General features: G+C 66.2%; 54 protein-coding genes, 1 tRNA gene and 1 pseudogene (1 of these 56 running past the window's edge). 28 read left to right on the forward strand and 28 right to left on the reverse strand.

Annotated elements, in window-relative coordinates:
- The 5 genes from WA965_RS17570 to WA965_RS17590 form a co-directional block, all read left to right on the forward strand.
- The coding region (locus WA965_RS17570; RefSeq protein ID WP_526447874.1) for an MBL fold metallo-hydrolase at window positions 1-859 on the forward strand (859 nt) is incomplete at its 5' end.
- Between the two features lie 28 nt (window positions 860-887).
- Complete coding sequence (locus WA965_RS17575) at window positions 888-2492, forward strand: serine hydrolase domain-containing protein (protein WP_526298736.1); 1605 nt, start codon at window positions 888-890, stop codon at window positions 2490-2492.
- Window positions 2493-2499: 7 nt separating this feature from the next.
- Window positions 2500-4887, forward strand: a complete 2388-nt coding sequence (locus WA965_RS17580; RefSeq protein WP_526298738.1) for a cation-translocating P-type ATPase — start codon at window positions 2500-2502, stop codon at window positions 4885-4887.
- A gap of 10 nt (window positions 4888-4897) precedes the next feature.
- Window positions 4898-5179, forward strand: a complete 282-nt coding sequence (locus WA965_RS17585) for an Rv0909 family putative TA system antitoxin (RefSeq protein WP_526298740.1) — start codon at window positions 4898-4900, stop codon at window positions 5177-5179.
- A gap of 14 nt (window positions 5180-5193) precedes the next feature.
- On the forward strand, window positions 5194-5631 hold the full coding sequence (locus WA965_RS17590; protein ID WP_526298742.1) for a type II toxin-antitoxin system Rv0910 family toxin: 438 nt from the start codon (window positions 5194-5196) through the stop codon (window positions 5629-5631).
- 29 nt (window positions 5632-5660) lie between these two features.
- On the opposite strand, the gene WA965_RS17595 is transcribed toward WA965_RS17590, so the two are convergent.
- The 12 genes from WA965_RS17595 to WA965_RS17650 form a co-directional block, all read right to left on the reverse strand.
- Window positions 5661-6230, reverse strand: a complete 570-nt coding sequence (locus WA965_RS17595; RefSeq protein ID WP_526298744.1) for an isomerase — start codon at window positions 6228-6230, stop codon at window positions 5661-5663.
- Entirely contained in the window at window positions 6230-7354 is a 1125-nt protein-coding gene (locus tag WA965_RS17600; RefSeq protein ID WP_526298824.1) for a cytochrome P450, read from the reverse strand. Before WA965_RS17600 ends, WA965_RS17595 begins: the two co-directional genes overlap by 1 nt.
- Window positions 7355-7401: 47 nt before the next feature.
- Window positions 7402-8457, reverse strand: a complete 1056-nt coding sequence (locus tag WA965_RS17605; protein ID WP_526298746.1) for an NAD(P)H-dependent amine dehydrogenase family protein — start codon at window positions 8455-8457, stop codon at window positions 7402-7404.
- A 49-nt stretch (window positions 8458-8506) separates the two neighbouring features.
- Window positions 8507-9727, reverse strand: a complete 1221-nt coding sequence (locus tag WA965_RS17610) for a cytochrome P450 (protein WP_526298748.1) — start codon at window positions 9725-9727, stop codon at window positions 8507-8509.
- Window positions 9724-10152: a hypothetical protein gene (locus WA965_RS17615; RefSeq protein ID WP_526298750.1), complete on the reverse strand. Its 429-nt coding sequence runs from the start codon at window positions 10150-10152 to the stop codon at window positions 9724-9726. Before WA965_RS17615 ends, WA965_RS17610 begins: the two co-directional genes overlap by 4 nt.
- A gap of 33 nt (window positions 10153-10185) precedes the next feature.
- Window positions 10186-10920 carry a hypothetical protein gene (locus WA965_RS17620; protein ID WP_526298752.1) on the reverse strand — a complete coding sequence of 245 codons (735 nt, stop codon included), beginning with the start codon at window positions 10918-10920 and terminating at the stop codon, window positions 10186-10188.
- On the reverse strand, window positions 10917-11048 hold the full coding sequence (locus tag WA965_RS17625) for a hypothetical protein (RefSeq protein ID WP_256735999.1): 132 nt from the start codon (window positions 11046-11048) through the stop codon (window positions 10917-10919). Before WA965_RS17625 ends, WA965_RS17620 begins: the two co-directional genes overlap by 4 nt.
- Before the next feature lie 14 nt (window positions 11049-11062).
- Window positions 11063-11869: an AAA family ATPase gene (locus WA965_RS17630; RefSeq protein ID WP_526298754.1), complete on the reverse strand. Its 807-nt coding sequence runs from the start codon at window positions 11867-11869 to the stop codon at window positions 11063-11065.
- Window positions 11866-13398, reverse strand: a complete 1533-nt coding sequence (locus WA965_RS17635; protein WP_526298756.1) for a nitric oxide reductase activation protein NorD — start codon at window positions 13396-13398, stop codon at window positions 11866-11868. The genes WA965_RS17630 and WA965_RS17635 overlap by 4 nt, the downstream gene beginning before the upstream one ends.
- Before the next feature lie 149 nt (window positions 13399-13547).
- Window positions 13548-14150, reverse strand: coding sequence for a TetR/AcrR family transcriptional regulator (locus WA965_RS17640; protein WP_526298826.1), 603 nt, complete (start codon window positions 14148-14150; stop codon window positions 13548-13550).
- A gap of 55 nt (window positions 14151-14205) precedes the next feature.
- A complete protein-coding gene (locus WA965_RS17645) occupies window positions 14206-14937 on the reverse strand; it encodes a hypothetical protein (protein WP_526298758.1) in 732 nt (243 codons plus the stop codon).
- A 40-nt stretch (window positions 14938-14977) separates the two neighbouring features.
- Window positions 14978-15580, reverse strand: a complete 603-nt coding sequence (locus WA965_RS17650) for a TetR/AcrR family transcriptional regulator (protein WP_526298760.1) — start codon at window positions 15578-15580, stop codon at window positions 14978-14980.
- Window positions 15581-15683: 103 nt separating this feature from the next.
- Between WA965_RS17650 and WA965_RS17655 the strand changes: the two are divergent.
- Window positions 15684-16270 (forward strand): annotated as a pseudogene (locus tag WA965_RS17655) (SDR family NAD(P)-dependent oxidoreductase).
- An 18-nt stretch (window positions 16271-16288) separates the two neighbouring features.
- Window positions 16289-17362, forward strand: a complete 1074-nt coding sequence (locus WA965_RS17660; RefSeq protein ID WP_526298762.1) for an NAD(P)H-dependent amine dehydrogenase family protein — start codon at window positions 16289-16291, stop codon at window positions 17360-17362.
- Window positions 17363-17374: 12 nt separating this feature from the next.
- On the opposite strand, the gene WA965_RS17665 is transcribed toward WA965_RS17660, so the two are convergent.
- Both WA965_RS17665 and WA965_RS17670 read right to left on the reverse strand, forming a co-directional pair.
- Window positions 17375-18040: an SDR family oxidoreductase gene (locus tag WA965_RS17665; protein ID WP_526298764.1), complete on the reverse strand. Its 666-nt coding sequence runs from the start codon at window positions 18038-18040 to the stop codon at window positions 17375-17377.
- Between the two features lie 11 nt (window positions 18041-18051).
- Window positions 18052-18483: a VOC family protein gene (locus WA965_RS17670; protein ID WP_526298766.1), complete on the reverse strand. Its 432-nt coding sequence runs from the start codon at window positions 18481-18483 to the stop codon at window positions 18052-18054.
- 88 nt (window positions 18484-18571) lie between these two features.
- On the opposite strand from WA965_RS17670, the gene WA965_RS17675 reads away from it, so the two are divergent.
- Genes WA965_RS17675 through WA965_RS17685 form a run of 3 tightly spaced genes read left to right on the forward strand, consistent with a single transcriptional unit; the run spans window position 18572 to window position 22952 of the window.
- The gene (locus WA965_RS17675; RefSeq protein ID WP_526298768.1) at window positions 18572-19411 is read left to right on the forward strand and encodes an MBL fold metallo-hydrolase; all 840 of its coding nucleotides are present in this window, start codon (window positions 18572-18574) and stop codon (window positions 19409-19411) included.
- A 14-nt stretch (window positions 19412-19425) separates the two neighbouring features.
- Window positions 19426-20808: a cytochrome P450 gene (locus WA965_RS17680; protein WP_526298828.1), complete on the forward strand. Its 1383-nt coding sequence runs from the start codon at window positions 19426-19428 to the stop codon at window positions 20806-20808.
- A complete protein-coding gene (locus tag WA965_RS17685; RefSeq protein WP_526298770.1) occupies window positions 20805-22952 on the forward strand; it encodes an Rv1355c family protein in 2148 nt (715 codons plus the stop codon). Before WA965_RS17680 ends, WA965_RS17685 begins: the two co-directional genes overlap by 4 nt.
- A gap of 1 nt (window position 22953) precedes the next feature.
- Here the strand turns inward: WA965_RS17685 and WA965_RS17690 are convergent, their stop codons facing one another.
- From WA965_RS17690 to WA965_RS17710, 5 genes are all read right to left on the reverse strand, one after another.
- Window positions 22954-24435, reverse strand: a complete 1482-nt coding sequence (locus WA965_RS17690; RefSeq protein ID WP_526298772.1) for an AMP-binding protein — start codon at window positions 24433-24435, stop codon at window positions 22954-22956.
- A gap of 89 nt (window positions 24436-24524) precedes the next feature.
- Window positions 24525-25301, reverse strand: a complete 777-nt coding sequence (locus WA965_RS17695; protein WP_526298774.1) for an SDR family NAD(P)-dependent oxidoreductase — start codon at window positions 25299-25301, stop codon at window positions 24525-24527.
- A gap of 1 nt (window position 25302) precedes the next feature.
- Window positions 25303-26817, reverse strand: a complete 1515-nt coding sequence (locus tag WA965_RS17700; protein ID WP_526298776.1) for an AMP-binding protein — start codon at window positions 26815-26817, stop codon at window positions 25303-25305.
- A gap of 20 nt (window positions 26818-26837) precedes the next feature.
- A complete protein-coding gene (locus WA965_RS17705; RefSeq protein WP_526298778.1) occupies window positions 26838-27605 on the reverse strand; it encodes a GntR family transcriptional regulator in 768 nt (255 codons plus the stop codon).
- On the reverse strand, window positions 27602-29185 hold the full coding sequence (locus WA965_RS17710; RefSeq protein WP_526298780.1) for a Vgb family protein: 1584 nt from the start codon (window positions 29183-29185) through the stop codon (window positions 27602-27604). Before WA965_RS17710 ends, WA965_RS17705 begins: the two co-directional genes overlap by 4 nt.
- Before the next feature lie 139 nt (window positions 29186-29324).
- On the opposite strand from WA965_RS17710, the gene WA965_RS17715 reads away from it, so the two are divergent.
- The 11 genes from WA965_RS17715 to WA965_RS17765 all read left to right on the forward strand — a co-directional run bounded on the left by WA965_RS17715 (window position 29325) and on the right by WA965_RS17765 (window position 43058).
- A complete protein-coding gene (locus tag WA965_RS17715; protein ID WP_526298782.1) occupies window positions 29325-30176 on the forward strand; it encodes an SDR family NAD(P)-dependent oxidoreductase in 852 nt (283 codons plus the stop codon).
- Complete coding sequence (locus WA965_RS17720; RefSeq protein WP_526298784.1) at window positions 30176-31588, forward strand: aromatic ring-hydroxylating oxygenase subunit alpha; 1413 nt, start codon at window positions 30176-30178, stop codon at window positions 31586-31588. Before WA965_RS17715 ends, WA965_RS17720 begins: the two co-directional genes overlap by 1 nt.
- Before the next feature lie 70 nt (window positions 31589-31658).
- Entirely contained in the window at window positions 31659-33497 is a 1839-nt protein-coding gene (locus tag WA965_RS17725; protein WP_526298786.1) for a flavin-containing monooxygenase, read from the forward strand.
- 25 nt (window positions 33498-33522) lie between these two features.
- Complete coding sequence (locus tag WA965_RS17730) at window positions 33523-34449, forward strand: SDR family NAD(P)-dependent oxidoreductase (protein WP_526298788.1); 927 nt, start codon at window positions 33523-33525, stop codon at window positions 34447-34449.
- The gene (locus WA965_RS17735) at window positions 34442-35611 is read left to right on the forward strand and encodes a CaiB/BaiF CoA transferase family protein (protein WP_526298790.1); all 1170 of its coding nucleotides are present in this window, start codon (window positions 34442-34444) and stop codon (window positions 35609-35611) included. Before WA965_RS17730 ends, WA965_RS17735 begins: the two co-directional genes overlap by 8 nt.
- 8 nt (window positions 35612-35619) lie before the next feature.
- A complete protein-coding gene (locus WA965_RS17740) occupies window positions 35620-36789 on the forward strand; it encodes an acyl-CoA dehydrogenase family protein (RefSeq protein ID WP_526298792.1) in 1170 nt (389 codons plus the stop codon).
- Entirely contained in the window at window positions 36786-37703 is a 918-nt protein-coding gene (locus WA965_RS17745; RefSeq protein ID WP_526298794.1) for an acyl-CoA dehydrogenase family protein, read from the forward strand. Before WA965_RS17740 ends, WA965_RS17745 begins: the two co-directional genes overlap by 4 nt.
- Window positions 37700-38866, forward strand: a complete 1167-nt coding sequence (locus WA965_RS17750; RefSeq protein WP_526298796.1) for an acyl-CoA dehydrogenase family protein — start codon at window positions 37700-37702, stop codon at window positions 38864-38866. The genes WA965_RS17745 and WA965_RS17750 overlap by 4 nt, the downstream gene beginning before the upstream one ends.
- The gene (locus WA965_RS17755) at window positions 38866-39867 is read left to right on the forward strand and encodes an acyl-CoA dehydrogenase family protein (protein WP_526298798.1); all 1002 of its coding nucleotides are present in this window, start codon (window positions 38866-38868) and stop codon (window positions 39865-39867) included. The genes WA965_RS17750 and WA965_RS17755 overlap by 1 nt, the downstream gene beginning before the upstream one ends.
- 25 nt (window positions 39868-39892) lie before the next feature.
- Window positions 39893-41605 (forward strand): thiamine pyrophosphate-binding protein, encoded by a 1713-nt coding sequence (locus WA965_RS17760; RefSeq protein WP_526298800.1) that lies wholly within the window; start codon window positions 39893-39895, stop codon window positions 41603-41605.
- 28 nt (window positions 41606-41633) lie between these two features.
- Complete coding sequence (locus WA965_RS17765) at window positions 41634-43058, forward strand: aldehyde dehydrogenase family protein (protein WP_526298802.1); 1425 nt, start codon at window positions 41634-41636, stop codon at window positions 43056-43058.
- 83 nt (window positions 43059-43141) lie between these two features.
- On the opposite strand, the gene WA965_RS17770 is transcribed toward WA965_RS17765, so the two are convergent.
- A complete protein-coding gene (locus WA965_RS17770) occupies window positions 43142-43360 on the reverse strand; it encodes an HVA1 family protein (protein WP_526298804.1) in 219 nt (72 codons plus the stop codon).
- A gap of 102 nt (window positions 43361-43462) precedes the next feature.
- On the opposite strand from WA965_RS17770, the gene WA965_RS17775 reads away from it, so the two are divergent.
- The gene (locus tag WA965_RS17775) at window positions 43463-44707 is read left to right on the forward strand and encodes a KasA/KasB family beta-ketoacyl-ACP synthase (protein WP_526447876.1); all 1245 of its coding nucleotides are present in this window, start codon (window positions 43463-43465) and stop codon (window positions 44705-44707) included.
- 14 nt (window positions 44708-44721) lie between these two features.
- Here WA965_RS17775 and WA965_RS17780 read toward each other — a convergent pair whose 3' ends face one another.
- Window positions 44722-45618: a cyclopropane mycolic acid synthase family methyltransferase gene (locus tag WA965_RS17780; protein ID WP_526298830.1), complete on the reverse strand. Its 897-nt coding sequence runs from the start codon at window positions 45616-45618 to the stop codon at window positions 44722-44724.
- A 98-nt stretch (window positions 45619-45716) separates the two neighbouring features.
- Window positions 45717-46649, reverse strand: coding sequence for a cyclopropane mycolic acid synthase family methyltransferase (locus WA965_RS17785; protein ID WP_526298808.1), 933 nt, complete (start codon window positions 46647-46649; stop codon window positions 45717-45719).
- A gap of 204 nt (window positions 46650-46853) precedes the next feature.
- Between WA965_RS17785 and WA965_RS17790 the strand changes: the two genes are divergently transcribed.
- Complete coding sequence (locus WA965_RS17790; protein WP_526298810.1) at window positions 46854-47582, forward strand: 3-keto-5-aminohexanoate cleavage protein; 729 nt, start codon at window positions 46854-46856, stop codon at window positions 47580-47582.
- Here WA965_RS17790 and WA965_RS17795 read toward each other — a convergent pair.
- On the reverse strand, window positions 47572-48018 hold the full coding sequence (locus WA965_RS17795; protein WP_526298812.1) for a cupin domain-containing protein: 447 nt from the start codon (window positions 48016-48018) through the stop codon (window positions 47572-47574). The two genes, WA965_RS17790 and WA965_RS17795, sit on opposite strands and share 11 nt — an antisense overlap.
- Before the next feature lie 25 nt (window positions 48019-48043).
- Between WA965_RS17795 and WA965_RS17800 the strand changes: the two genes are divergently transcribed.
- Complete coding sequence (locus WA965_RS17800; RefSeq protein WP_526298814.1) at window positions 48044-48469, forward strand: hypothetical protein; 426 nt, start codon at window positions 48044-48046, stop codon at window positions 48467-48469.
- Window positions 48466-49062: a GNAT family N-acetyltransferase gene (locus WA965_RS17805; RefSeq protein ID WP_526298832.1), complete on the forward strand. Its 597-nt coding sequence runs from the start codon at window positions 48466-48468 to the stop codon at window positions 49060-49062. The genes WA965_RS17800 and WA965_RS17805 overlap by 4 nt, the downstream gene beginning before the upstream one ends.
- A 69-nt stretch (window positions 49063-49131) precedes the next feature.
- Here WA965_RS17805 and WA965_RS17810 read toward each other — a convergent pair whose 3' ends face one another.
- The 4 genes from WA965_RS17810 to WA965_RS17825 all read right to left on the reverse strand — a co-directional run bounded on the left by WA965_RS17810 (window position 49132) and on the right by WA965_RS17825 (window position 53408).
- On the reverse strand, window positions 49132-49581 hold the full coding sequence (locus WA965_RS17810; RefSeq protein ID WP_178358306.1) for an Hsp20 family protein: 450 nt from the start codon (window positions 49579-49581) through the stop codon (window positions 49132-49134).
- A 198-nt stretch (window positions 49582-49779) separates the two neighbouring features.
- Entirely contained in the window at window positions 49780-50634 is an 855-nt protein-coding gene (locus WA965_RS17815) for a winged helix-turn-helix transcriptional regulator (protein WP_526298816.1), read from the reverse strand.
- A gap of 30 nt (window positions 50635-50664) precedes the next feature.
- Complete coding sequence (locus WA965_RS17820) at window positions 50665-52194, reverse strand: carotenoid oxygenase family protein (protein WP_526298818.1); 1530 nt, start codon at window positions 52192-52194, stop codon at window positions 50665-50667.
- A complete protein-coding gene (locus tag WA965_RS17825; protein WP_526298820.1) occupies window positions 52191-53408 on the reverse strand; it encodes an acetyl-CoA acetyltransferase in 1218 nt (405 codons plus the stop codon). The genes WA965_RS17820 and WA965_RS17825 overlap by 4 nt, the downstream gene beginning before the upstream one ends.
- Window positions 53409-53603: 195 nt before the next feature.
- Between WA965_RS17825 and WA965_RS17830 the strand changes: the two genes are divergently transcribed.
- Entirely contained in the window at window positions 53604-54290 is a 687-nt protein-coding gene (locus WA965_RS17830; RefSeq protein WP_526298822.1) for an ANTAR domain-containing protein, read from the forward strand.
- Between the two features lie 335 nt (window positions 54291-54625).
- On the forward strand, window positions 54626-56902 hold the full coding sequence (locus WA965_RS17835; protein ID WP_526447878.1) for a putative bifunctional diguanylate cyclase/phosphodiesterase: 2277 nt from the start codon (window positions 54626-54628) through the stop codon (window positions 56900-56902).
- Here the strand turns inward: WA965_RS17835 and WA965_RS17840 are convergent.
- Window positions 56886-56961 (reverse strand) — tRNA-Arg (locus WA965_RS17840). The genes WA965_RS17835 and WA965_RS17840 overlap by 17 nt on opposite strands.
- 152 nt (window positions 56962-57113) lie before the next feature.
- Here WA965_RS17840 and WA965_RS17845 point away from each other — a divergent pair.
- Window positions 57114-57341: the 5' portion of a hypothetical protein gene (locus tag WA965_RS17845; RefSeq protein WP_526296329.1), read on the forward strand. 444 nt of this gene lie beyond the right edge of the window; the window shows 228 of its 672 coding nt (coding positions 1-228); its start codon is at window positions 57114-57116; the stop codon falls past the right edge of the window.

The raw sequence follows: 57341 nt of genomic DNA on the forward strand, positions 1-57341 counted from the left end.
GCCGCCCGGTCCCATCCCGTTGGCCGACGAACCGCCGGCCGACCTCGCCGCGTCGCAGGCCGCGGCCAGTTGGTACGGGCATTCCAGCGCGTTGATCGAGATCGACGGCTACCGGGTGCTGGTCGACCCGGTGTGGAGCCAGCGCTGTTCGCCGTCGCGGGCGGTGGGCCCCCAGCGGATGCACGAGGCGCCGATCCTGTTGGAGGCGCTACCCGCGGTGGACGCCGTGGTGATCAGCCATGACCACTACGACCACCTCGACATCGACACCATTGTCGCTCTGGCCCGCACCCAGCGCGCACCGTTCGTCGTGCCGCTGGGCATCGGCGCGCATCTGCGCAAGTGGGGGATTCCGGAGAGCCGGATCGTCGAGTTGGACTGGAACGAGAGCCACCGGATCGGCGAGCTGACGCTGGTCTGCACCCCCGCACGGCACTTCTCCGGCCGGCTGTTCAGCCGCGACACCACGCTGTGGGCGTCCTGGGTGATCTCCGGGCCGACGCACCGTGCATTCTTCGGCGGGGACACCGGCTATACGAAGAGCTTCGCCGAGATCGGCGCCGAGTACGGCCCGTTCGACCTGACGCTGCTGCCCATCGGTGCGTACCACCCGGCCTTCGCCGACATCCACATGAACCCCGAGGAAGCGGTGCGCGCCCACCTCGATCTGGCCGACGGCGGCAGCAGCCTGATGGTGCCGATCCACTGGGCCACGTTCCGGCTCGCCCCGCACCCGTGGGCGGAACCGGTGGAGCGCCTGGTCACGGCCGCGGAGGCCGAACGCATCCGGATCGCGGTGCCCATTCCGGGCGAGCGTGTTGATCCGGAGTCGACTTTGCAGCCGTGGTGGCGTATGTAGCACCGTCGAACGCGTTACGGTGCTGATCATGAACCCAGCCGCCCGAGGTGCCGCGCTCGCTGTGTTGATCGCGCTGCTGGCCGGGTGCGGCGCCGACAGTGCCGAGCGCGCCGACCCTGCACCGTCTACGGCACCTCAGGCGAGTCAGTCGGCCGAGGTGCCGCCGCCGCTGGTCCCCGCGATGCCGTTGCCCGAGAACGCGGTGAACAATGCCGTGTCCAAGCTCGATGGCATGGTCGAGGACCTGATGGCGAAGTCGGGTCTGCCCGGTATGGCGGTGGCCGTCGTCCACGGCGGAGAAACGGTCTACGCCAAGGGCTTCGGCGTCAAGGATGTGCGCAACGGTGACGATCCGGAAAACCGGGTGAACCCCGACACTGTGTTCCAGTTGGCGTCGCTGTCGAAGTCGCTGAGCGCCACCGTCGTCGCCCATCAGGTCGGCGAGGGCACCATCGACTGGGATACCCCGATCGTCGACAAGCTGCCCTGGTTCGCGCTGTCGGACCCCGCGGTCACCGAGATGGTGAGCGTCGGCGACATGTTCTCGCACCGTTCCGGGCTGCCCGACCACGCCGGTGACCTGCTCGAGGATCTCGGCTACGACCGTCGCCAGGTGCTGGACAAGCTGCGTGACTATCCGCTCGATCCGTTCCGGATCTCCTACGCCTACACCAACTTCGGCTTCACCGCCGGTGCGGAAGCGGTGGCGTTCGCAGCGGGCAGGTCCTGGGAGGACCTCAGCCAGGACGTCCTCTACGGACCGCTCGGGATGACGTCGACCAGTTCACGTTTCGACGAGTACGAGGCTCGTGCCGATCGCGCCGTCGGCCACATCCACATCGACGGCGAGTACTCGCCCGACTACGTGCGCGACCCGCAGAACGAAGGACCTGCCGGCGGCGTCAGCAGCTCGATCAACGACATGTCGAAGTGGCTGACGATGGTGCTCGCCAACGGCGCCTACGACGGCAGGCAGATCGTCGACTCCAAGGCCCTGCTGCCTGCTCTCACTCCGCAGAGTGTGTCGGACCGGGCCTCGGAGCCGGCCATGAGGTCGGGTTTCTACGGCTACGGGTTCAACGTGGGGACGACGTCGGCGGGCCGCCAGCAGATCAGTCACTCGGGCGCCTTCGAGCTGGGTGCCGGAACGAACTTCCTCATGCTTCCGTCGGCCGATGTGGCGATCGTCGCCCTGACCAATGCCACTCCGTCGGGAGTCCCGGAGACGCTGACCGCACAGTTCGCCGATCTCGTCCAGTTCGGCGAGGCGCGCGAAGACTGGTGGACGCCGTACAGTCGGGCGTTCGAGCAGATGGAGCAGCCCGTCGGCTCACTGGTGGGTCAGCAGCCGCCGGCAGATCCCGCCCCGCCCGCCCCGCTGGCGAGCTACGTCGGGGTGTACACCAACGAGTTCTGGGGTCCCGCGCGGGTGAACATGCGCGACGGTGGGCTGCAACTGGCGCTGGGCTCCACGCTCACCGTGCCGCTCACACACTGGGACGGCGATGTGTTCACCTTCTCCTTCGTGACCGAGAATGCTCCTCCGGGAACGATTTCCAAGGCCACCTTCGACGGCGATCGGCTCACGCTGGAGTACTACGACGGGGAAGGCAACGGAGTGTTTGTGCGATGAGCGGACGATGACGACGGCGATCACGACGGGCCTGTCCGACGCCGAGGTCGCGCAACGGGTTTCCGAAGGAAAGACCAACGACGTCCCGACCCGTGCGGCGCGCAGCGTCTCGGAGATCGTCCGCGGCAACGTCTTCACGCGGATCAACGCGATCCTCGGTGTACTTCTGATCATCGTGCTGTCGACGGGGTCGGTGATCAATGGGGCATTCGGTCTGCTGATCATCGCCAACAGCGCGATCGGCATCATCCAGGAGCTGCGGGCCAAGCAGACGCTGGACAAGCTGGCGATCGTCGGTCAGGCGAAACCCATGGTGCGCAGGGAATCCGGTACCGCTGCGCTGGCCCCCAGTCAGGTTGTCCTCGACGACGTGATCGAGTTGGGGCCCGGCGATCAGATCGTCGTCGACGGCGTGATCCTCGAGGAGGCCAACCTCGAGATCGACGAATCGCTGCTGACCGGAGAGGCCGATCCGATCGCCAAGGACGCCGACGATCACGTCATGTCGGGCAGTTTTGTGGTGGCGGGCAGCGGGGCCTACCGGGCCACCAAGGTCGGGCGGGAGGCCTACGCCGCCAAGCTCGCCGAGGAGGCCTCCAAGTTCACCCTTGTGAAATCCGAACTGCGAAGCGGCATCAACAAGATCCTGCAGTTCATCACCTACCTGCTGGTGCCGGCCGGCGCGCTGATCATCTACACCCAGCTGTTCACCACCGGGGCGGGATGGCAGGAGTCCGTGCTGCGCATGGTGGGCGCGCTGGTCCCGATGGTGCCCGAGGGCCTGGTGCTGATGACATCGATCGCCTTCGCGGTGGGCGTGATCCGGTTGGGCCGCAGGCAGTGTCTGGTCAACGAACTCCCGGCGATCGAGGGACTCGCCCGCGTCGACGTGGTGTGTGCCGACAAGACCGGGACGCTGACCGAGAACGGCATGCGTGTCAGCGATCTCAAAGAGCTCGACGAGGGTTCGGTGACCGAGGTGCTGGCGCAACTGGCTGCCGACGACGCCCGTCCCAACGCCAGCATGGCCGCCATCGGGGAGGCCTACCCGACGCCGCCGGGCTGGACTGCGACCGCGACGGCGCCGTTCAAGTCGGCAACCAAGTGGAGCGGCTCCTCCTACGCCGGGCACGGCAACTGGGTGATCGGTGCACCGGATGTGCTGCTGGATCCCGCATCGCCGGCGGCCGAGGCAGCCGAACAGATCGGCGCGCGAGGTCTGCGGGTGCTGCTGCTGGGTTCCAGCGACCTGCCTGTCGACCACGGCGACGCACCCGGAACAGTCAGCCCCGCGGCCCTGGTGGTTCTGGAGCAGCGGATCCGCCCCGATGCCCGCGACACGCTGGAATACTTTGCCACACAGAAGGTCACGGTCAAGGTCATCTCCGGAGACAACGCCGTCTCGGTGGGTGCGGTGGCGGGTTCACTCGGGCTCGAAGGCGAGACCATGGATGCGCGTCAGCTGCCGGCGGCACCGGAGGAACTCGCCGACAGCTTGGAGCAGTACACGACGTTCGGCCGGGTACGGCCCGACCAGAAACGGGCGATGGTGCACGCGCTGCAGTCGCGCGGACACACGGTGGCGATGACCGGCGACGGTGTCAACGACGTCCTCGCGCTGAAGGACGCCGACATCGGCGTCGCGATGGGGTCGGGCAGCTCGGCATCGCGTGCGGTGGCGCAGATCGTGCTGCTGGACAACAAGTTCGCCACCCTGCCCTACGTCGTGGGCGAGGGCCGCCGGGTCATCGGCAACATCGAACGCGTCTCCAATCTGTTCCTCACCAAGACGGTCTACTCGGTGTTGCTGGCGATCCTCGTCGGATTGGCGGGGCTGTCGGCGGAGATATTCGGAACCGACCCCCTGCCCTTTCCGTTCCAGCCGATCCACGTCACGATCGCGGCCTGGTTCACCATCGGCATCCCGGCGTTCGTCTTGTCGCTTGCCCCCAATACGGAGCGCGCCCAGCCCGGCTTCGTGCGGCGGGTGATGACCTCGGCGCTGCCGTCGGGGCTGGTCGTCGGCATCGCGACGTTCGTCTCGTACCTGCTCGCCTATGAGGGCCGGGCGGCGACGGAGACCGAGCAGACCCAGGCGTCCACTGCCGCCCTGATCACGCTGTTGGTCTCCGCATTGTGGGTGTTGTCGGTGGTGGCCCGGCCCTACGAATGGTGGCGGGTGGCGTTGGTCGCGGTGTCGGCGTTCGCCTACGTCGTGATCTTCAGCATCCCGCCGGCCCGTGACCTGTTCATCCTGGATATCTCCGATGTGGGCGGCACGTCGATCGCGCTGGGCATCGGCCTGTTGGGGGCGCTCGCCGTCGAGGTGATCTGGTGGGTGCAGGGCGCCGTACTGGGGGAACGCCGCAGGCTGTGGCGTCCGCGGGAGCGGTAGGGTTGCTCTCATGGGATTTCTGGACAAAGCCAAGGACCTCCTGGGTAAGAACGCCGACAAGGTCGATACCGCCATCAACAAGGCGGGCGACTTGGTCGACAAGAAGACCCAGGGCAAGTATGCCTCGACGATCGACAAGGTTCAGGACGCCGCCAAGAAGGCCGTCCAGGACAACACCAATCCGGGCGGGCAGGTGCCACCGGGTCAGCAGTCGGGCCAGGTCCCGCCCCCGCAGCCGCCGCCGGGCAGCCCGCCTCAGCAGCAACCCCCGACGGCTCCGCCGACGTCCTAGGCTGAGCTCACGGCATGGCCAAATTGTCGGTCTCCATCGACGTGCCACTGGCGCCGGACAAGGCGTGGGAGAGCGCCTCGGACCTGTCCCGCTACAAGGAGTGGCTCTCTATACACCGGGTGTGGCGCTCTGCGCTGCCGGACTCCATCGAGAAGGGTACGGTCCTGGACTCGATCGTCGAGGTCAAGGGCATGCCCAACCGGATGCGCTGGACCGTCGTGCACTACCGCCCGCCGGAGGCGATGACGCTCAACGGCGACGGCAAGGGCGGGGTGAAGGTCAAGCTCATCGGCAAGGTCAAACCCTCGGATCTGGGATCGACCGTGATGTTCGACGTCCATCTGGGCGGACCGGCATTGTTCGGTCCGATCGGAATGGTGGTCGCCGGCGCCTTGAAGGGCGACATCCGAGAGTCGCTGGAGCGTTTCAAGGCGGTCTTCGCACCCTCGTGATGAGAGGTGTGCGCCTTGGCCACCTTCGGTCAGCGGCCGAACCGCCGACCGAGCAGCTTCGCGAACTCGACTGTCGAGCGGCGCACGGATTCGAATTCCAGTGACACCAGCAATGTGTCGACCATCGCGAAGGGCAGTGTGGTGGCAACGGCCCCACGGCCGTACTCGATGTGCCACGAGCCTGGATGAATCGTCATCCCGCGGGCGTGACCTCTCTCCAGACAGGTGTGCTCACCGGGAAACAACGGCGGTAGCGCCGAGGTTCCATCTGATTCGAGGTCATAGGAATCGATCTGGCCGGCGATCAGGAACTTGTGGATGTCGACGTGCTTGTAGCGCCCCGAGAAGCCCTGCGTACCAGTAGGGGATCCGAAGATCACGATGTACTCGCGCGGGCTGAAGTAGAGGAATCGGACCTTGCCGAGGATTCCGCCCGCCTTGCTGCCGACCCAGCGTCCCGGCCGGGGGTCGATCAGGTCGGGGTACTCGTCGGCGAGTAACTCGATGGCGTAAGTGATGAGCTCGGCACCCTCGAGAGGGCTGCCAACAGCCTGCGAGGTGACCTTCTGCAGGACGTCGGGGTCGATCCTGTAGGCCATCAGCGTCCCTTCGGGAAAATGCGTATCGGCAACTCCGGCAGTGTGCAGGTGGCCGACGGCCAGGTGATCTGAGGGTCGAATCCGGCAGCCAGCTCGAAGTCGGGTATCCGCGAGAGCCATTCGCTGACAACGAGTTTGAGCTCCATCCGGGCCAGGTGCGCGCCCAGGCACCGGTGTGGACCCCCACCGAAACCCCAGTGCTTGTGCAGCTTGCCGTCCAGTACGAAGTCGTTCCCGGACTGTGGGTCGGCGCCGTCGCGGTTGATGGCGCCGAGACAGAGTCGCACCTCCGCGCCTGCGGGCAGTGTGACACCTGCGACGGTGACGGGCTGAGTGGTCACCCGCCCGACAACGGGTGCGGCCGGTTCCAGCCTGATCATCTCCTCGACGAACGCGGCGACGTCGTCGGGGTGGTGCCGCAACGAATCCCGTAACTCGGGTCGCCGTGCGAGTTCCAGCATGGTGGCACCGATGGTCGAGGTGACGGTATCGAGTCCGGCGAGCACGAACACCAGCGACAGACCCACGGCCTCGTTGTCGGATAGCGTCTCGTCGCCGTGGAGCAGCTCGGAGAGGATCCCGGCACGGGGTTGGTCCCGCTGTGTCTGAACAGCTTCGGTCAGGTAGGTGTACAACTCCACCGCCGGCGTCAGGTCCACGCTCGCCGGGTCGGTGGTCAGGCTGAACGCGATGATGGCGTCCTTCCACGCGACGAGCCGCTCCCGGTCCTCCAGCGGCAACCCGAAGAGGGTGAGAAAGACCTGGGACGGGTACGGGGTCGCGAGATCGGCCATCACCTCGCACTCGTCTCGGAGGGCGATCGCTTCGATGATGTTGATGGCCTGGGCCTGCAGCGAGGGAAGCAGTGAACTGAGCGTCTGTGGGCTGAAGTGGGAATGCAGGATACGGCGGTACCGGGTGTGCTCGGGAGGATCGAACCCCAGCGGCACCAGGGGGACCGGGCTGATCATGTCATCGTAGGAGATCCGTGAGGAGAACACCGCCGGGTCACGCAGTGCCGCAAGGACATCCTCACGGCGAGTGAGGTAGTACCAGCCGTCGCCGTAGAGCACCGGTCCGAGGCGGCGCAGCATCGACCATCCGTCACCGCGATCGCGCGACATCGGAAGATCCTCGTAGAGGACCCGGGGCACGTTCGCCGGAGGTGCGGTCACGGGCGTACCAGTCCGCGAGGTCGGATCAGGCCGAGATCCAGGTGGGTGTGCCACCCCGGTGGCGCATCGCAGACATCGGGAATGGCGTTGATGGCGCCCATGGCTGTCCAGTCATACCCGGGGTGCTTCATCGAGCCGTCGGGCTGTCTGACACCTTTGAGGGTCAACTCGGTCGGCGGGTCCCCGTCGATGACGATCTCGTACCGGGTCTCACCCCAATCCCACGCCGGCTCAAGCCGATCGGGTCCTGCGGTCACGTAGATCGCGTGGAAGACGATCAGTGGCTGCCCGCCGACCCACGCCGTCCATTCGTGACGCTGCGCGGCGACTGTGCCTGAAGGGATGGTCCCCTCGTCGTGTGGGATGTCCTCGGTGGCCACTGCGGCCTCCACCTCGGAGGTCACACTGTCGATGCTGACGCCGAGGCCGTCGGCGATCATGTACATGGACTGGGCGAAGAACGGGGTGCCGAGACCGAGGATCGTCGGCTCGGTGAGGAACTTTTCCTTGTCTTTGCCGAATCCCATCCAGTCGATGTGATCCAGCGGAGCGTCCTTGAGGACGTCGACGACCTCGTACACCTGAATGGTGTCGATTCTGCTCATCACCCGCGCCAGCGTGAGCGGCAGGAGGTCACCCGCGTATCCGGGGTGGATTCCCCCGCCGTGAAAGGACGTGTCCCCCTCGTCACACGCAGCCCTGATCAACTGCGCCTGTCCCTCGAAGTCCGGCGACGGGTGGAAGAACCCGCTTGTCGTCACCACGTTCTTGCCGGACCGCAGGAGGCGGCAGACGGTGTCGACATCCATGATGATCGGCGTATAGAAGACGCAGTCGGCCTCGAGGTCGACTATCGAGTCGACGTCGCTGGTGGCGAGAACACCGATCGGGTCGATACCGGCGATCTCGCCGGCGTCCCTGCCGTTCTTCTCCTCGCTGTGCACCAGCACTCCGACCAGGTCGTAGATGGGGTTGTCCGCGAAGTGGCGGATACCCACCCGTCCGACGTCGCCGGTCATCCATTGGATCACGCGGTAGGTTTTCTGCGGCACGGGAACACCTCTCAGCTTGTTGCGGGTTGTCCACTGCACGGCCCCGACGTTATGTCCACGACCGTGGGCCTGGTGTGAAATCGACCGGGACCGAGCGGAATCCGCGGGTGACGGAGTTGCCGTGGAACTTCGCGTGCGCTCCTGGCGTGAGCGTGAAATCGGGAATCCGGGACAGCACACGCTCGAGACCGACCTGGAACTCCAGTCGCGCCAGGTTGGACCCGAGACAACGGTGCACCCCTGCGCCGAAGCCGAGGTGTCTGTTCTCCCGGCGGTCGAGGATGCACCGGCCGGCGTCGGGGAACTCCGTCTCGTCGCGGTTGGCGGAGGCATAGTTGACGATCACCGACTCGCCGGGCTGAAAGGTACACCCGCTCAGTTCGACTTCGGCGCCCACGGTGCGGGGGATTCCGTGGATCGATCCGGCGAATCGAATGAATTCCTCCACCGCCCTGGCCAGGAGGTTGGGATCTCCGATCAGTCGGTCCCGCTCGGCCGGGTTGGTGGCGAGATAGTGGTAGGCGAAAGACATTGCACTGGCGGTGGTCTCGAGGCCCGCCTGGACAAGCAGCATCGCGTTGGACACGACGTCGGGGAAGGGCAGCTTCTCGCCGTCGATCTCGGCGGAGAGCAGAACGTCGATCATGTCGTCTTGCGGCGGCTGCTCGGTGCGGGCGGTCACCGCGTCGTGCAGATGCTGATACAACCCACCCCAGGCGGCCATCCGGGAGTCCTCGCCGGCCCCATTGAGCGCGGTGTCGGTGAGTTCGATGCACAGCGGGACGTCCTCGATCGGCATGCCGAGCAGATACTTGAAGAACACGATGCCGGGTTGCCGCCACGCGATCTGGGCGAGGTCACCGGACCCGTTCTCGATGAGCTCATCGATGAGCCGGTCGGTCTCCTCGGCGATCTGCGGGCGCAGTGCCTTCATTCTCGCCGGGGAGAAATACGGGTTGAGGACCTTGCGGAACTTCTGCTGTCTCGGCGGGTCCAAGGTGATGACCAGATCACCGGCGAGCTGCTCGGCCCCTTCGGGGGTCGGATTGCTGGAGAAGTGCTCCCAATCCTGCAGGATCGTGACGCACTCCGCGTAGCGGACCGCCACCCACGCGCCTGCCGGCGTTGCGCTGAGGAACGGGTTGTCGGTGCGGGCGAAGGGCGCCTGCTGCCGCATCAGCGAGTAGACGTCGTACAGGTAGTCGTTGTCGTTGAAATCCGGGTGGCGCAGATCCCAGTTCTGCGCATGCTCTTCGAGGGGTTTGGTCATGGATTCGAAGCCCCCTGCTGTTCGGCCGCCTGTCGAGCCTCCCGCTCTTCGTGGATACGCACGAGTTCGCGGAAACCGATTCGGTTGTACTCGGGCACCGGCTGGATACCCCATTCGTCCTGCGCGGTGTCCTTGCCCTCGGCCCCCTCGGGTGGTCCCAGCGGCGGATACGGGACCTTGCAGTCCAGGGTGTCATCGGAGTAGCGGACCTTGAGAAGTTCGCTACAGACCTCGGTGAGGCTCAACGTCGGATAGCCGTAGTAGACCGCCATGAACGGCAACGTGAAGGCACCCTCGATGACCAGGGCGACCAGGCACACGAGCACCGCGCGTTTGATGTACTTGTGCATCCGCGCGTAGTACGGGGTGGTGCCGGGCGGGAGATCCTCGGCCTTCTCTTCCTCGGTGGTTTCAGATGTGGTCACAGCCGTGCTCCTTAGAGTGCTTGCGGATCATGGTCAGTCGGTGAAGATCTCGCGGTTGACCGTGTGCAGGTAGGGGATCGCCAGGAAGGGGGTGATGTAGAAGATGTCGTAGAGCCACCAGCCGATGACCGGGAACACGACTCCGGCGAATCGGACGTCGGCGTACATCGTCATGTTGAACACGTAGACACACCAGATGAGCACGCCCATCCAGCAGGTGATGATCATCCACTGGTGGCCCCAGCGCTTCATCTGCAGGAACCCGATCGCCGCGGCGCACCGCATGGCGAAGACGGTGACGATCATGCCGAACACCATCGACTTCTCACCTGGTCCGGCGCTGCCCCCGACCCACAGCTCGTTGTAGTGCCAGAAGTAGCCGGCGTCGAACATGTTGCCCCAGCCGATCATCAGCACTCGGTTGATCAGCGTGTGGTTGGCGACGAGGTCGAGCGCCCATCCCAGACTGTTGAGCATGCCGTCGATCAGAACTAGGTAGCCGATGAGCGTGACGATCATCGGCCGGACCGAGTATCCCGCGCGCAGTGCCTGGCGTTGCAGCCACACACCGCGCATGAAGATCGGGAAACCGATGAGACCCGGTGCCCACATACCCATCAGGGCCGCTCCGGCGATCATCCACTTGTCGGCCTGCCGCTGAGCCAGTCTGGACTGCTCGTGGTGTTCTTCGAGGGTGATCGAGCCCTCGAGGGGAACGGACGCCGTCACCTCGGTGGGCGACTTCCGTTTCAGCAGTGGGAAGTTCACAGATACCACCAGCCGCGCGCGAACGACATGTAGAGCTGGATGAGGAACATCGTGAGCAGGTATCCATAGATGACGACCTGCAGGACGATCAGGGCCTTCTTGCGGTTCTTTTCCTTCTGGTCGACCATGCGGGCAATCCCTTCTAGTGGTTCGTATTCGGGCTGTCGGCATCGGCGAGACTGGCCGCGGCCACCTCGCGCAGACCCTCGGAGATGGCGCCATCGCTGGACAGCGGTGCGAGCACGCAGGCTTCAGCGGCTTCCAGTTCTTCTGCGCCTGAGGCGATCAGCTGTGCTGCGGTGACGAGTACGCGGGTGGAGGGCGGCTCGAAGTGGAACGCGGCATCCGCAGTTCGGATCGCCGTGGCACACCTGACCAGCCGCTGAGCGGTCGGCAATTCGATGGCCGACTCGGCGACGATCACCTCGGCTTCGCGGTCGGGGGGCAGATAGCGCATCGGCAGCGTGACGAATCGCTGGCGGAACGACGGTTTGAGCTCTTTGAGCGAGCTGCGGTAGGCGGGGTTGTAGGAGCACACCAGCATGAACGTCTCCGGCGCCTGGACCACCTCGCCCGCACGATCGAGGTAGAGGGTGCGCCGGTGATCGGTGAGGGAGTGCAGTACGGCCAGGGAGTCGTGGCGGGCCTCGACGACTTCGTCGAGGTAACAGATTGCGCCGGCCTTGACCGCGCGGGTCAGCGGCCCGTCGGTCCAGGTGACGTCCCCTCCGGTGACCATGAACCGCCCGACCAGGTCGGAGCTGGTCAGGTCGTCATGACAGCTGATGGTGACGACGGGGCGGGCCAGCAGCGTTCCCATGTGCTCGACCAGCCGGGTCTTCCCACACCCGGTGGGTCCGGTGAGCATCACGGGCAGTCGCTGCCGGTAGGCCCGTTCGAACATCTGCACTTCGCGGCCGTTGGCGAGGTAGGTGTCAGTTCTGTTCATGCCGCTACCAGCTCCCTGTGGACGTGGGCGAGAACGCGGGGGAGGTCGTCGACGCGGCGGATCCGCTGGGATCGGCGCGGCCCGAAGACTTCCGGGAGCGGGTCGACTCGGACGGGACCGATGCCGACGTAGTACATGGAGACCCCGGCGTCGTTCGCCTCCTCCACCGCGTGGGCAGCATCTGCCCATGCGTACCGCCCTTCGTACCCTTCGTCGGAGATCAGGCCGTCGCCGATCACGATCAGCAGACGACGTTCCGACGGTTGGGCGAGAAGGCGACTTGTCATATGGCGAAGTGGCGCACCGAGCCGGGTGTATCCGGCGGTGGACAAACCGAGGCTGCCGGGCGGCACGAATCGCCGATCCGGAAAGTCTTTGAGGCAGTTGACCTCGACGCGATGGCGGGTGTTTCCGGTGAAGGTGAAGATGCCGTGCCGTTCGCGTGCGGACGTCATCGCGCGGGACAGCGCGTCGGCGCAGGCCAGTTCCAGCTTGAAGACAGTGCCGCCGTGGATCCCCAGCGAGGAGCTGCCGTCGAGCAGCAGCGCGGTTGTGACATCACGGCTGGTCGGCAGCAGCTCCCGAAAGATCCGTGGTTCGACCGCCTCTCCGGTCGTCACATCGATGTAGTGACCGACGTACTGGTCGACGTCGATGTCGGACCCGTCCTCCAGGCGGCCCTTCATCGCACGATGGGTGTTCTTCTCGAACCAGTGCCGGACGTCGACGACGATGGCACCCGGTTGCCCGGTGCTGCCGCTGTGCGCCTGCTCGAGCACGGCGACGTGATCTGGCATGAAACTCTCCGTCCACGCATTCCATTCCGGATAGGGGATGCCCGGACGGTGGTCCGGGGTGACGTCGAGATCGTTGTCCTGCGGACGACTCGGCGGCGGCAGGTTGGGATTGCGGACACCGCCGTCGCCTCCGGCGGGGACCGAATGCGGTTGCGGTACCCGTTTCTGGTTCGTCGTCCACGGCAGGCGCCCGAACGAGCGGCGCAGTTTGTCGGACAACCCGTGCGGCAGCGTGTATGCCCGCGGCAGGCGCCCCAGCAGGGGATCAACAGCCAATGGCCGCTGAGTGCGGGCCAGTGCGACGGCGTGTTCCAGCATTTCTTCGCCGTCCATATCGGCGGCCGCCAGCTCGATTTCAGGAAGGAGGCGCCGCATCTCGGTGAGCAACCCCGGCCAGTTCTCGGCGACCCACCCGAGAGCAACGCCGGCTTCGACAACCGCGAGCGCGCTCAGTTCGCGGCCGGACAGCTCATTGAGGCGGTAGTCGGTGAGGCGATCCTTGGACGGTGAACACTGCAGGGCAACACCGCATGTCAGGGTGCGACGTGTCCAGTCACGGTGTGCCACCGGGTGGGGGACGTGGACGACGTCGAGCATCGAACTCAAACCGAAGCCGCGGTGTTGCCCGGTGACAAGGCGGGCGCCGGTGCGGCGCCGATCACTCAGTGCGACGGCGGTCAGGGCGCAGCTGCGCTCGGTAGCCATCGCGTGTGTGTCGGAGAGTCCGGTCATGTCCTGGGCGAGCCTCAGAAAGTTCCGATGTTGGAGAACATCCAGTACCAGAACCAGATGATGAGCCCAGCGCCACCCCAGGCCGCCACATAACGCAGTATCTCCCAGATCCAGCCGACCACGTCAGACCTCCTCGTCGCAGGGGTACGTCATCGGACCTCCAGTCCTCGTCGGGCAGTGATGATCAGGTTGGCCAGCATTGCGTCGCGGCGTTCGCTGTTCGTCGTGGTGGTGAGCACGCCATAGATGCCGAGCAGGAAGAACGCGGCACTGTAGAACGCCTCGACTTCGCGGTGGACCTCGCCGTCACCGCGTGCCCGCTCGATCTCGCGGACGAGCAGGACGATCACGGGGTGGTCCGACCATTCGTCCGCGCTCGGGCGGGTCGGCGAGAAGTGCAGCGCCAAAAGCTCTTTGAACAGTAGCGGCCCAAGGCGTCGCTCGAGTCCGGCGACCAGGCCCACGAGTTCCGCCAACACTGTGGCCAGGTTGTGCTCCTCGTCGAGAAACCGGGCGAACTCCGCGGCCATCCGTGCCTCTTCGCGACCCTCGAGCTCGAGCAGGACGTGCTCCTTGCTGGGGAAGTGGAAGAAGAAGGTCCCGTGGGCCACACCTGCGGCCGCCACGATCGTGCCGATATCGGCCCGCGCCATTCCCGACCGCTTGAACTCCGCGATCGCTGCACCGAGGATGCGTTCGCGCGTCTGCAGCCGACGTTGTTCGCGCACCGAGTGCTTGACCCGAGATGTCATGGTCCGATCTTTGTAACCCATTGACTGATAGTAGTCAATGATAGAAGTCAGTGAGTCAGTCGGAGAAGATCTCGCGGTTGACCGAATGCAGGTAGGGGATCGCCAGGAAGGGGGTGATGTAGAAGATGTCGTAGAGCCACCACCCGACGACGGGGAGCACGACTCCGGCGAATCGGACGTCGGCGTACATCGTCATGTTGAACACGTAGAGGCACCAGATGAGCACGCCCATCCAGCAGGTGATGATCATCCACTGGTGGCCCCAGCGCTTCATCTGCAGGAACCCGATCGCCGCGGCGATCCGCATCGTGAAGACGGTCAGGATCATCCCCACCTCCATGGCCTTCTCGCCCGGACCGGCGGCGCCTCCCAACCACAGCTCGTTGTAGTGCCAGAAGTACCCTGCGTCGAACATGTTTCCCCACCCGTTCAACAGCACTCGGGCGAGTAAGGTGTGGTTGGCGACCAGGTCGAGGGCCCATCCGACGGTGTTGATCGCGGCGTCGATGATGACGAGATAGCCGATGAGGGTCACCAGCAGAGGGCGCACCGTGAGTCCGTCCCGCTGCGCCTTGCGCATCAGCCACACCCCTCGCAGGAAGAGGGGTAGTCCGAAGATGCCGAGCGCTGCGGTGCCGATCAGCAGACTCCCGGAGATGAGCCACTTGTCGGCCTGGCGTTGCGCTTGTTGTGACGCCTGCAGGTGCTCGTCGAGACCGCTCGCGGGGACAGTTGGTGCGGTTCGATGGACTTCGCGCCGACCCCGGCCCAGTGTGGGCAGTTTCATGAGCGCTGACTATAGTCAATAAAAACCGGTAGTCAATCGGCTACTTCACGCCGATGCCCCGCAGGGTCTGGACGGTGTAGTCGTCAAGCAATGCGCGCCGCGCCGGCCAGTTGTGGGTGGTGGTCAGCAGCGCGTACAGGCCGAGCAGGAAGAACGCCGCACTGTTGACCGCGTTCACGGTCGGATCAACCTGACCCATGGACTTGGCGCGATCGACCTCGCGTGCCACCTCCACGATCACCGGGTGTTCATGGCTCTCGTCGTCTGTCGGGCGGGTCTGGGAGAAGTGCAGAGCCAGAAAGTCTTTGAACAGTATCGGCCCCAGGCGACGCTCCAGCCCGACAACAAGGCGGATCGCTTCGCGCAACGTCTCTGCGACGTCGTGATCGGTCTCGGCGAACCGGACCAGCTGTTTGGCGATCCGATCTTCCTCGCGGCGTTCGAGTTCCAGCAGCACGTGCTCCTTCGTCGGAAAATGGAAGAAGAACGTGCCGTGCGCGACACCCGCGGCGGCCACGATCGCGCCGACGTCGGCCGCGCCGATACCTGACCGCTTGAACTCCGCGACGGCCGCGCCCAACAAACGCTCCCGCGTCTGCAGTCGCTTGGCTTCGCGGCTGGAGGGCCTGTCCAACAGTGCCATTCATGCACACTACCGCCATGGTGTCGGGGGGGATTCTGCCATTCTGTTGACTTAAGTCAGATTGAGTCGTTAGATGGGCACGACTTCGCGGAGGGGAGCGGCTATGGCGCTGGAGCAGTTCGATCTCGGGGGCCAGGTCGCCGTGGTGACCGGCGCCGGTAAGGGCGTCGGCCAGGGCATTGCCCGCGTCCTCGCCGAAGCGGGTGCGACGGTTGTCGGCACTGCCCGGACGCGATCGGACATCGAGGGCACGATCGCCGATATCGAAGAAGCCGGCGGCAGGGGCCTGGCGGTGGTCGCCGACGCGATGAGCCGACCGGACGGCGAGCGGGTGGTCACCACTGCCATGGAAGAATTCGGCCGCATCGACATGCTGGTCAACAATGTCGGCGGCTCGACGTACGCCCGCTTTCTGGACATCACCGACGACGACTTCCGGCACACGTTCGACTGGTGCGTCACCTCGGCTCCTTCGCCACCGAAGGCCTACAGGGCAGCCTGGACATGATGCCGGGGTCGCGGGAGAAGATGGAGGAGACGACGCCGTTGCATCGACTCGGCGATGTCGAGGACCTCGGACGGCTCTGCGTGTACCTTGCGACGCGGGACTGCTACGCGACGAACGCCGTCTTCCATGTGGACGGTGGAATCGACTCGAACAATTCGCCGCTGCCGATCCCCGACTACTGAGCAGGAAACGGACACCAGATGCGCAGAGTGGTTCAGTTCTCCACGGGCAACGTCGGTCGGCACTCCCTGGCGGCGATCATCGGAAGGCCTGATCTCGAGTTGGTGGGCGTGCATGCCGCCAATCCCGACAAGATCGGCCGCGACGCCGCCGACCTGTGTGGGCTCGGTGAACCGACCGGCGTGACGGCCACCGATGATGTCGATGCGTTGATCGCCCTGAAGCCGGATTGTGTGGTCTACACGGCTTTGGGGGAGACACGCCCGATGGAGGCCATCGAGCAGATGTCCACTCTGCTGGCCGCCGGGATCAACGTGGTCGGAACGTCGATGGTGTGGCTGGTGACCCCACACCAGGCCGACGACTGGCTGCGGGTGCCGCTGCAGGACGCCTGCGCCGCCGGAAACGCCTCCCTCTACGTCAACGGGATCGACCCCGGGTTCTCCGGTGACACCGCGGTGCACGCCGCACTGAGCCTGGTGACCCGTGTCCGGTCCGTCGCCGTGCAGGAGGTCTTCGACTACAGCAACTACGACGACTACGAATACACGGGAACCGCAATGGGTTTCAACACCAGTCCGGACGACGAACTGGCGCCCGCCTATCAACCGGGCGTCATCACGTCGCTGTTCGGCGGGCTGGTGCGTAACCTCGCACGCCACCTCGACGTGGAACTCGACGAGGTTCGTCAGCGGTTCGAGCCCTGGTACACCCCGGAGCGCATCGAATGCACGATGACGACCGTCGAACCCGGCAACCTGGCGGCGGTGCGGTTCGCCGTCGAAGGAGTACGCGACGGAGTCCCGGTCATCACCGTGGAACACATCAACCGACTCACGTCTGCGGCCGCACCGGATTGGGAGTTTCCCCCCGACGGCCACCTCGGCGTGCACAGGGTGGTGGTGGAAGGCGAACCGCGGGTGGAGGTGAGCACCCACCTGTCGCACCCGGTTCTGGACGTCACCGATGCCGGATGCATCTCCACCGCGGCGAGAGCGGTGAACGCGATCGACTGGGTCTGCGGCGCTCCCGCAGGTCTGGTCTCGGTGGAGGACATCCCCCCGACCGAGATGATTCGCGGCCTGATGTGGTGACCGCTGCGGTGCTCAACCCCGCGAGAACATGGTGACCGCGTCGGCCACCGGGGTGTCACCGGAGATCACCTCGAACGTCTGACCGGCGGTGCCGGGAGCGTCGAGCACCGCGACCAGGACCGCAGCGACATCCTCGCGGGGGATGCTGCCACGTCCCGTGCTCGCTGCGATCGTCACCCGCCCGGTCCCGGGATCGTCGGTGAGCAGACCTGGGCGCACGATGGTGGAGTCGAGACCATGCCGCGCCAGGATGTCATCGTCCGCAGCGCCTTTCGCGCGGAGGTACGCGACGAAGACGGGGTCGCCGCCGTCGTCTGTGGCATGGGCGTCGGCACCCATCGCCGAGATCATCACATAGCGACGAACACCGGCGTGCTCTGCGGCATCGGCCAGCAGGATCGCCGCGTCGCGGTCGACGGTCTCCTTGCGTGCCGCGCCGCTGCCGGGGCCGGCCCCGGCAGCGAACACCACAGCGTCTGCTCCGCGAAGGGCAGCCGCCACGTCGTCGACGGAGGTGTTCTCCAGATCCATCACAGTGGCCTGTGCCCCTGCACTTTCCAGATCTGCCGAGTGCGCGGGATTGCGGATGAAGCCTGCGACCGTGTCCCCACGTTCGGACAGCAACCGTTCGAGGATCAACGCGATCTTCCCGTGCCCTCCGGCGATTACTACACGCATTGTCGTCCCTCCTACGTTGCGAACACCTGTGAATCGTCGGCGAACGCCTTGAACTCGAGAGCATTCCCCGCGGCATCGAGAAGAAACATCGTCCACTGCTCGCCTGTTTCGCCCGCGAAGCGCACGTAGGGTTCGATCACAAAATCGACACCGGCGACGCGCAGTCGATCGCTCAGTTCCTGGAACGCGGGGACCGTCAGGATCAGGCCGAAGTGTGGGACCGGCACGTCGTGTCCGTCGACCGGGTTGTGCACTGCAGCGGTGCGATCGGGGGCCAGATGGGTGACGAGTTGGTGCCCGTGCAGATTCCAGTCCACCCAGGTCTCATCGCTGCGGCCCTGTTCGAGGCCCAGCACGTCGCCGTAGAAATGGCGGGCAGCGGCCAGGTCGTCAACCGGTATCGCGAGGTGGAACCGCGGGATCGAAGAGTCGGGCGCACTCATGAGGCCATGCTACGGACCGATCGACGTGCCCAGTGGCAATTGCCCGGCGCCGCACTCAGGGAGACCCTCAAGCAGTTAGGCTATCTAGGTGGGGGTTACACGGGTCCACCACCTGAACTGCGCAACGCTACGAGGCGGCTCACTGCGGGGGCTGCCTCTTGTTTGCCATGTCCTGCTCCTGGAGACCTCGTCCGCCGGCCTTGTGCTGGTCGACACCGGTTTGGGCACTGCGGATTACGCGAACCTCACTTCGCGACTGGGGTTCGGATTCTCCAAGATCTATTCGCGGCCAGAGCCCGACCCCTCGCTTGCTGCCGTCGAGCAGATCTCCCAACGTGGATTCTCGCCGCGCGACGTCCGCCACATCGTGCTCACTCATCTCGATCTGGACCACGTCGGCGGTCTGAGCGATTTCCCCGATGCGCACGTGCATGTGCACAACACCGAGTTGCAAGCGGCACGTCGAGGGACGAACTGGAGAGACCGACTGCGCTACCGGCCCGCGATGTGGGCGCACGGTCCCCGGTGGAAGGCCTACCACCCGTCCGGTGAAACCTGGCTGGGTTTTGATGCCGTGCGCGGACTGGAGGGACTCGACGACGACGTCCTGATGGTGCCACTGCACGGCCACTCCCACGGTCACGTCGGGATAGCTGTCCGCGCGCCCGCAGGCTGGCTTCTCGCCGCCGGCGACGCGTACTTCGACCAGCGTGAGGTCAAACTGCCGCAACGGGTTTGCGCCAGGTCCGCAGCGGTGTTCCAGGCGGTCGTCGGCGCCGAGGACAAGGCACGCCGCCACAACCAGGACCGATTACGGGCGTTGCACGCCGACCAACCCGAGGTGACGATCTTCTGCGCCCACGACCCCACCGAGTACGTCGAAATAGTTCGGGGACAGGGAGAATCACCCCGAGGTCTTCCCGCGTGACCACGATCCCTTCGATGCCCGCCGACGGCGACACCGCTGATCTCCCCTTGGCTCCGCTCAACCCGCTGCCGTATTTCCAGCGATTGCGGGCTGTGCGGAACTATCACAGCGGGCCGGAGACGCTGCGGGACGCAGGCGGCCCGGTGACACGCTGGAACATCGGGCCGCGATGGCTGACGCCGACAATGGTGCTGGCGACGTCGCCGGGCGCCATCCGCGATGTGCTCACCCCCAGGGACGGGTCGGTCGACAAGACGACCCCGGTGTTCAACGAAGTACGCCGGGTCCTCGGCGCCAACCTCGCGAACCTGCCGCACGAGGCATGGGCCCCGCGTCGTCGGACCATCCAACCGGTGTTCACCAAGCAGCACGTTCGCGAGTTCGGTGATCACATGGCCGATGCCGCGGAGTCGGTGGGTGCGCTGTGGGCCGACGGAGCGGAGATCGATCTCGATGCGGAATCTCGACTACTCAGTCTGCGGGCGTTGGGACGTTCGGTGCTCGGCATCAACCTCGACGAACAGCCCGACGTCGTCGAGGCGTTGCACATCGCCATCCGGTATGCCATGCACCGCGCGCTGATTCCTCTTCGCGCGCCACGCTGGCTGCCGACGCCGATGCGCAGACGTGCCCGGGAGGCCAGCGCTCACGTCCACCACTTCGCGCACCGCATTCTGCAGGCTTGCCGCGAGGACCCCACCGTGGAGGCGCCACTGGTCCGGGCGCTCATGGACGCGCGAGACCCCGAGACGGGCCGGGCGCTATCCGATGACGAGATAGCCGACGAACTGATCATCTTCATCTTCGCCGGCCACGACACCACCGCCACCACCCTGACGTACGCGCTGTGGGCGCTCGGACACCACCCGGAGATCCAGAATCGTTTGGCTGCAGAGGTTTCCGCGGTACCCGGCCGTGAGCTGACGCCCGATGACGTCCCTCGCCTGGGTTATACAGTTCAGGTGATCCGGGAGTCGCTCCGGCTGTGTCCTCCCGGACCCACCGGAACCCGTATGGCAACACGCGACATGCAGGTGGGCGGGTACCGCATTGCCGCCGGGACCATGCTGGTCGTCGGGCGGATGGCTGTGCAACGCGACCCGGCGCTGTGGACCGACCCGTTGTCGTTCGACCCGGACCGATTCAGCCCCGAGCGGTTCAAGAAACTCGACCGGTGGCAGTACATCCCGTTCGGCGGCGGGACGCGTTCGTGTATCGGCGACCACTTCGCGATGCTCGAGAACACCTTGGCCCTGGCGACGATTGTACGTCGCACCGAGTTCACCTCACTGTCAACAGATTTCCCACTCAAGCTGCATTTCACGATGGTGCCGGGCGGACCTGTGATGGCTCGGACCCGGCACCGCCGGCCCGCTGGCGCGGTGGCGACGGCATGAGCGTCGCCGAGGGTAGCGCTGTCCACCGGGCCACTATTCTGGACCCCGACGATCCTGACGACCGGCAGGTACTCGACGAGCTGACAGACGACGTGCGGATCGAGTTCGTGGACCGGCGTACTGAGCAGATCCGGTCACTGGCCGAGTTGCATCCAGCGGTCAGAGGCGATCTCGCCGATCGGCCGACCCGGTGGGCCTACTATCCGTGGCGTCGCGTGGTGGTCGGCATCCTCGGCGAGAACGCCTTTCGCACGCTGCGCCTGGACCGCAACAGGAATCTGATCACAGTCGAGGAACAAGCCCGACTCGCCGAGCTGACGATCGGCGTTGTCGGGCTGAGCGTGGGTCACATCATCGCGCATACGCTGGCGGCGGAAGGACTGTGTGGACGGTTGCGGCTCGCCGACTTCGACGAACTCGAACTCTCCAACCTCAACCGGGTACCCGCCACCGTGTTCGACCTCGGCCTCAACAAGGCCACCGTTGCGGCCCGCCGGATCGCCGAACTCGACCCGTATCTCGACGTCGAGGTGCTTCCGATGGGGGTCACCGCCGATTCGCTCGACGGGTTCGCCGACGGTCTCGACATCGTGGTGGAGGAATGTGATTCGCTCGAGGTCAAGGCGATGGTCCGAGAAGCCGCCCGGGCGCGGCAGCTTCCGGTGCTGATGGCCACCAGCGACCGTGGACTGATCGACGTCGAACGGTATGACCTGGACCCACATCGGCCGATACTGCACGGCCTGCTGGGAGATGTCGATTCGACGAAGCTCGCCGGTCTGAGCAGCCGTGAGCGGATTCCCTACACGTTGCGCCACGCCGACCCCACCCGGTCGTCACCACGGATGACCGCCTCGATGGTCGAGGTGGGTCGCACGCTGTCCTCCTGGCCCCAGTTGGTGGGCGAGGTCACCATGGGCGCGGCCGTCATCGCCGAGGCCGTCCGCAGAATCGGTCTGGGAGAACCGCTTTCGTCCGGCCAGGCGAGGGTGGATGTGGCCGACGCGCTCGACGACCTGACCGAACCCTCGGTGATCGCCGAGAGTCCCGAGGCGGCGCCGCCCACTGCGCCGGCCGTCGCTACCGACACGCCGTCCTCGGTGCCTCGCACCGTTGCCGCCGCAGCGGTTCTCGCTCCCTCCGGCGGCAACGCGCAGCCATGGCACATCGAAGTGGGTTCCGACGCCGTCGTCATCCGGCTTGCACCGGAGCGCACCTCGATGATGGATGTGGCATATCGGGGAAGCGCGGTGGCTGTGGGGGCCGCAGCATTCAACGCCAAAGTTGCCGCCGCCGCCCATGACATGCTCGGGAAGGTAGAACTGAGCGAAGGCGACCCGGACACTCCGTTGCGGGCGGCCGTGCGATTGAGTGCCGGGACGAGCCCTCGGCTCGCGCACCTCTACCAGGCCATGCTCAACAGGGAGACCAGCAGGCACCGCGGTGATCCCGAACCGCTGACCGACGAGACGGTCGACCTCCTCCACCGGGCCGTCGACGGCGAGGGGGGTCGGCTGACGCTGCTCACCGAGCGAAGCGACATCAGCGAGGCCGCAGCCATTTTTGCCGCCGCTGACCGAATCCGGTACCTCACTCCGGCGCTGCACCAGGAGATGTTCACCGAGCTCAGGTTCGCCGGTGACAGGCGGCTGGACTCCGGGATCGACGTCCGCAGCCTGGAACTGGACGACAGCGACCGGGCAGTGCTCGAGGTGCTGCGCCGTCCCGATGTGATGGTCGAGCTGGCGCGTTGGGACGCCGGAACGGCATTGGGACAGGATGTCTCGGCGCGAGTGGAAGCGGCCTCCGCGTTGGCTGTCGTGTCGGTCCACGGCAGCGCGCTCACCGATTTTGCACAGGGAGGCGCAGCGGTCGAAGCGATGTGGATACAGGCGCAGCAGAGCGGGTTGGCGGTGCACCCCCTGTCGCCGGTCTTCCTGCATGCGGTCACGCCCGAAGAACTGACCGAGATGTCGCCCAGCTACAGCGCAGAATTGCAGCATCTGCAGTCGGGTTTCCGCCGGCTGGCCCGCACTCCGTCGGGAGATTCGCTGGTCCTGGTCCTCAAACTGGCTCGCGCACCGCGGTCGTCGCTGCGGAGCCGTCGTCGCGAGTTACCCGGCGAACTTGGTGGACCGAGCTGACTCAGGCCAGCCGCGCTCGGAGCTCACGCTTGAGTACTTTGCCGTAGCTGTTCTTCGGCAGTTCGTCGACGAACTCGTAACGCTTCGGTCGCTTGAACCGGGCAATGCGTTGCAGCAGATGCGCGTCCAGCTCGCCGGGGGAGACCTGACCGACGACAAACGCCACCACGACCTCGCCCCACTCCTGGTCGGGAGCGCCGACGACGCCGGCCTCCACGACGCCGGGGTGCTCGAGCAGGATCTCCTCGACTTCGCGCGGATAGATGTTGCTGCCGCCACTGATCACAACGTCTTTGGACCGGTCACGCAGTGTCAGGAATCCGGTGGCGTCGAACGACCCCATGTCCCCGGTGTGCAGCCAGCCGTCCTGCAGTGTCGCCGCGGTCGCCTCCGGATTCCTCCAGTAGCCCGACATCACCACATCACCGCGGCAGACGATCTCGCCGATCTCGTCGACTCCGGCCGGCAGACCGTCAGGGCCCAGCACGGCGACGTCGACACCGGAGCGGGCATAACCGACCGAGCCCAGTCTCGCGTGGCCGGCCCATCCATCACCGGCGACGTGGTCGGCACGGCGTAGACCGGTGATCGTCATCGGCGCCTCCCCCTGCCCGTAGAGCTGAACGAAGATCGGCCCGAACGCGGCCATGGCCTTCCGCAGGCTGTCGACGTACATCGGTCCGCCGCCGTAGACGACGGTCGTCAGGTTCGCCGGACGCGGCCGTCCGGTGTGCACCAACCGCGCCACCATCGTCGGCGCCAGGAACGCACTGCAGCCCGGATGAACTTCGCACAGATCGAGGAACTCCGCCGGGTCGAACGCGCCCGAGGCAGGCACCACCTGCCGGGCGCCGCGCAACACGTACGGCGGGACGTACAGTCCCGATCCGTGCGACATCGGGGCGCCGTGGATCAGACTGCAATTCGCGTCGGGGGAGTCGAAGTCAGCGAGGTGCGCAACCGTCATCGCCATCAGGTTGCGGTGTGACAGCATCGCGCCCTTGGAGCGCCCCGTGGTGCCACTTGTGTAGAACAGCCACGCCAGACTCTCCGGGTCGGTGTTCCTCGGCGGTTCCAAGACCTCGGCAGTGCAGCGGCTCTGGTACTCGGAGTCACCGATGGTCTCGATCGGGACGGAGGTTTCCGCAGCCAGCAGTGCGCCGATCTTCGGTGACGCGAACACCCGGGCGACACCGGCGTCGTCGAGGATCTGCTCCATCTCGCGGGGATGAAGTTTGTAGTTGACCGGCACGAAGACACATTCGGCCGCCCAGATCGCATACATCAGTTCGACGATCTCCGGCCGGTTCTCGCTGGCCACCGCGATCCGCGCCCCCTGTCCGAGGTCCCGAAAGGACGTCGCCAGCCGCAGCGCCCGATCCCGCAACGACGACCAGGTGTGTACTTGGCGCTCGCCGTGGTACACCGCGCCGCGGTCGCCGTACCGGGCCGCGGTCTGCTCGAGAAGGCCGAACAGGTTCAACGCTGTCTCCTCTTCGCGCGAGCGCTCATCGACGCCGTCCGCTCTTCGCGCGAGCGCTCATCGACGCCGTCTGCTCTTCGCGCGAGCGCTCATCGACGCGCAACCCACTCGGCGTTGAGCGCAAAGTCAGACAGGTACTTCGTCGAACTCCAGCCGCCGTCGACCACGATCGTCTGGCCGTTGATGAAGCTCCCGCCCTCGGAACAGAGGAACGCCACGGTGGACGCGATGTCCTCGACGCGACCGAGTCGTTGATGGGGGGTCATCTCGGTATTGATCTTGCGGAACCGCTCATCTTCGAGCCTGGTGGCCACCATCGGCGTCAGCGTCACACCGGGAGCGACTGCGTTGCAGCGGATTCCCTGTGCGCCGTACTGGCAGGCGATGTGCGTGGTCAGGGACGTCAGACCACCCTTGGCGGCAGAGTACGCCCCGCCACGCAGTCCGCCTACGACCGCGAACGTCGATGTCACGTTGATGATCGCCGATCCGGGCTGCATGTGGCCGATCACATCCCGGGCGAGCCGGAACGGCGCCCGCAGCATCAGATCGAGGAAGTAGTCAAGGGAGTCGTCATCGGTCTCGTGCAGCGGTTTGGGGCTTCCCACCCCGGCGTTGTTCACCAGGAAGTCGATCCGACCCCACCGCTCCAGCGCTGCGGCGACGATCCGTTGCGGCGCGTCGTCGGCGGTGAGGTCGACCGCCAGGGTGGCGATCCGGTCTGGATCACCGACCGCTGTCTCGAGGTCGGCGAGCCGGTCAGGGTCGCGGCCGGTGCCCAGCACCGCAATACCCCTCTCGGCAAGCATTGTGGCGCAGCCGAACCCGATGCCGCTGCTGGCCCCTGTGACGATTGCCACCTGCATGTCACGACCTGTCTTTCTGTAGTCCGGTGAGCTCAGCCTTGATCTGGTGCTTGAGGACCTTGCCCGCGTCGTTTTTGGGCAGCGCGTCGACGAGCACGATCTGCTCGGGCGCTTTGAACTTGGCGACGCCGCGGTCGGTCAGGAACTCCCGTAGCGCCACCGTGTCGGGCCGGCAGTCCGCGGCGGGGACGATGGCCGCGCAGGCCCGCTCACCGGTCCGCGGATCGGGGATCCCGACGATCGCGATCTCGGCGATCTGGGGATGGGTGACGAGGATGTCCTCGACCTCCTTGGGCGAGATGTTCTCACCGTTGCGGATGATGATGTCCTTGGCGCGACCCGTCACCACGAGGTAGCCGTCGTCGGTCCACCGACCTAGATCGCCGGTGCGGAAATAGCCTGCTTCGTCGAAGGTTTCGTGATTGTCCTCGGTGTGCAGGTAGCCGGTGAGCATCTGTGGGCCGCGGGCGCGGATCTCGCCGTCGACGAGGATGATGTCGGCGGAGCCGGGGCGCCCGTCGGTGTCGGCGCCGCGGTCGACGTCGCCGAGTGATCCGACGGTGCTCACCGGCACTTCGGTCGAGCCGTAGACCCGGGTCACGAGGGCACGGTCGAAGTAATCCGCCGCGCGTCGGATCAGCGATGGCGGGACCGAGGCGCCGCCACAGATGAACACCTTGAGATCGGGAAGTCGCGTGCCGGCACGTTCGGCCGCCGCGAGCAGTCCGGTCAGAAAGGGCGTGGCACCGGCCATGTGCGTGCAGCGGTGCTCGAGCATGTGCGCCACCGCGGCGTCGGGGTCCCAGCGCTGCATGAGAACGGCCTCGGTGCCGAGCAGCAGTGGGCACTCGAACGCGTAAATGGATCCGCCGATGTGGGCGATCGGTGACGGTACCAGGAAGGTGTCGCCCGCATCGATTCGCCAGTGGGCGCCCAGCTGGGTGATCAGCGCATGCAGGGAATCATGGCTGTGCAGAACACCTTTGGGTCTGCCTGTGGTTCCGGAGGTGTACAGGATCATCCGGGTGGCAGCGGAATCCAACGTTGGTAGCGTCCCCGTGGGCGTTACGGTGAACAGGTCGCCGAAGTCGGTGTGCCCACCTGCGTCGCCACGCACCACGATGACCTCAGGGGAGGCAGGTAGTCCGGGCAGCACCCGGTCCAGCATCGCGGCGTAGTCGTATCCGCCGAAGGTGTGCGGGATGAACACCGCGCGGGTATCGGCGTCGGCGAGGATGAACGCGAGCTCGTGATCGCGCAGCGATGGCAGGATCGGGTTGACCACCATGCCTGCCAGCGTGGCTCCGAGGTAGATGACCGCGGCCTCGCTCCAGTTGGGCAGCATGAACGACACCACGCTGACCGCAGGCATCCGGCGCGTCAAAGCCCGCGCCAATAGTGTTGCCTGTTGCAGTAGTTGAGCGCACGTCAGGGTGTGAACGTCGTCGCGCACGAGGATCCGGTCGGGCGTCTCGCGCGCCGCGTCCCGGAGAGCGTCGGCCAGCGTGATGCTCACTGTGTGTCCCGACTCAGGCCTCATTGTGCGTCCCGACTCAGGCCTGATTGTGCGTCCCGCACGCGGCGCATCGTCATCGCGTGCCGGAACCTCGACGACGGATGGGTGTTGACGGTCACCTGCGCGATCTCCCCGTCGGAGGTCGTGTAGGTGCGTTGCATCTGCAACGCCGCCGTGTCTGCTGCGATCTGCAGGCGCTCTGCCAGCTCGGCCGTGAGTAGCACCGCGGAGATCTCCTGGTGCACCTCGACGACGCTGACCCCGAAGAGGTCTTCGATCAGCGGGAAGATCGGACCGGTGTGGCGATGGAGCAACCTGCCGACGGAGGCGAAGCTGCGGTTGATGTAGTACTCGGTCCGGCAGGTCGGCGCGGTGTCGTCGTCCACCCGCCGATACCCGCTCACTGAAAGCCATTCGGTGCCCTGGTCCAGTCCGGTGCGTTCGGCGAGTGTGGCGTCGACGGTGACCATGGTGTTGGTCTCGATGGCGAAGCGCGCGCCCTGGGCGAACGCGAGCAGGTCGTCGATCGAGACGACGTCCTGCTCATAGGAGTTCGTATTCGGCCTGGGGACCACCAGCGTGCCCGCTCGCGGCTTGGACGCGATGAGGTTGTCGTCCCGCAGTCGCCGCAGTGCCTCGCGAACGGTGTAACGGCTTACCGCGAACCGCTCACACAGTTCGTGTTCGGTCGGCAACTGGGAGCCCACCGGGTAGACGCCGTCGACGATCTCCTTGCGGAGCGCGCGCGCCACCTGCAGATAACGATGGTCGCCGGCCGTGGTTGTCATGCTCGGTGCACCGCCAACACGCTCCCGTCGCCGTCGGCCGAGAGGTACAGGGTTCCGTCCGGTCCACTGGTGATCCCAGCGAAGGGCCCCTGGGGTCCGGAGAACGGCGGCATGCCCCGCAGCGGTTTGGGTTCGACGCCGGGCGGCGCCCCGACCGGTAGGCCGGTGGCGATGACACTGCGCGCCTTGGTGTTCAGATCGAACTCGACGAGTTCTTTGGCTGCCGCGTCGACGATGTAGAGCCGTCCGTCCTGCACGTGGATGCCCTGGGGGCGCGACAGACCGTCCACCACGGTGTCGACTCCGCCCCCGGCGAGTCGGACCACCCGGCCTGCACCGGACTCGGCGACCAGCGGCGCTCCGTCGGAGTCGAACGCGACCCCGACCGGGTCCCGGAGATCGGACATCAGGGTCTCGACGGTGCCGGAGCGCAGGCTGTGGACCCGGCCGGTCCCCAGTTCGGCGAACACGATGACTCCGTCGCGATCCACGGCGACGCCGTAGAGCTGGTCGAAGTCGGTTGCCAGGTAGTCGGTCTCACCCGAGGAAGGTCGGTATCGGGCGACCTGTCCGCCGGAGGTGGTGACCACGAACACCCCCGATCCGACCGCGGCGAGTCCGCGCAGGAACCCGGGGTAGCCCGGCGAGAACAGCATGCCGACGGTCTGCAGCGCGCCTTCGGGGGTGACCACATAGAAGTAGGTGCCGTCGGCGACGTACAGGTTGCCGTCGTCGGCCACGGTGAGGTCGAGGGGCCAGTTCAGGCCGCCGGCGAGCACGGTGCTGCTCTGTTGTCCGGGCAGGATCTCGGTGATCTCGCCGGTGAAGTTCGACGCGAACAGCCGGTCGCCGACGAACGTCAGGTTGTCCAGCCCCGGATTGAGCTGCGCCAGAACGGTTTTCTCGCCGCTGCGCGGATCGATGCGCAACACCTGCCCGCTGGCCACCTGGGTCGACACCAGGAAGCCCTCGGAGTCGAACTTGACAGCATCGGGCACCCCGAGGTCACCGGCGACGCGCTGCGGCTCGCCCCCCTCCGGGTTCACGCGCCAGATCTCATTTGCGGTCATCAACGGGTAGTACAGCAGCCCGTCGGGTCCCACCTCCATCGCGTTGGGCGAGGGCAGGTTCTCCAGCAGGATCCGCGGTGCGCCACCGTCGAGAGGCAGTTCCATCAACCGCCCGCCGTCGCGGCACTCCCCGACGAACAGACGGCCCTGGTGCACGGTGATGCCGTTCGCACACGGGAGGTCGTCGCGCAGCACGCGGGTGTGGCCGGCACCGTCGCGCGCGCTGACCCTGCCGTCCATCACCTCGGTCGCGTAGAGCGTGCCGTCGGCTCCGAAGGCGACGTCGTCGGGCGCGACGATGTCACCGCCTTTGGCGCTCACGGTGTCCAACTCGCCGGTGGCCAGGTCCAGTGCGCTGATCTGGCTGCCCGTCACCTGCGCCACGTAGATCCGTCCGTCGGGCCCGGTCCGGAGGCCGTTGGCGCCGAAGAGGCGGCTGGGTGCGGTCACCCGTCGCACGTGCCATCCCTGGGCGGCGGTGGGGTTCTGCGCGGTGTAGCGGGCCTTCATGCGTTCGGACGTTAGCAAGCCGCTCTAGTCCAGACAATAGTGATCGGCTGGGCCGCGATCGGCTCTTGACGATGGCATAAGTGCTGCGGAATAGTGTTCTTCAATATGCAGAGCAGCGTTATTGGTCCGGACAAATGATATGACCGCCGGTGTGTCAGTGAGCCTGGAGGGGCGCATCGTCGTCGTCTCCGGCGCTGGTGGCGGCGGGATCGGAACGACGGTGACCCGGCTGGTCGCCGAGGCCGGCGCCACCGTGGTGGCGGTCAGTCGTTCCACGGAGAACCTCGACGAACACGTCGCGCCGCTGGCCGAGCAGGGCCTGTCCGTGGTGCCCGTCGCGGCTGATGCGGCCACCGACGACGGCATCACCACGGTGCTCGAGCACGTTCGACGCACCGACGGTGACCTCTACGGGCTGGTGAACATCGCGGGCGGTGCGGCACCGGCGACGTGGATGCCGTCGACCCGGGTGACGCGGGACGACTGGCGCGCACTGTTCGTCGCGAATCTGGAGACGGCCTTCTTCATGAGCCAGGCGATCAGTCGGGAACTGCTCGCCCGGAGCCTGAGGGGGTCGATCGTCTCGGTGTCCTCGATCAGCGGGATGAACACTGCGCCGTTCCACATCGGGTACGGCACCGCGAAGGCCGCGGTGGTGGCGATGACCCGGACCATGGCGGTCGAGTTGGCGCAACACGGCATTCGGGTGAACGCCGTGGCGCCGGGGGTCACCGAAACGGCCGCCTCGGCGACCTACGTCGACGACGATCCCGATCGCGACCGCACCGCGATCGCGATGGGCCGCCGCGGCACCCCCGAGGAGCAGGCCGGTGCCATCCTGTTCCTGCTGTCCGATCTGTCCGGCTACATCACCGGCCAGACGTTGCTGGTCGACGGTGGGCTGAATCTGAAATGGACCCATCTCGGAGCCGACAACACCTCGTTGTTCCTCAAGGACCAATCCTTCCGCGAAGCCATTAGGAGGATCTAGTGACCCACACCGAAACCGACCTCGACGCCGCGATCGAGGTCGAAGCCGAACCGGACGACTCGACTGGGGAGATCGCCGAGGACTTCTCCGACTCGATGACCATCCCGGTGGACGCCTACATCTCCGAGGACTACGCGCGCGCCGAGCGGGACCGGCTGTGGCGCAAGGTGTGGCAGCAGGTCGGCCGGGTCGAGGAGATCCCCGAGGTCGGCAGCTACCTGACCTACGACATCCTCGACGACTCGATCATCATCGTCCGAACCGGTGCCAATGAGTTCACTGCCCACCACAACGTGTGCATGCACCGCGGCCGCAAACTCGTCGACACCCCCGACGGCGCGAAGAACACCGTGGGCCGCGCCCGCAAATCGTTCGTCTGCGGATTCCACGGCTGGACATACGGTTTGGACGGCGTCTGCACCCACATCCGGGAGCAGGACGACTGGAAGGGAACGCTGAGCCCGGAGAACACCCATCTGGCCCCGGTACAGGTCGACACCTGGGGAGGGTGGCTCTTCGTCAACATGGATCCCGACTGCGAACCGCTGGCGGACTACCTGATGCCGGCCGCGAAGATCCTGGATCCGTTCGGCCTGGAGAACATGCGTTTCAAGTGGCGCAAGTGGCTGTACTTCGATTGCAACTGGAAAGTGGCGATGGAGGCCTTCAACGAGACCTACCACGTCTTCACCACGCACCCCGAGTTCAACAAGTTCGGTGAGTTCAAGGGCTGGGCCAAGGCGCAGGGCCGGCACAGCAACATCGGCTACGACGCACCCAAGGGTATGGACGAGACCAAGTCCAAAATCCGTCTGGGAACCGGGGATCCGCGCATCTCCACCGCCGAGATGCAGATCTACACGATGGAAGAGACCAACGCGACCACCACGAACACGCTTGTCAACGCCGCCAAGCGACTCGTCGACGAACTGCCGGAGGGCACCCCCGCCGATCAGGTGCTCCAGCACTGGCTGACGTCGGCGCGCAACGACGACGCAGCGCGCGGAGTGATCTGGCCGACGATCCCGCCCGACATTCTCGGACAGAGTGGCACGGCGTGGCAGATCTTCCCGAACTTCCAGGTGGGTCAGGGTCTGACGAGCGCACTGTGTTACAGCGCCCGCCCAGACCCGAGCTACCACCCCGACAAGTGCATCTTCGAGGTCGCGGTCTTCGAGCTGTATCCCAAAGGTGAAGAGCCGGCCACGGAATGGCAGTACACCCCGAAGGACTCCCCGAACTGGCTTTCGGTGCTGCCCCAGGATTTCTCGAACATGGCTGCGGTGCAACAGGGGATGAAGTCCGCGGGTTTCCCGGGCGCCCTGCCCAACCCCTACCGCGAGCGCAGCACCGTCAACCTGCACTACCAGTTGTCCCAGTACATGGGAGTCGGCGAACCCCGCAAGCGTTAGCGATTCCGGTGTCGTCCGTCATGCTCAGCGTGACGGGTGACCCCGAATCCGCACCAGAAAGAGGAGATCAGTGAACACCTGCGGTCCCACGGATACGCCGGACGACGTCGACATCCCGTCGATGCGGGAGAAATACGCCGTCGAACGAGCCAAGCGTCTGCGAGCCGACGGCGCAACGCAGTATCTGGAGCTCGAAGGGGACCTCGCCGAGTTCTATGAGGTCGACCCCTACACAACGGTGACGGAGCGGGACCCGATCGTCGAGGACGCCGAGGTCGTCATTCTCGGCGGAGGCTTCGCCGGTCTGCTGGCCGGGGCCTACCTGAAGAAGGCGGGTGTCGAGGGGATCCGCGTCATCGAGATGGCCGGTGACTTCGGCGGTGTGTGGTACTGGAACCGATTCCCCGGAATCCAATGTGACAACGACGCCTACTGTTACATCCCGCTTCTCGAAGAACTCGACTTCATGCCCTCGAAGAAGTTCGCAGACGGTGCCGAGATCTTTCAGCACTGCCGAAACGTCGGGAAGCACTTCGGGCTGTACGACGGCGCACTGTTCTCCACTCAGGTACGCGAATTGCGGTGGGACGATGCGACCGAGCGCTGGCAGATCAGCACCGACCGTGGTGATGACATCCGAGCTCGGTTCGTCGTCATGGCGCAAGGCTCCTACAACCGCCCGAAGTTCCCTGGAATCCCCGGTATCGGTGAGTTCAAGGGACACATGTTCCACTCCGCACGCTGGGACTACGAGTACACCGGGGGAGATGCTGACGGCGGCCTGGACAAACTCGGGGACAAGCGCATCGCCCTCGTCGGCACCGGCGCGACCGGTATCCAGCTGGTGCCGCACCTCGGTCGTGATGCGGAGCAGCTCTTCGTGTTTCAGCGGACGCCGTCGTCGGTCGACCAGCGGTCCAACCCAGCCACCGATCCGGCCTGGGCCGCGTCCCTGCAGCCGGGCTGGCAGGAGGAGCGCAAGCGCAACTTCCACAACTGGTCGCCGTTCGTCGGTGTAGTGTTCGGTGAGCCGGATCTGGTGTGCGACTTCTGGACCGAGCTCGGCCGAAACCTGACCGCGAGGATTGCGGGCAGCGATGACCCCACCGCGGTGACGATCGAGCAGATCATGGCATTCCGGGAAGAAGAGGACTACAAGATCATGGAGCGGCTACGTCGCCGCGTCGCCCAGATCGTCGAGGATCCTGACACCGCCGAGGCGTTGAAGCCGTACTACCGCTTCATGTGCAAGCGGCCCACGTCCAGTGAGCAGTACCTGGCCACGTTCAACCGCCCCAACGTGACGCTCGTCGACGTGTCGGCGTCCAAGGGTGTGGAGCGGATGACGGAAAAGGGCATCGTCGCAAACGGTGTCGAGTACGAGGTCGACTGTGTGATCTTCGCCAGCGGATACGAGATCTCCACCGAGATCAGCCGCCGGTACGCGATCGACTCCATCACCGGCCGCGACGGGTTGTCGCTGTTCGAATACTGGCACGACAACTATCAGACGTTGCACGGCATGACCAGCCGAGGTTTCCCCAACCAGTTCTTCATGGGCTTCATCCAGGGAGGGGTGTCGGCGAACACCACAGCGATGTTCGAGCAGCAGGCCAAGCACATCGCCTACATCATCGCCGAGGCGCAGAACCGCGGTGCCACCACCGTCGAGCCCAGCGAGGAAGGCCAGAACAACTGGATCGCCACCGTCCGAGAGCTCTCCATCGACAACTCGGCGTTTGAATTGTCCTGCACACCGGGCTATTACAACAACGAGGGCCGCGGCGGTGCGGAAGGCAACGGGTCGTTCCTCGGCGACTTCTATTCGCCCGGCTTCTACGCGTTCGATGACCTGATCACGGCGTGGCGGGACAAGGGTGACCTCGACGGACTGGAGCTGTCGCGGTGAGGACCTCGCTCGAGGAGCCGTCCGCTTGAGCGACGATCTGAGATTCGACGGCCGGGTAGCTGTTGTCACCGGCGGCGGGCGTGGGCTGGGCCGATCTTATGCGCTGCTGTTGGCAGCCTACGGCGCCAAGGTCGTCGTCAACGATCCCGGCGGCGAACTCGACGGTGACGGCGCCGACCGGGGTCCGGCGCACAACGTGGTGCGCGAGATCGCCGACGCCGGCGGTGAAGCCGTCGCCAGCACCGACTCGGTCGCCACGCCCCAGGGTGGACAGGCCATCATCGAGACCGCGGTGCAGCGCTTCGGCGGGATCGACATCCTGATCCACAACGCGGGCATCGTGCGCCGGGCGTCGTTGGTGCACATGACCTACGACGACTTCGACGCGGTGCTCGACGTCCACCTGCGCGGTGCCTTCCACGTCGTGCGACCGGCGTTCCCGGTGATGTGCGGGGCCGGCTACGGCCGCATCGTGCTGACGTCCTCGATCGGTGGCCTGTACGGCAACCACGAGGTGGCCAATTACGCCGTCGCCAAGGCAGGCGTCATCGGTCTGTCCAACGTCGCGGCGATGGAGGGTGCGGCTCACAACGTGACCAGCAATGTGATCGTCCCGGCCGCCGTGACCCGGATGGCCGAGGGCATCGACACCTCCGCATACCCGCCGATGGGTCCGGACCTTGTCGCTCCCGTCGTGGGCTACCTCGCCCACGAATCCTGCTCTGTCACAGGCGAGATGTTCGTCGCTCTGGCCGGTCGGGTCGCGGCCGCCGCCGTCATCGAGGCACCGGGCGTCTACCGGCCCTCCTGGGAGATCGCGGATGTCGCCGAGCACATCGGCGCGATCCGGGACTTGTCAGAGCCTCTGAGATTCCCGGTGGTGCCCGACGGGCACGGCGATCACATCAGGTACAGCTTCTCGATGGCGAACAGGGGAGGGGCCCATGCCTGATTCGGGACCGTTGGCGGGCGTGCGCGTCGTCGACCTCACCGCGATGGTGATGGGGCCCTACTGCACTCAGATCATGGCCGATATGGGTGCCGAGGTCATCAAAGTCGAACCACCACAGGGAGATAACACCCGCTACATCTCGGTCGGACCCGTGTCCGGGATGAGCGGGGTGTTCGTCAACGTCAACCGAGGCAAGCGCAGCGTCGTGCTGGACCTGCACGAGGAGTCCGGCAAGGCTGCGATGCGTGGGCTCATCGAACGTGCCGACGTCTTCATCCACTCGATGCGCGCCAAGGCCGTCGCCAAGCTGGGGTTCGGTTATTCCGACGTCGCGGCGATCAACCCGGCGATCATCTACACGAACTGTTACGGCTACGGCAGGCGGGGGCCCGAGCGCGACCGGCCTGCTTACGACGACACCATCCAGGCTGAATGCGGATTGCCCTATGTGCAGCAACAACTGACCGGCCAGGCCGACTACGTCGGCACCATCATCGCCGACAAGGTCGCCGGATTGACGGCGCTGTACGCGACGACGATGGCGCTGTTCCACCGGGAACGCACGGGGGAAGGGCAGGAGGTCGAGGTCGCCATGTTCGAGACGATGGCGTCCTTCATGCTGGTCGAACATGCCAACGGCGCCATGTTCGACCCCCCACTCGGGCCGGCGGTCTACCCGCGCACAGTGGCCCCGAACCGCAGGCCCTACCGCACCAAGGACGGCCACATCGCGGTGCTCATCTACAACGACAAGCATTGGAACGCTTTCATCGCCGCGGTGCAGCCGCCGTGGGCCTCGGATCTGTACGCAACGCTGGAGATGCGTGCGCACCAGATCGACACCGTCTACGGCCTGGTGGCCGAGACGCTGGTACAGCGGACGACCGACGAATGGCTGGCGCTCTTCGGTGAACTCGAAATACCGGCGGCGCCGCTGAACTCCCCGGATGCGCTGTTCGACAATCCTCACCTGAACGCGGTGGGGCTCTTCGAGACCATCGACACCCCGCAGGGCAAGGTGCGGTTTCCCGGTGTGCCGACGTGGTTCTCGCGCACCCCGGGCCGGGTGCGCGGGCCGGCCCCGGAACTCGGCGCCGACACCGCGACCGTGCTCGACGAACTCGGGCTGGGCGCGGCTGCCGATGTGGTCGGGTCGGGGTAGGGGCGCCAGTGGATTTCGACATGGGCAAACGTGCCACCGATCTTCGTGGCGAACTGCGGGATCTGGTCTCAGAACAGGTCCCCGAGCATTTCCTCGGCGCCTTCACCGACGATCCGACGGATCTGCAGACCGCGCAGCGGTTCTGCCGCACCCTCGCCGAACGCAACCTCCTGTGCCTGGCGTGGCCCGAGGAGTTCGGCGGCGGCGGCGCATCGGTCTGGGAGCAGACGGTGGTGCGCGAGGAGATGTGGGCACACCACGAACCGCGCGGCGCGCAGTACATGGGCGTCAACTGGGTCGGGCCGATCATCATGCGGCACGGCACCGCCGAACAACAGCGCAGGCACCTGCCGCCGATCGCCGCGGGTGAGGTGATCTGGTGCCAGGGCTTCTCCGAACCCGAGGCCGGCTCCGATCTGGCGTCGCTGCGCACTCATGCCCGGCCGGACGGTGACGGTTGGTTGGTGAGTGGTCAAAAGATCTGGACGTCGTACGCGACCATGGCCCAGTGGTGTTTTCTGCTGGCCCGCACCTCGCGAGTGGGCGAAGGCGCAACCCAGAAGAAGCAACAGGGCTTGACCATATTCCTCGTGCCGATGGACGATCCGGCGATCACGGTGCGACCGATCGGCTGCATCATGGGGCCGCACCATCTCAACGAGGTGTTCTTCGACGATCTGCGGGTCACCGACGCCGACGTCCTGGGCACGGTTGATCAGGGTTGGTCGGTCGTGCAGGACGTGATGTCGTTCGAACGGGTCGGCATCGCCAGGTACGCGCGGTGTGAACGTCTGCTCGCGGCGGCACCCGGCGTGCTCGGGGAGAGGTGGGACGAGTTACCCGGGGAGTTGCGCGGACGCTGGATCCGGATGCTCACCCATTGCCGCCGTGCCCGATTGCTGGCCTACCGGGTGGTGGAGCGGCAGCACAGCGGCCGGATCGCACCGGGCGACGCGGCCGCCTACCGTATCGCAGTGACCACCCTGGACCAGGACAGTGCCGAGGTACTGATGGACATCGCCGCCGAGGTCGTGCACAGCGACGCCCGGGCGGAGTGGTTCCTCGGTGAGGTGGCCGACCACTGGCGTTACTCCCAGGCTTCCACGGTGTCCTCCGGAAGTATTGAGATGCAACGCATTCTGCTGTCGCGGTCGCTGCTGGGAGGTGGTCGACGATGATCCTGGACCTCAGCGACGACGCCCTGGAGTACGGACGTCAGGCCCGCCACGCGTTCGACGCCGCCGGTGGTGACCAGTTGGTGGCCGAAGCCGAAGTGGACCCCGCCCGCCGGGAGCAACTCGTCGGTCCGGTGCTCGCCGAACTCGGCGCGTGGGACCTCGACCCGCGCACCGACAGCGATGGTCTCGAGGCCGCTGCGGCCCTGTGCCGCAGCGCGGGTTACTGGGCATTGCCCTACCCGCTCGCCGAGCGCCTCGCTGCACCGGCGGGTCTGGGCGCAGACGGCCTGATCGTCGTCGCCGGCGCACGTCCGTCGGGAGCCGTGGCCGGACTCGAATCCGATTGGGTTGCAGTCACCCTCGGCGGTCGGCGCAGCCGGGCCCTGGCGAAAGGGCCGATTCAGCCGGGCTTCGTCACCGAACTGGAGCTGTCCGAGATCGACGACGCCGGAGACCGCGACGTGGCACTGGGGCTGGTACTGCCGTGCTGGACGCTGCTCGGCATGCTCGACCGCGCGTTGGAGCTGACGATCGCACATGTGAACCTGCGCAAACAGTTCGGTCAGGCGCTGTCGGCGTTCCAGGGTGTGCAGTTCCAGTTGACCGACGCGGAGGTGGAGCGCGCCGGGGTGGACATCCTCGCCAAGCACGCCCTGTGGAGTATCGCCACCGGCCAATCCGGAGCCACCGAAGACGCTCTGGCGCTGCGTATGTCGGCCCTGGAGGCCGCCGAGGTGGTGTTCCGCGTGTGCCATCAACTGCACGGCGCCGTCGGCTTCTGCGACGAGACCACGCTGTCGTGGCTGTCGCGTTACAGTCAGCCGTTGCGACGCCTGCCCTTCGGCGTGTCCGCGACGCTCGACCATCTGACGCGATCCGCCGGTCGGCGCGGACTCACCGGGCTGTACTCGTGAGCGAACTGGACGACTTCCGCGCCGACGTGCGCGCCTGGTGTGCCGAGCACGTCGCGGCGGATTGGCGCTCCCGGCAGACCGGCGTCGACGACGAGGAGTTCGTGCGGTTCCAGAAAGCGTGGTTCGCCGAACTGCACAGCGCCGGATTTGCGGTCCCGCACTGGCCGGTCGAATGGGGCGGCGGCATGCCGGTGGACAAGCAGGTGGTGCTCTACCAGGAACTGGCCGCCCACGACGCGCCGCGGTTGGTGCTCGCGTTCGTCGGGATTCATCACGCCGCGTCGACCCTGCTCATCGCCGGCACCGAGGAGCAGCGTCGGCGTCACCTGCCGGCGATCCTAAACGGTGAGATCTGGGTCCAGGGTTTCTCCGAACCCGAGGCCGGATCGGACCTCGCCTCTCTGCGCACCACCGCGCGCCGTGTCGGCGACGGGGGCGAAGAACATTACGTCGTCAGCGGCCAGAAGCTCTGGGCCAGTGGCGGTATGCACGCCGACTGGTGCCTGCTGCTGGCCCGAACCGACCCGGAAGCCCCCAAGCGGAAGGGGATCTCGTACTTCCTGCTCGGCATGGCGACCCCCGGGGTCGACGTGCGGCCCATCCGCAACGCGGTCGGCGATTCGCACTTCTGCGAGGTCTTCCTCGACGAGGTGCACATCCCGGCGGCCAACCTGATCGGTGCGGAGAACGCGGGCTGGCAGGTGGCGCAGGAAACGCTCGGAGCTGAACGCGGAATGACGATGCTGGAGCTGGCCGAACGACTCGGCAACGCGGGATTCCGATGGCTGCTGCAATCCGCTCCGGTCGACGACCCCGTCGTCGCCGACCGGCTCGCCCAGTTCGAGATCGAGCTCACCGGCCTCCGCGGGATGTGCCGCCGACTCGTCGAGCGAGGCGCGTCCGGGCCGGCCGACGCATCGATCGTCAAGCTGTACTACAGCGAGCTGCTGCAGCGACTCACCGACTTCGGTGCCGAGATCGGCGGGCCCGCCGCCCACACGGTTCTGAGCAAGCCCATGTCGAGCGGGTGGGAGTCGGGCTCCTGGGTGCTCGATTTCATCGGCTCCTGGGAGTGGACGATCCCCGGTGGTGCCAGCGAGATCCAACGCACCATCATCGCCGAACGCGGTCTGGGGCTGCCGCGAGAGCCGAGCGCGGTCTGATGCCGGCCACCGAATTCGCGGAGTTCCACGACGAACTGCGATCCATCGCAGGTGAGCTGCTCGCCAAGGAGCGCGAGGTGGGGTGGGCGGCGCTGCTCGAGGCCGGATGGGTCGGGTTGGAGGTGCCGGAACCGCTGGGCGGTGCCGGTGCCACCTTCGGCGAGACCGCGGTGATCCTCGAGCAGATCGGCCGCTCAGCCGGCACGAACAGCTTCCTCGGCGGTGCGGTTCTCAGCGTGGGACTGCTGAACACGCTGCAGCGCAGTGCAGCACGCGATCGGCTTCTTGCCGATGTCGCCAACGGGGACAGCAGGCTCGCCGTGGTCGCCGGTGACTTCGTGATCGCCGAGGGTCGTCTGTCGGGACACGCCGAGTTCGTCCCCGATGCGGCCGGCGCGGACCGTCTACTGGTGGTCGCCGATGCCGGGGTGGCGGTGGCGGCCACCGCGGAATTGGCGGTGGTCGCACAACCCGTCGTCGACGAGACACGACGACTGGCCGTAGTGGCCGCGGAGAAGGTGGCCGTCGACGAGGTGCTGACGTGTGACGTCGACCCCGCAACGGCATTGAGCGTGCTGCAGGACCGGGCGTCGGTCGCGATCGCGTGCGACAGCCTGGGTCTGGCCGAGCAGATGCTCATCGCGACAGTGGAATACGTCAAGGTCCGGCACCAGTTCGGCCGGCCCATCGGCTCGTTCCAGGCGGTCAAGCACGCCTGCGCTGACATGCGGGTGAGCATCGAGGTGGGTCGTCAACTCGTCGACGATGCCGTCGCGCTGCTCGCCGATGGGGCGGATGCGGGTATCGCGGCCGCGATGGCGAAAGCTCATGTCACCTCGGCCGCCGTCGACATCGTGGGCAAGGCCATGCAACTGCACGGCGGTATCGGCTACACGTGGGAGAGCGGCGTCCACACCTACCTCAAACGCGCCCTTCTGAACCGCTCGTTGTTCGGATCGCCTGCAGCACAACGACAACGAATCGCACGCCGATATTTGTGATAGTCCGAATGAAAAGGATATGACCATGGGTGTACCCGTGTACAAACGCATTCTCGATCTCTTCGAGGCCGAGGGTGTCAACACGTTGTTCGGAATCCCGGACCCCAACTTCGTGCACATGTTCTCCGAAGCAGAGGCTCGCGGATGGTCCGTGGTGGCACCCCATCACGAACTCAGTGCCGGATTCATGGCGGAGGCCGCGTCACGCATGACGGGCAAACCCGGCTTGTGCATCGGCACGCTCGGCCCCGGCGTCGCCAACATCGCCGGAGCGATGATGTGTGCACTGGTGGAGAACTCGCCGGTGATCTTCCTCGGTGGCCAGCGGGCCCGCATCACCGAGCGACGGGTACGGCGCGGCCGGATCCAGTTCGTGCAGCAGGAAGGTCTCTTCACGCCTTCGGTCAAGTACAGCTCGTCGATCGAGTATGCCGACCAGACCGACGAGATCATTCGGGAGGCGATCCGCCGTTCGATGTCGGGCACACCGGGACCGTCCTACGTCGAGTTCCCCTCGCACGTGATCCTCGAGGAGCTCGAGGTCCCGGATCCGTTGCCGCCCAGCCGGTACCGGCTCGTCGACCAGGGCGCCGGCGGCCGGGAGATCGCTGAGGCGGTCAAGTTGATCAGGGAGGCGAAGAGCCCGATTCTGCTGGTGGGCCACGGTGTTCACACCTCGCGCACCCAGGGTCCGGTCAGGGAGCTCGCGGAGCTGATGGCCTGCCCGGTGATCCAGACCTCCGGTGGCACGTCGTTCATCCCGGGACTGCAGGAGCGGACCTTCCCGTATCTGTTCTCCCCGGCCGCCAACCAGGCAGTCGAGGATTCCGATCTGTGTGTCGCGCTGGGCACCGAACTCGGCGAGCCGATGCACTACGGCCGGACCCAGCACTGGGCCGGAAACGACGCCAACCGCAAGTGGGTGTACGTCGAGCAGGATCCGACCGCCATCGGCGTGAACCGTGCCTTCGACGTGCCGTTGGTCGGCGATCTGCGAGGCGTGGTGCCGCAGCTCGTCGAGGCGCTGCGAGACACTCCGCGCGCCGCGTCGGCCAACCTCGATGCCCTGATCAAAGCGGATGCCGCCGAGCTGGCGCGGGTGGCCGAGGACGCCCCGAGTGGCCGAACCCCGGTGCATCCCGCGCGTTACGTGGTCGAGGCGACCAGGGCGTTCGGCGAACTCTCCGACGGCATCATGGTGCGCGACGGCGGCGCCACGGTGATCTTCCAGTGGACCTACTCGCAGTCCAAGCCGCGCGACGTGATCTGGAATCAGAACTTCGGACACCTTGGCACGGGCCTGCCGTACGCCGTGGGTGCCTCGGTCGCCGAGGGTGGCAAGCGTCCGGTGATGCTGCTGACCAGTGATTCGGCGTTCCTGTTCCACATCGCGGAGCTGGAGACCGCGGCGCGACGGAATCTGCCGCTGGTCTGTGTTGTCGGTGTCGACCATCAGTGGGGGCTGGAAGTGGGCGTCTACAAGCGCACCTTCGCGCAACCGTCCCCGCAGCCCGGCGTCCACTGGAGCAAGGATGTCCGGATGGACAAGATCGCCGAGGGCTTCGGCTGCCACGGCGAATACGTCGAGAAGGAAGAGGAGATCGGCCCGGCGATCGCCCGCGCGTACGCCAGCGGCAAAGTAGGTGTGGTGCATGTGTGCATCGACCCGACCGCGAACTCCGAGGAGATGCCCAAGTACGACCGATTCCGGACCTGGTATGCAGAAGGCACCCAGTAGCCGTGCGAATTTAGGGAAGGCTAGAACCATGCGCGAATACCTGAAGTTCTACATCGACGGCCAGTGGATCGATCCGGTCGAACCGAGAACACTCGATGTCGACAACCCCACCACCGAGCAGGTCTCGGGCCAGATCGCCATCGGGAGTGCGGCCGACGTCGACAAGGCGGTCGAAGCGGCACGCAAGGCGTTCGGCTCCTGGTCGCAGACGAGCCGGGAGGAACGCCTGGAGGTGCTCGGCAGGATCATGGCCGAGTATCAGAAGCGTGCCGCCGACCTGGCCGACGCCGTCAGCGAGGAGATGGGTGCGCCCGCATCGCTGGCCGCTGGCCCGCAGGTGAACATGGGTCTGGGGCACCTGGCCACCGCCATGGATGTGCTGAAGAACTTCCAGTTCGAGGAGCAACTCGGCAGCACCCTGGTGGTCAAGGAACCGATCGGTGTCTGCGGCCTGATCACGCCGTGGAACTGGCCGATCAACCAGATCGCCTGCAAGGTGTTCCCGGCATTGGCCACCGGCTGCACGATGGTGCTCAAGCCGTCGGAGGTGGCCCCGTACTCGGCTCAGATCTTCACCGAGATCATGGACGCCGCAGGCGTTCCCGCAGGGGTCTACAACCTCGTCTACGGTGACGGACCCGGCGTGGGCGCGGCGCTGTCCAGCCATCCCGACATCGACATGGTGTCGTTCACCGGCTCGACCCGCGCCGGCGTCGACGTCGCCAAGAACGCCGCGGCCACCGTCAAGCGCGTCACCCAGGAACTCGGCGGCAAGAGCCCCAACATCGTGCTCGACGACGGTGACTTCGCCAAGAGCGTGGCCGCGGGCACGTCGGTGATGATGATGAACAGCGGTCAGAGCTGCAACGCCCCGTCGCGCATGCTGGTGCCCAACGCCCGCATGGACGAGGCCATCGAGATCGCCCGCGAGACCGCGGGTGCGGTGAAGGTCGGCGACCCGGACGACAAGACCGCTATCGGGCCGGTGGCCTCGAAGGTGCAGTTCGACAAGATCCAGGGCCTGATCCAGAAGGGCATCGACGAAGGCGCCACCGTCGCGGTCGGCGGCGGGGGCCGTCCTGACGGACTCGACGCCGGGTACTACATCAGGCCGACGGTGTTCGCGAACGTCACCAACAACATGACGATCGCCCGCGAGGAGATCTTCGGCCCGGTGCTGTGCATCCTCGGGTACGACGACCTCGACGAGGCTCTCGAGATCGCCAACGACACCGAGTACGGCCTGGCCGGGTATGTCTCGGGGGCCGACCTGGACCAGGCGCGGTCGGTGGCGCGCCGGATCCGCGCGGGTTCGGTCGCGATCAACCATGGCTTCGACCTCAACGCCCCGTTCGGCGGCTACAAGCGCAGCGGGAACGGGCGCGAGTGGGGGAACTTCGGGTTCGACGAGTACCTGGAGACCAAGGCCGCACTGGGTTACGCGCCCAGCTAGCCTGCGAGCGCACGGTTTCTGGCGGATTCCGGCGAGATCACGTCAGAAACCGGACTTTCGCGGACCCAAGTGTCCCGGGTCCGTCAACCCGACTTCTTCGTCAGTGCCTGCGGCTTGTGCACCGCGTCGTTGCCGCTCTTGTCGCTGCGCACCCGGTACTGCGGCTCGTCCTCGGAAGCCCGGACCTTGCGACCGGCCGCCGTGGTGTCTGAGGTGATCTTCTCCTCGACGGTGCCCTCGGCCGTATTGCCATGGCTCTGCCACGTGACCTTGTCGCCCTTGCGGAAATTATGCTGTTTCATGGAGGGACGGATACCCCGCTGTAACGCCGGATATCCGTGAGTAAACGCTGACACAGCGGGTAGAAGACCCAGCGGAGACGCTTCGCAGGGGTAAGGGTGGCGATGACGATGGACAGGAAGTTCCCGAACGTAGTGGTGACCGGGGTCGCCATGACAACAGCCCTGGGGACCGACGCGGAGAGCACCTGGCAGGGGCTGCTCGACGGTCGAAGTGGTATCCGCCTGCTGGGCGACTCGTTCGTCGATCAGTTCGACCTGCCGGTCCGCATCGGCGGTCATCTGCTGGAGTCGTTCGACGACGAACTGACCCCCGACGAACACGCTGCCCTGTCGTACGTGCAGCGCATGGCCGTGGTGCTCGGCCGGCGGGTGTGGGCGGACGCCGGGGCGCCGGAAGTCGACCCGCGCCGACTGGCGGTGTCCATCGGCACCGGCATGGGCGGGATCGAAGAACTCCTTTTTGCCTACGAACACCTCCGCGAGCATCGCCTCGACGAGGTGTCACCGACCGCGGTGCAGCAGTACGCGCCCAGTGGCCCGTCGGCTGCCGTGGCGGTGGAACGTCATGCGGGAGCCGGTGTGCTCACGCCGGTTTCAGCGTGCGCTTCCGGGTCGGAGGGCATCGCTCAGGCCTGGCGGCACATCGTGCTCGGCGAGGCCGACATCGCCATCTGCGGCGGCGTCGAAGCCAGGATCGAGGCGGTGCCGATCGCAGGGTTCGCCAAGATGCGCATCGTGCTGTCGAAGAACAACGATGATCCCGAAGGCGCATGCAAGCCGTTCGACCGCGACCGCGACGGGTTCGTGTTCGGTGAGGGCGGCGCGCTGATGGTGATCGAGACCGAGGAGCACGCCAGGGCGCGCGGGGCGCGGATCCTGGGCAGGTTGATGGGGGCCAGCATCACCTCCGACGGGTTCCACATGGTGGCCCCGGATCCCAACGGGTCACGCGCCGGCTACGCGATGACCCGGGCGATTCAGACCGCCGGCCTGTCGCCGACCGACATCGATCACGTCAATGCCCACGCGACCGGAACCACAGTGGGCGACGTGGCCGAATCGATCGCCATCAACCACGCCCTGGGCAGCCACCAACCGGCGGTCTACGCGCCGAAGGGCGCCCTGGGGCACTCGGTCGGAGCCGTCGGCGCGGTGGAAGCGATTCTGACGCTGCTGGCCCTGCGGGACGGCATCGTGCCCGCCACCCGCAATCTGAAGAATCTTGATCCGGAGATCCACCTCGACGTGGTCGCCGGCAGCTCACGGCCGGGCAACTACCAGTACGCGGTCACGAACTCGTTCGGCTTCGGCGGCCACAATGTCGCCGTGGTGCTCGGACGGGCCTGAGGCCTGTCCGAGTTTCAGGCTTTGACGAGAGTGAACTGCCCGAGTTCGCTGATGCCCCGATTGAAGAAGTCGCTGCAGCCGGTCAGGTACTTCATGTACCGCTGGTAGACCTCCTCGGACGTGGCGGCAACCGCCTCGTCGTGATGGGCCTCCAGCGCCTCGGCCCAGGTGTCGAGCGTGCGGACGTAGTGCTCGTCGAGCAGCTGCTTCTGCTCCAGCGAGAATCCCGCCTCGGCGGACAACCCGACGATGTCGTCGTCGCACGGCACCGACCCGCCGGGGAAGATCTCCTTGGCGATGAACCGCATGAACCGCAGATCGGTCATCGTGATCGGAATGCCCATCTCCGGCCAGCGCTTCAGCGGATGGCCGAGGATCGCCTGGATCACCATGCGCCCGCCGCTGGGCAGCATGCTGTGACAGGCCTTGAAGAACGGCGCGTAGCGCTCCTGCGGAAACGCCTCGATCGCCTCGAGGCTGATGATGCGGTCGACGCGCTCATCGAACTGCTCCCAGCCACGCAGCAGCACGCGGCGTGAACGCTCGGTGTCGATGCCGTCGAGGAGTTCCTGAGCGAACTTGCTCTGGTTCTTGCTCAGGGTGAGGCCGACGACGTTGACGTCGTACTTCTCGACCGCACGCTGCATCACCGAACCCCAGCCGCAACCGATGTCGAGCAGCGTCATGCCCGGCTTCAACTCCAACTTGCCGAGCGCCAGATCGATCTTCGCCACCTGCGCTTCGGCGAGGGTCATGTCGTCGCGCTCGTAGTACGCGCAGCTGTACGTCCGGGACGGATCCTGGAACAGACCGAAGAATTCGTCCGAAAGATCGTAGTGCGCCTGGACCTCTTCGAAGTGGGGCTCCATGGCGCTGCGCTTCTCCGGCGGCTGCACCTTGCTCTCGACCATCGGCAGACCGACCTCCATCCGAACCAAGCGGACACTAGTTTCGTGCACTGTTCTCAGGCTACGTGTGTGCCCACAAATTACTACACCGCCGTCAGTTACTACTTTTCGCAGGTGAATTGGACGACGTCGGTGTAGCCCTCGCGGAACAGATCTGCACAGCCGTCGAGGTACTTGAGGAACCGCTCGTAGATCTCCTCGGAGGTGATCTCGATGGCCTCGTCCTTCTTGGACTCCAGGTTCCGCGCCCAGGTGTCCAGCGTCTTGACGTAGTGCGGCTGGAGGTGCTGCTCGCGGGTGACCCGGTAGCCGGCCTTCTCGGCGTGTGACTTCACCATCGACGCCAGCGGCAGACGGCCGCCGGGGTAGATGTAATCCATGATGAACTTGATGAACCGCACCCGGGACATCGTCAGCGGCAGGCCTTTGGCCTTGATCTCCTCATCCTCGGGGATGGTGATCGTGTGCAGCATCTGCACGCCGTCGTCGGGCATCCAGTCGTAGGTCTTCTTGAAGTAGTCGTCGTACTTGTTGAAGCCGAAGTGCTCGAACGCGCCGATCGAGACGATCCGGTCGACCCGGCCGTCAAAATCCTCCCAGGGCTGCAGGCGTACCTCCATCGTGCGGTCACCCTTGTAGTTGGCGAGCCAGCGTTCCTCGATGTGCTGCTTCTGGTTCTCCGAGAGGGTCAGGCCGATGACGTTGACGTCGTACTTCTCGACGGCGCGGTTGATCGTGGCGCCCCAGCCGCAGCCGATGTCGAGAAGCGTCATGCCCGGCTCGAGGCCCAGCTTGCTCAGCGAGAGATCGATCTTGGCCATCTGCGCCTGCTCGAGCGTGTAGTCGTCCTTCTCGAAATACGCGCAGCTGTAGACCTGGTTCGGGTCCTGCCACAGCTTGAAGAAGTCGTTGGAGATGTCGTAGTGGAACTGGACTTCCTGCTTGTCCGATCCGCGTGTCTGCGACGCGGACTTCGACAACCACGCCGACTCGGCCTTCGTGGTGGTCGGCTCTCCGCTTGGAGTGTTCGACATCGACCCATCCTGTCTGCATAAACCATTACGACGTGCCTGACGGCACGATTGTCTTCTACTACCCATCGGGCCGTTCGGGAAAACGACTCGTTTCGGCGTGTCCGACGACACTAACGGCACGGGGTCGGCGCGATTGCATCAGGTCCAGACCGTGCCGGCGGGCTCCGCCCTGTCGATTCTGAGCATGTAGGCCAAGATTGAGGAATGCCCCGCAGCCCCAAGATCTACGTCAAGGCATGCATCAACGGTGCGCGCACCCCCGACCAGCACCCCGGTCTGCCTGTCACCCCTGAGCAACTCGCCACCGAGGCGGTGGCCGCACACGGGGCGGGCGCACAAGCCGTGCACATGCATCCCAAGACCGCCGACGGTGTCGACTCGCTGCTGCCCGGCGAGGTGGACGCCGCAGTGGCGGCTGTCCGGCACGCCGCCCCCGGGCTTCCGTTGGGCGTGACGACGGGTTTCTGGGCGTTGCCGGATGCGCAGCAGCGGCTGAAGGCCGTCGAGGCCTGGAGCGTGCTGCCCGACTTCGCGTCGCTGAACTGGCACGAGCCGGGTTCCCCCGAGCTGGCGAAGCTGCTGCTCAGTCGCGGGCTCGGCGTGGAGGTGGGCATCTTCCACGCCGAGGCGGCGCAGTCCTGGGCCGCCTCTGACATCGCACCGCACTGCCTGCGGGTGATGATCGAACTCGGTGCCGACGGCGACATCGCGACCGCCGACGAACTGCTCGCCATGGTGGCGGCGGCGGGCTCGCCGGCGCCGACCCTGCTGCACGGCCTCGACGAGAGTTGTTGGCCGCTACTGGAACACGCCGGTGTTCGCGGGGTCCAGACCCGGATCGGGATGGAGGACACGCTGTCCCTGCCCGACGGCTCCACCGCACCCGGTAATGCCGCGCTGGTCTCGGCTGCGGTGGATCTGCTCAGTCGGTAGGGGCCCCGAGGGCGAAGTCGGCGAAGTCGAATCCCGGCACCACCACGCAGCTGACCAGGCAGTGCTGATCGTCCCGGGGGCGGGCGCGCTGCCAGTGCCCGGGAGGGACCACGAACTGCGGGCTCTCGCCGGCCATGATGTCGGCGCCCAGCAGATGCGAGTGCGCCGAGTCTTGTTCCTCGCCGACCTCCAGGATCAGCGGGCCACCCGAGTGGTAGAGCCACAACTCGGCGCTGCGCACCGTGTGCCACGCGGACTGCTGGCCCGCGGTGAGCAGGAACAGGATCGCGGTGCCTGCGTCGCGGGGACCGGCGTAATCCGGCGGCAACGCCGACTGCGGGACGGTGAGGTCGCTGCGCCAGGTCTCACGGAACCAGCCGCCTTCGGGATGCGGGGAGAGGTCCAGCCGACGCGCCCATTCCGGAAGATCGCTCATCGGCCCACCCTAGTAGGGTGCGGGCATGGCCCGCGTGCGTCCCGGATGGTTGGTGGCGTTGTGCGCGCTGATCGTTGCGGTGAGCGCGTGGTTTCCGTGGCTGACGTCCAGCGCCGACGGTGGCGGGAGGGCCAACGCGATCGGCGGGATCGGCGGAGCCATGCCGGTCCCGCCGCCGGGATTCGGGATAGGCCAGTTCATCGTGTTGCTCGCATCGTCGTTGGTCATCGCCGGGGCGATGTCGGCGCGCGGCATCTCTGCTCGGATGGCTTCGACGGTGGCGCTGGCGATTTCGGTGATCCTGGTGGTGCTCGCGGGTTGGTTCTACCGCCTCTACGTCTACCCGCCCGTATCTGCCGGCTACGGGCTCTACATCGGGGCCGCGGTCGCAGCGGCCGCCGCCCTGCTGTCCGTGTGGACCATGCTGACAGCGTGGAGGGCGTCGCCGTGAGTGGATTCGTCGAACCGGTGAAGTTGACCGGGGACCGGTGGGTGTCGCTGGAACCCCTTACCCGCGAACATCTTCCCGAGATCGAGGCAGCCGCCGCCGACGGTGAACTGGGTGCGCTCTGGTTCACCGCTGCCCCGAAAGCGGGTGCGGCGGCCGACTGGGTGCAGGCCAGACTCGGGGTGCAGCATCCGGACACCGGTCTGACGTTCGTGGTGCGCGGACGCGACGGGGTCCTTGTCGGATCGTCGAGCTACCTCAACGTCGACGGCCCCAATCGCCGCCTCGAGATCGGCAACACCTGGTATGGCGCCGCGGCCCGGCGCACCGGGGTCAACTCGGAGACCAAGCTGTTGATGCTCGGCCATGCCTTCGACGAGTTGGGTTGTGTGGCAGTGGAGTTCCGCACCCATTTCTTCAACTCGACCAGCCGGGCCGGCATCGAGAGGCTGGGGGCAAAACTCGACGGTGTGCTTCGCAGCCAGCAGATCCTGCCCGACGGTTCGCGACGTGACACCGTGGTGTACTCGATCCTGGACATCGAGTGGCCCGCGGTCCGGAACAACCTGCGATACCGCCTGTCCCGGCACTCCTGAGTCGCCGAGGCCGCGGACAGATCGCAAGGTGCCGCTGAGATTCGATCTGTCCGCAGCCTCGATCGGTCGCTAGCCGGAATCGACGGTGGTCGGCTGGATCGACCTCTGCCCTCCCGCGTGGGCGACGTCGATCTTGCGCGCCTTGGCGCGTTCGGCGACCGGGATGGTCACGGTCAGCACGCCGTTCTCGTAGGTTGCCGAGATCGCCGACGTGTCAACACCTTCGCCGAGCGAAAGCTGCCTGCGGTAGGTGCCGAAGAACCGTTCGTTGGCGAGCCACTGCACGGATTCCTCGGAGCGGGCGGTGCGGTGGGCCGACACGGTGAGCGTGCCGTTGTCGACGTCGACGTCCACCGATCCGGGATCGATTCCGGGAAGGTCGGCGGTGAGCACGTAGTGGTCGTCGATCTTGCAGAGGTCCATCGGCATGAACCGCGGAGTGCGAGTTGATCCGGTCTGGCTGGTCAGCAAGCTCCGGGTCACGGCATCGAGGTCACTGAAGGGATCAAAACGGAGCACAGCAATCCACCTCCTATTTCACTCAGAGCCCGCCGCCTTGGCGGGCGACCCATAATCACTGTGCACCGGCGAGATTAGCACTCTCGGCCGGAGAGTGCCAGAATTTTTCGGGATTTTTTTCCGGCCCTCGGCGACGATCCTCGCCGACGAGAAGCGAGGTGGGGGAGCCCATCCCGGACCCCGTTCCCGTCCCGGTGGTCAGACCGGAACGACGTGGGTGCCGCGCAGTGCCGTCGTGCACTGGTCGCAGACCAGCACGGGGATGAATCTGCGTCCGCATGCGGAGTGCGTCAGGATCACCGCGGCGCCGTCGGGGTCCGGATACCATCGCTGTGCCCAGTGCAGTGCGGTCACCAGTACCGGGAAGAACGCTCGCCCCTTCTCCGTGAGCCGGTACCTGCCGTCGGCGCTGACGAGAATGCCTTCGGCCGTGAAGACCGCCAGGCGCCCGGCGACCGTGGCGGGTGGCGCGCCGAGTTGTGACTGGAAATCCGTGAACCTGGTGATGCCCACGAATGCGGCGACCAGCAGCGCGAATGCCCAGCGGTCCCCGATCACGCTCATGGTCTGCGGGAACAACAGGCCTGCGCCGCCACGACGGGTGCCCGACCGCCGGCGGGTGGTGGTGGCTGGAATGGACCGTTGCCAGGATCCGCTCGGTCCCCATTGCGCCACAACATCTTTCTCGTCGGCCGCGGCACTGCACGCTCTGCAGACGATCTGCGGCGCGAAGTCGCCACCACACACCCGGTGGCGCATCCCGGGCAACTGCTCGGTGTGGTCGGGAACCCAGCGCCGCTCCCATTGCCAGATCGAGGTCAGCATCGGCCACAGCGACCGACTCCTCGCCGTCACCAGATACTCCGATCGTGGCGGATTGTCCTGGTATTCGCGCCGCGCGAGAAGGTCACCTGCCGCCAGCGATTGCAGACGGCCTGTCAGCACGGAGTTGGAAACGGGTAGGGCGGCGGCGAATTCGCGGAAACGTGTTGCGCCCAGCTGTGCTCGCTGGATGATCAGCAGCGTCCATTCGTCGCCGAGAAGCCCGAGCATATGGGCGACGGCATTGGGGGGCGGGGGCAACTAGAGGCCGATCGCGGCGGCCGCACTGTCGGTGTTGCGCCAGTGCCGGAGCTCGGACCCTGGCGCCCAGGTCGAGTGAGTTCCACTCGAGATCCTTTCGGGCAGAGCGATTCTGCATACCGGTCCGTCGTCGACCCGCGCCGCGTCGAACACCAGGCAGTACGAGGCGTCGGCGCCCAGGTCCGTCGTGAGGGTGACCAGGTATCCGTCGTCTTCGGCGGAGGAACCGACCCGCGCCGCCATCGCGGTCTCGCTCCCGAAGACCCCGTCGCCGAAGGTGTACCGCTGTTCGGTGCCGGTCTGCAGGTCGTGACGGACCAGGCCGTCGAACAAGAACCAGCCCGGCTTGGCAGTCGCCGCGTAGGTGTAGCGGTAGTCACGTCCGGCATACCCGGAGTTGATCATGCCGAATTCGGTGATGCTGTCGGACAATTGCTCTTCCCGGACAGCCCCGGTCACCAGGTTGAAGCGCCATCGGTGCAACCGGGTCTGCATCCGGTCCATCGCCAGGAACCGGAATCTGCGCCGCCACTTGTCGCCGACGCCGTCGTCGGCGGGTTCGGGATCACCCTGGAAGAACCCGTCGAGCACGATCTCGTCGCCGTCCTCGTAGGCATTGGGGAAGTGCAGCACGTAGGTGGGGTCTGCCTCGAACCACCTGATCTGCGAGGTGTCGCCGCGTCGCGGGATGACCGCGAACCGCGACGGCATGTCACGGTGGAAGCCCGGCAGGTGCACGTTGAGATCGAGCAGGGCCGGGTCCCAGAACATCGGGAAATCGTTGAGGATCACGTAGTTCTCGGTGAACGCCATGTCGTGGGGCAGTCGCGGACCCGGTAGCGGGACGTCGACATGGTGCACGAGCCGACCTTCGCCACTGACGACACCGTAGCGCATGTGTGGGGCGTCCTTGCTGTAGCTGAAAAACAGCAACTCGCCGGTGCGGTCGTCGACCTTCGGGTGGGCGGACACCCCCCAGTCCGACGGGAAGGCCCCCGCCCAGTCCTCCTTGCCGAGAGCGGCACCGGTGACGGGGTCGGTGCGGTAGAGGTCACCGCACTGGTAGTGGCTGGTGAGTGCGGTGCCGCGGTGCACGAGTACGTCGGTCGACGACGCGTCTTTCATCAGAGTCCTTGCGCCCCAGCCGTAGTCGCGCTTTGTGAGCTCAATCGGCTCGGCGATTCCCGGCCACAGCGGCCCGCCTTCGGCGTTCTCCTCGGCGAACGCATCGGTTCGGACGAACCGATTGCGGTAGAAGGCTTTTCCGTCTCGGAAGCCGACGATGTGCAGCATTCCGTCGCCGTCGAACGGGTGGTAGTACTTCAGCGCCGGGTGCAGCGGGTTCTCGGTGTTGCGCAGGTAGACGCCGTCCAGGTCCTGCGGGATCTCGCCGTCGACGACGGTCAGGTCATCGGCGTCCCACTCGGTGGTCTGCGGACGCCACGGGCCACTGCGGTAGGGATGGTCGTCCTGCTCGGGCAGGGTGGACAGAAACTTGCCGATGACCTCTGGGTGGGTGTGAAGGCTCACTGCGGTCTCCCGACGACGAAGCTGACGGTGGTGGCGGTGCTTCCGCCGAAGTTGAGCGTGCCGAACGTCTTCGCGCCCTCGACCTGACAGTCGCCTGCGGTGTCACTGACCTGTCGGGCGGCATCGAGCAACATCCGCACCCCGGAGGCGCCGACGGGATGGCCGCCGCCGATCAGGCCCCCGCTGGGGTTGATCGGCAGCCGACCGCCCATCTCGATCTCGCCGTTCTCGACGGCCTTCCAGGATTCGCCGGGGCCGGTGAGCCCGATGTGGTCGATCGCGAGGTATTCGCTCGGGGTGAAGCAGTCGTGCACCTCGAACCCGTCGACATCGTCGAGGGTGACGTGCGCGCGGCCGAAGGCGTCGAGCACGGCGGTGCGGACGTGGGGGAGCACGTACGGATCGTCGCGGGAGCGGTCGAGCTTCTGTCGTAGGCCCAGGCCGACGGTGCGATGCCCCCACCCGTCGATCCTGCCGAGGGGCCGGGCCTGCGGGTGATCACGCAGCCAGTCGTCGCTGACCAGTACGACGCCTGCGCCGCCGTCGGTGATCTGACTGCAGTCGAAGCGGCGCAACCGGCCTTCGACGACAGGGTTCTGGACGTCGTCGTCGGTCAGCGGCACGGGAACCGCCCAGTCGCGGGTCTGCGCGTTCGGGTTGCGCCGGGCATTGGCGAAGTTGAGCGTCGCGATGGCCCGCAGATGGGTGTCGTCGAGGCCGTAGCGCAGGTCGTACTCGGCGGCGACGCTGTCGAACATGTGTGGCCACATATACGTCGCGTCTTGGCCTTCCCGGCCGGTCCACGCCGCGGCGCCGAGGATCGTCGTCGCCATATCCCCGGAGACGGTCTTCTCCAGCTCGATCCCGACGACGAGGGCGGTGCGGTACGCGCCGGAGCGGAGGTCGGCGATCGCCGCCAGGGCCGCGGCGCTGCCCGACGCGCAGGCGGCTTCATGCCGGAGGGCAGGTGTACCCCAGAGCCCGGCGTTGACGGAGGCCGGCATCGCGCCGAGATGGCCCTGTTGGGCGAACAGTTCACCGAACGCATTGGCGACGTGGACGACGCCGACATCGGCGGGGTCGACCCCGGATGAGTCGAGCGTGGAGTCGACGATTTCGGCGGTCAGGTCCGGGAAGCCGAGTCCCTCGCGGTCGAGGTTACGGGCGAAATCGCTTTGGTATCCGCCGAGGATCCACACCTGCGGTGTCGCCATCCCCGGATCGTACTACAGCTAACGGAGTGACTTCGGGGATTGGAAGCGGTCCCGCCGGCTGCGATTCTGAACCGACGAGACCTGACAGAGACGGAGGTCGACCGCCGTCTGTGTCTCAGCGGGGCATTGCCCGCATAGGCGTGACGCAAACCCCGTGAGGTGTACGTCGCGCCCCACATAGGGAACTCTGGAGGCATGATCGAATCGTCGAACCACGAGCTGGCCCATCGAATGGCCGAGCTGGCCCGGTCCGTGGCCGCTCCGCGGAGTGCCGAAGATGTGCTGTCCGACGTCACCGCGGAGGCCAAGAAGCTGATCGAGGGTGTCGACACGGCGGGCGTGCTGCTCATCGGCAAGGCGGGCAGGTTCGAGTCGGTCGCTGGAACGTCGGATCTGCCGCATCGACTTGATGAGCTGCAGATGAAGTACCGCGAGGGTCCGTGTGTACAGGCCGCGCTCGACGATCTGATCGTGCGAACCGAGGACTTCCGCAGCGAGCAGCGCTGGCCGCTGTACTCGGCGGCGGCTGCCGAGCTCGGGGTGCTGAGCGGACTGTCGTTCAAGCTGTACACCAGCTCACAGACGGCGGGGGCGCTGAACCTGTTCTCGTTCCAGGCGCACGCGTTCGATGCCGAAGCGGAGACCATCGGTGCAGTGCTCGCCGCGCATGCTGCCGCCGCGATCCTGGCGAGCCGGCAGAGCGAGCAGTTGGAATCGGCGCTGTCGACCAGGGACCGGATCGGACAGGCCAAAGGCATCATCATGGAGCGCTACGACGTCGACGACGTCGCGGCATTCGACATGTTGCGCAAGCTCTCGCAGGACAGCAACACCCGCCTGACGGAAGTCGCCTCGAGGGTGATCGAGACGCGGGGGAAGTGACCCGGCTTTCGCCGCGCTGAGGTTCTGGCGAATCCACCCAGCGCGCGACCATCGGTCCGAAATCTCCGATGTCCCGCGTCGGAGCCTGCAGTTGGCTACCGTGTTCCTGTGGGAGGACCCTGAGGGGTGAGGTGGCCCTCAGCACTGGAAACCGTCGGATCTGAGGCCGTGGAGGCGCGATCCGATTTCGGTCGGCGGGCAGAATCAGGGGCGCGCTCTGAGTGGGCCGTTCACTTGCGATCGGTACGGGGTTCGGCGATCTCAGCGAATTTCCCGTCGGCTCGGCTTCACGTCTGCTGTCGGGGCGACGCGTGATTCGGCAGAGTGTGGAACCCGTGCGGTTCTGGAGATTGCAGGTGGCGCTGCTTGCGGTGATCGCCGGCTTTGTGGTGACCAAGGTGCCGGGGTTGCGAGCGGAACCGGGCTTCTCGTGGTGGATGGACGGAATCTGGCAGAACCTGGCCTACCTCGCGGCCGCGGTGCTCTGTGTGGTGCGGACCCCGGCGCGGTCGCCGGACCGCGTGGCGTGGCGAATCGTCGCCCTCGGGCTGGTGCTCTTCTGCCTGGCGAACACGTATCTCGACTGGTTCGTCCGCCCCCGTGCGATCCAGAGCGTTCCGTCGCTCGGTGATGGTCTGTGGCTGGCGGCCTATCTGTGCGCCTACGTCGTTCTGGTGCTGTTCATGCGGCGCCGGGTAGCGCGGCTGCCGGTGGGGCTCTGGCTGGACGGTGTGGTGGTCGGACTCGGGACCGCGACGGTCGGCGCAGCGGTCGTCGTCCCGCAACTCATGGCGCATCTGGATCGGGGCGCCGCGGGCACGGCGGTCACCGTCGCCTACGCGATAGCCAACCTGCTGCTCCTGGCGTTGGTGGTGTTCGCCATGTCCCTGTTCCAGTGGCGACCGCCGGTGACGCTGTGGTGGCTGGGGGGCGGACTGGCGCTGTACGGGGTCGTGGATTCCCTCTACGTCATCCGGGCGGCGCGGGGCACCCACGAGCCGGGTGGCTGGCTCGATGCGGCATGGGTCGTCGCCGCGACACTCGTGGCGCTGGCGCCGGGATGGATTCGGAGCCGCGCCGACACCCGCCCGCCACCGGTATGGGCTCCGCTTGCGGCGCCATTGCTTGCCGCCGCTGCGGCCGTCGGCGTCCAGGCCGCCGGTTCCTTCGTCGCGATGGCCCCGGTGGCCGAGTGGTTGGCGGTGGCCACCATGTTCGCCGCACTTGCCCGCCTCGCGGTGGCCTTCTTCGAAGCGCGGCGTGCCGGAGAGCATGCGCACCTGGCACGCACCGACGATCTGACCGGGGTACTGAATCGCCGCGGCTTCTACGATCGGGCCTCGGAGACCATCACCCGGAAAGATCCGAGCCACGGCTGTGAACCGTCCTGTGCCCTGCTGCTGTTGGACCTCAACCATTTCAAGGACGTCAACGACTCCCTGGGCCATGCCGCCGGGGACGAATTGCTGCGCGTGGTCTCAGCCAGGCTGACCGCGTCGCTGAACGATGACGACGTCGTCGGCCGACTCGGCGGAGACGAGTTCGCCTTGCTGATCTCCCACGTCGACACCGGTGAAGCGGCACGTACGGCGGCAGCGCTGATCGACATCCTCGAGGAGGGCGTCGAGCTCGACGGAGTGGAGGTCCACGCCGACGCCAGCATCGGCATCGCCGTCAGCCCGGATCACGGAAGCGATGTCGGAACGCTGTTGCGCTGTGCCGACATCGCCATGTACCAGGCCAAGCAGGCCCACGTCAGCCAGATGATCTACACGGTCGAACGCCACGACCACGGCACCACTCGTGCGGGTATGGAACTGCGGGCGCAACTGCGCCGCGCGATCGACCACGGTGAACTGGCCGTGCACTACCAACCCCAAATGGTGCTTCGCACAGGGGAAGTCATCGGGGCAGAGGCGCTGGTCCGCTGGCCACACCCGAGCCGGGGACTTCTCTACCCCGACCAGTTCCTCCCACTGGCCAGAAACAGCAGTCTGATGCGCTCGATGACGGAGTTCGTCCTCGAACGCGCCCTGCGCGATGCCAGCCTCTGGCACGCAGAAGGCCACCACGTGAGGGTCGCCGTCAACCTGTCGCCACCGACGTTCGCCGACCGGGATCTGCCGACTCGGATCGCCCAAGCGCTCAAGCGCCACGGGTTGCAACCGGGGGATCTGGCGGTCGAGATCACTGAAGACTTCATGCTGGCCCACCTCGAGCGGGCCCGGACCGTGCTCGGCGAGATACGTCGCCACGGGGTCACGATCGCGATCGACGACTTCGGCAGCGGCTACTCCTCGCTGTCCTACCTGCGTGACCTGCCGATCGACGAAGTCAAACTCGACCGCTCCTTCGTCGCACCCATCACCACAGACCCCGACGCTGCGGCGATCGTGCAGTCGGTCATCTATCTGGCGCACAGCCTGCGCCTGACCACCGTCGCCGAAGGTGTCGAAACCGCTGCCGCCGCGGCGGCACTGACGGCGTTCGGGTGCGACGCGGTGCAGGGGCACTATTACAGTGCAGCGCTCAGTACGTCCCAATTCCTGTGGCTGCTCGAAGGTTTCGCGCCCCACCAGGGCGACGTCAAGCAGGTGGTGCCCCCGGCATGATTCGAACATGCGACACCGGCTTTAGGAGAGCCGTGCTCTATCCCCTGAGCTACGGGGGCGGACCCGATGGGAGCTTACCGGTTCACTGAGTGCGCCTGCACCCGGGAAGTCGGCAGTTATGGCAAAAATGACAAAACATCCATGTCCGGCCGGTAGCGTGCCAGCCGTGGAGCTGAAATTGCAGCGCATCGGTGCGTGGTGCGGGACAGCGATGATCGTCCTGTTCAGTGTGTTCTTCTCCGTCATCGGCAAGCTCTGGCCGCCGCTGGGTCCCAACGACACTGCCGCCGAGGTCACTGAATTCCTCGTCGACGAGAACCTCTGGGTGCGCCTCGGTATCGCCGGCTCGATGCTGGTGGCCGCGCTGGCGCTGCCCTTTCACGCAGCGATCGTGCTGCGGATCCGCCGGGTCGAGGGACAGTTCGGCATGCTGTCGATG

The organism is Mycobacterium sp. (genome assembly GCF_049683935.1).
Lineage (GTDB): Bacteria > Actinomycetota > Actinomycetes > Mycobacteriales > Mycobacteriaceae > Mycobacterium.

Coding starts and splice junctions, on each gene's coding strand:
- WA965_RS17575 (WP_526298736.1), top strand. CDS start 888: ATGAACCCAGCCGCCCGAGGTGCCGCGCTCGCTGTGTTGATCGCGCTG.
- WA965_RS17580 (WP_526298738.1), top strand. CDS start 2,500: ATGACGACGGCGATCACGACGGGCCTGTCCGACGCCGAGGTCGCGCAA.
- WA965_RS17585 (WP_526298740.1), top strand. CDS start 4,898: ATGGGATTTCTGGACAAAGCCAAGGACCTCCTGGGTAAGAACGCCGAC.
- WA965_RS17590 (WP_526298742.1), top strand. CDS start 5,194: ATGGCCAAATTGTCGGTCTCCATCGACGTGCCACTGGCGCCGGACAAG.
- WA965_RS17595 (WP_526298744.1), bottom strand. CDS start 6,230: ATGGCCTACAGGATCGACCCCGACGTCCTGCAGAAGGTCACCTCGCAG.
- WA965_RS17600 (WP_526298824.1), bottom strand. CDS start 7,354: ATGTCGCGCGATCGCGGTGACGGATGGTCGATGCTGCGCCGCCTCGGA.
- WA965_RS17610 (WP_526298748.1), bottom strand. CDS start 9,727: ATGACCAAACCCCTCGAAGAGCATGCGCAGAACTGGGATCTGCGCCAC.
- WA965_RS17625 (WP_256735999.1), bottom strand. CDS start 11,048: ATGGTCGACCAGAAGGAAAAGAACCGCAAGAAGGCCCTGATCGTCCTG.
- WA965_RS17630 (WP_526298754.1), bottom strand. CDS start 11,869: ATGAACAGAACTGACACCTACCTCGCCAACGGCCGCGAAGTGCAGATG.
- WA965_RS17635 (WP_526298756.1), bottom strand. CDS start 13,398: ATGACCGGACTCTCCGACACACACGCGATGGCTACCGAGCGCAGCTGC.
- WA965_RS17640 (WP_526298826.1), bottom strand. CDS start 14,150: ATGACATCTCGGGTCAAGCACTCGGTGCGCGAACAACGTCGGCTGCAG.
- WA965_RS17645 (WP_526298758.1), bottom strand. CDS start 14,937: ATGAAACTGCCCACACTGGGCCGGGGTCGGCGCGAAGTCCATCGAACC.
- WA965_RS17650 (WP_526298760.1), bottom strand. CDS start 15,580: ATGGCACTGTTGGACAGGCCCTCCAGCCGCGAAGCCAAGCGACTGCAG.
- WA965_RS17660 (WP_526298762.1), top strand. CDS start 16,289: ATGCGCAGAGTGGTTCAGTTCTCCACGGGCAACGTCGGTCGGCACTCC.
- WA965_RS17665 (WP_526298764.1), bottom strand. CDS start 18,040: ATGCGTGTAGTAATCGCCGGAGGGCACGGGAAGATCGCGTTGATCCTC.
- WA965_RS17670 (WP_526298766.1), bottom strand. CDS start 18,483: ATGAGTGCGCCCGACTCTTCGATCCCGCGGTTCCACCTCGCGATACCG.
- WA965_RS17680 (WP_526298828.1), top strand. CDS start 19,426: ATGCCCGCCGACGGCGACACCGCTGATCTCCCCTTGGCTCCGCTCAAC.
- WA965_RS17685 (WP_526298770.1), top strand. CDS start 20,805: ATGAGCGTCGCCGAGGGTAGCGCTGTCCACCGGGCCACTATTCTGGAC.
- WA965_RS17695 (WP_526298774.1), bottom strand. CDS start 25,301: ATGCAGGTGGCAATCGTCACAGGGGCCAGCAGCGGCATCGGGTTCGGC.
- WA965_RS17705 (WP_526298778.1), bottom strand. CDS start 27,605: ATGACAACCACGGCCGGCGACCATCGTTATCTGCAGGTGGCGCGCGCG.
- WA965_RS17710 (WP_526298780.1), bottom strand. CDS start 29,185: ATGAAGGCCCGCTACACCGCGCAGAACCCCACCGCCGCCCAGGGATGG.
- WA965_RS17715 (WP_526298782.1), top strand. CDS start 29,325: ATGACCGCCGGTGTGTCAGTGAGCCTGGAGGGGCGCATCGTCGTCGTC.
- WA965_RS17735 (WP_526298790.1), top strand. CDS start 34,442: ATGCCTGATTCGGGACCGTTGGCGGGCGTGCGCGTCGTCGACCTCACC.
- WA965_RS17745 (WP_526298794.1), top strand. CDS start 36,786: ATGATCCTGGACCTCAGCGACGACGCCCTGGAGTACGGACGTCAGGCC.
- WA965_RS17755 (WP_526298798.1), top strand. CDS start 38,866: ATGCCGGCCACCGAATTCGCGGAGTTCCACGACGAACTGCGATCCATC.
- WA965_RS17760 (WP_526298800.1), top strand. CDS start 39,893: ATGGGTGTACCCGTGTACAAACGCATTCTCGATCTCTTCGAGGCCGAG.
- WA965_RS17765 (WP_526298802.1), top strand. CDS start 41,634: ATGCGCGAATACCTGAAGTTCTACATCGACGGCCAGTGGATCGATCCG.
- WA965_RS17770 (WP_526298804.1), bottom strand. CDS start 43,360: ATGAAACAGCATAATTTCCGCAAGGGCGACAAGGTCACGTGGCAGAGC.
- WA965_RS17775 (WP_526447876.1), top strand. CDS start 43,463: ATGACGATGGACAGGAAGTTCCCGAACGTAGTGGTGACCGGGGTCGCC.
- WA965_RS17780 (WP_526298830.1), bottom strand. CDS start 45,618: ATGGTCGAGAGCAAGGTGCAGCCGCCGGAGAAGCGCAGCGCCATGGAG.
- WA965_RS17785 (WP_526298808.1), bottom strand. CDS start 46,649: ATGTCGAACACTCCAAGCGGAGAGCCGACCACCACGAAGGCCGAGTCG.
- WA965_RS17790 (WP_526298810.1), top strand. CDS start 46,854: ATGCCCCGCAGCCCCAAGATCTACGTCAAGGCATGCATCAACGGTGCG.
- WA965_RS17795 (WP_526298812.1), bottom strand. CDS start 48,018: ATGAGCGATCTTCCGGAATGGGCGCGTCGGCTGGACCTCTCCCCGCAT.
- WA965_RS17800 (WP_526298814.1), top strand. CDS start 48,044: ATGGCCCGCGTGCGTCCCGGATGGTTGGTGGCGTTGTGCGCGCTGATC.
- WA965_RS17815 (WP_526298816.1), bottom strand. CDS start 50,634: ATGCTCGGGCTTCTCGGCGACGAATGGACGCTGCTGATCATCCAGCGA.
- WA965_RS17825 (WP_526298820.1), bottom strand. CDS start 53,408: ATGGCGACACCGCAGGTGTGGATCCTCGGCGGATACCAAAGCGATTTC.
- WA965_RS17830 (WP_526298822.1), top strand. CDS start 53,604: ATGATCGAATCGTCGAACCACGAGCTGGCCCATCGAATGGCCGAGCTG.